The organism is Streptomyces sp. YS415 (genome assembly GCF_023544665.1).
Classification (GTDB): domain Bacteria; phylum Actinomycetota; class Actinomycetes; order Streptomycetales; family Streptomycetaceae; genus Streptomyces.
This window is the reverse complement of the sequence record NZ_JAMJFL010000016.1, coordinates 1-55,896: the sequence shown is the minus strand read 5'-3', so window position 1 is coordinate 55,896 and position 55,896 is coordinate 1. Positions and strand designations below refer to the sequence as shown.

General features: G+C 72.7%; 53 protein-coding genes and 1 pseudogene (1 of these 54 only partly in view). 28 read left to right on the top strand and 26 right to left on the bottom strand.

Annotated elements, in window-relative coordinates; genetic code table 11:
* Window positions 1-294, bottom strand: the 5' end (the start) of a protein-coding gene (locus M8H82_RS21650; RefSeq protein ID WP_250076482.1) for a cytochrome P450. Its footprint begins 1,188 nt before the window's first position; the window shows 294 of its 1,482 coding nt (coding positions 1-294); it begins with the start codon at window positions 292-294; its stop codon lies off the left edge, out of view.
* A 117-nt stretch (window positions 295-411) separates the two neighbouring features.
* Between M8H82_RS21650 and M8H82_RS21645 the strand changes: the two genes are divergently transcribed.
* Window positions 412-1,023 (top strand): TetR/AcrR family transcriptional regulator, encoded by a 612-nt coding sequence (locus M8H82_RS21645; protein WP_250076481.1) that lies wholly within the window; start codon window positions 412-414, stop codon window positions 1,021-1,023.
* 93 nt (window positions 1,024-1,116) lie between these two features.
* Window positions 1,117-1,842 (top strand): DUF2470 domain-containing protein, encoded by a 726-nt coding sequence (locus tag M8H82_RS21640; RefSeq protein WP_250076479.1) that lies wholly within the window; start codon window positions 1,117-1,119, stop codon window positions 1,840-1,842.
* On the opposite strand, the gene M8H82_RS21635 is transcribed toward M8H82_RS21640, so the two are convergent.
* The 3 genes from M8H82_RS21635 to M8H82_RS21625 form a co-directional block, all read right to left on the bottom strand.
* Window positions 1,810-2,988 carry a lactonase family protein gene (locus tag M8H82_RS21635; protein ID WP_250076478.1) on the bottom strand — a complete coding sequence of 393 codons (1,179 nt, stop codon included), beginning with the start codon at window positions 2,986-2,988 and terminating at the stop codon, window positions 1,810-1,812. The genes M8H82_RS21640 and M8H82_RS21635 overlap by 33 nt on opposite strands.
* Before the next feature lie 102 nt (window positions 2,989-3,090).
* Window positions 3,091-4,332 (bottom strand): aromatic acid exporter family protein, encoded by a 1,242-nt coding sequence (locus M8H82_RS21630; protein WP_250076476.1) that lies wholly within the window; start codon window positions 4,330-4,332, stop codon window positions 3,091-3,093.
* A 150-nt stretch (window positions 4,333-4,482) separates the two neighbouring features.
* A complete protein-coding gene (locus M8H82_RS21625; protein ID WP_250076474.1) occupies window positions 4,483-4,977 on the bottom strand; it encodes an FBP domain-containing protein in 495 nt (164 codons plus the stop codon).
* A gap of 164 nt (window positions 4,978-5,141) precedes the next feature.
* On the opposite strand from M8H82_RS21625, the gene M8H82_RS21620 reads away from it, so the two are divergent.
* The 3 genes from M8H82_RS21620 (at window position 5,142) to M8H82_RS21610 (ending at window position 7,692) form a co-directional block, all read left to right on the top strand.
* Window positions 5,142-6,107, top strand: a complete 966-nt coding sequence (locus tag M8H82_RS21620) for an aminoglycoside phosphotransferase family protein (RefSeq protein WP_250076473.1) — start codon at window positions 5,142-5,144, stop codon at window positions 6,105-6,107.
* Window positions 6,108-6,151: 44 nt separating this feature from the next.
* A complete protein-coding gene (locus M8H82_RS21615) occupies window positions 6,152-7,411 on the top strand; it encodes an ROK family protein (protein ID WP_250076472.1) in 1,260 nt (419 codons plus the stop codon).
* A 62-nt stretch (window positions 7,412-7,473) separates the two neighbouring features.
* Window positions 7,474-7,692, top strand: coding sequence for a hypothetical protein (locus M8H82_RS21610; protein WP_250076471.1), 219 nt, complete (start codon window positions 7,474-7,476; stop codon window positions 7,690-7,692).
* A 96-nt stretch (window positions 7,693-7,788) separates the two neighbouring features.
* On the opposite strand, the gene M8H82_RS21605 is transcribed toward M8H82_RS21610, so the two are convergent.
* The 3 genes from M8H82_RS21605 to M8H82_RS21595 all read right to left on the bottom strand — a co-directional run bounded on the left by M8H82_RS21605 (window position 7,789) and on the right by M8H82_RS21595 (window position 10,776).
* Window positions 7,789-8,817 (bottom strand): SDR family oxidoreductase, encoded by a 1,029-nt coding sequence (locus tag M8H82_RS21605; protein WP_250076470.1) that lies wholly within the window; start codon window positions 8,815-8,817, stop codon window positions 7,789-7,791.
* 201 nt (window positions 8,818-9,018) lie between these two features.
* Window positions 9,019-9,675 carry an HAD family hydrolase gene (locus M8H82_RS21600; RefSeq protein ID WP_250076469.1) on the bottom strand — a complete coding sequence of 219 codons (657 nt, stop codon included), beginning with the start codon at window positions 9,673-9,675 and terminating at the stop codon, window positions 9,019-9,021.
* Between the two features lie 69 nt (window positions 9,676-9,744).
* Window positions 9,745-10,776: a PHP domain-containing protein gene (locus M8H82_RS21595; protein WP_250076566.1), complete on the bottom strand. Its 1,032-nt coding sequence runs from the start codon at window positions 10,774-10,776 to the stop codon at window positions 9,745-9,747.
* Window positions 10,777-10,940: 164 nt separating this feature from the next.
* Between M8H82_RS21595 and M8H82_RS21590 the strand changes: the two genes are divergently transcribed.
* The 3 genes and pseudogenes from M8H82_RS21590 (at window position 10,941) to M8H82_RS21585 (ending at window position 12,676) form a co-directional block, all read left to right on the top strand.
* Window positions 10,941-11,750, top strand: a complete 810-nt coding sequence (locus M8H82_RS21590; RefSeq protein WP_250076468.1) for an SDR family oxidoreductase — start codon at window positions 10,941-10,943, stop codon at window positions 11,748-11,750.
* Window positions 11,751-11,760: 10 nt separating this feature from the next.
* Window positions 11,761-11,907, top strand: a pseudogene (locus M8H82_RS36820) (DNA topoisomerase IB); the annotation flags it as partial.
* A 532-nt stretch (window positions 11,908-12,439) separates the two neighbouring features.
* On the top strand, window positions 12,440-12,676 hold the full coding sequence (locus M8H82_RS21585) for a hypothetical protein (RefSeq protein WP_250076467.1): 237 nt from the start codon (window positions 12,440-12,442) through the stop codon (window positions 12,674-12,676).
* Window positions 12,677-12,680: 4 nt separating this feature from the next.
* Here the strand turns inward: M8H82_RS21585 and M8H82_RS21580 are convergent, their stop codons facing one another.
* The 3 genes from M8H82_RS21580 to M8H82_RS21570 all read right to left on the bottom strand — a co-directional run bounded on the left by M8H82_RS21580 (window position 12,681) and on the right by M8H82_RS21570 (window position 15,500).
* Window positions 12,681-13,922 carry a lectin gene (locus tag M8H82_RS21580; RefSeq protein WP_250076466.1) on the bottom strand — a complete coding sequence of 414 codons (1,242 nt, stop codon included), beginning with the start codon at window positions 13,920-13,922 and terminating at the stop codon, window positions 12,681-12,683.
* 130 nt (window positions 13,923-14,052) lie between these two features.
* Window positions 14,053-14,598 carry a VanZ family protein gene (locus tag M8H82_RS21575; protein WP_374211682.1) on the bottom strand — a complete coding sequence of 182 codons (546 nt, stop codon included), beginning with the start codon at window positions 14,596-14,598 and terminating at the stop codon, window positions 14,053-14,055.
* Window positions 14,599-14,834: 236 nt separating this feature from the next.
* On the bottom strand, window positions 14,835-15,500 hold the full coding sequence (locus M8H82_RS21570) for a DUF4230 domain-containing protein (protein ID WP_250076465.1): 666 nt from the start codon (window positions 15,498-15,500) through the stop codon (window positions 14,835-14,837).
* Window positions 15,501-15,665: 165 nt separating this feature from the next.
* On the opposite strand from M8H82_RS21570, the gene M8H82_RS21565 reads away from it, so the two are divergent.
* Both M8H82_RS21565 and tuf read left to right on the top strand, forming a co-directional pair.
* Entirely contained in the window at window positions 15,666-16,619 is a 954-nt protein-coding gene (locus M8H82_RS21565) for a ribose-phosphate pyrophosphokinase (protein WP_250076464.1), read from the top strand.
* A gap of 55 nt (window positions 16,620-16,674) precedes the next feature.
* On the top strand, window positions 16,675-17,868 hold the full coding sequence (gene tuf, locus M8H82_RS21560) for an elongation factor Tu (RefSeq protein WP_250076463.1): 1,194 nt from the start codon (window positions 16,675-16,677) through the stop codon (window positions 17,866-17,868).
* Window positions 17,869-17,881: 13 nt separating this feature from the next.
* Here tuf and M8H82_RS21555 read toward each other — a convergent pair whose 3' ends face one another.
* Window positions 17,882-18,262: an anti-sigma factor antagonist gene (locus tag M8H82_RS21555; RefSeq protein ID WP_250076462.1), complete on the bottom strand. Its 381-nt coding sequence runs from the start codon at window positions 18,260-18,262 to the stop codon at window positions 17,882-17,884.
* Between the two features lie 242 nt (window positions 18,263-18,504).
* Window positions 18,505-19,455, bottom strand: coding sequence for an NADP-dependent oxidoreductase (locus M8H82_RS21550; protein ID WP_250076461.1), 951 nt, complete (start codon window positions 19,453-19,455; stop codon window positions 18,505-18,507).
* A gap of 71 nt (window positions 19,456-19,526) precedes the next feature.
* Between M8H82_RS21550 and M8H82_RS36475 the strand changes: the two genes are divergently transcribed.
* Window positions 19,527-20,486 (top strand): GlxA family transcriptional regulator, encoded by a 960-nt coding sequence (locus tag M8H82_RS36475; RefSeq protein ID WP_284049175.1) that lies wholly within the window; start codon window positions 19,527-19,529, stop codon window positions 20,484-20,486.
* A gap of 56 nt (window positions 20,487-20,542) precedes the next feature.
* Window positions 20,543-21,397, top strand: a complete 855-nt coding sequence (locus tag M8H82_RS21530) for a hypothetical protein (RefSeq protein WP_250076563.1) — start codon at window positions 20,543-20,545, stop codon at window positions 21,395-21,397.
* 44 nt (window positions 21,398-21,441) lie between these two features.
* Here M8H82_RS21530 and M8H82_RS21525 read toward each other — a convergent pair whose 3' ends face one another.
* Window positions 21,442-23,073, bottom strand: a complete 1,632-nt coding sequence (locus M8H82_RS21525) for an amidohydrolase (RefSeq protein ID WP_250076460.1) — start codon at window positions 23,071-23,073, stop codon at window positions 21,442-21,444.
* Between the two features lie 96 nt (window positions 23,074-23,169).
* Window positions 23,170-24,669, bottom strand: coding sequence for an APC family permease (locus M8H82_RS21520; RefSeq protein WP_250076459.1), 1,500 nt, complete (start codon window positions 24,667-24,669; stop codon window positions 23,170-23,172).
* 122 nt (window positions 24,670-24,791) lie between these two features.
* Between M8H82_RS21520 and M8H82_RS21515 the strand changes: the two genes are divergently transcribed.
* The 3 genes from M8H82_RS21515 to M8H82_RS21505 all read left to right on the top strand — a co-directional run bounded on the left by M8H82_RS21515 (window position 24,792) and on the right by M8H82_RS21505 (window position 26,500).
* Window positions 24,792-25,505 (top strand): TetR/AcrR family transcriptional regulator, encoded by a 714-nt coding sequence (locus tag M8H82_RS21515; RefSeq protein ID WP_250076458.1) that lies wholly within the window; start codon window positions 24,792-24,794, stop codon window positions 25,503-25,505.
* 58 nt (window positions 25,506-25,563) lie between these two features.
* Window positions 25,564-26,028 (top strand): pyridoxamine 5'-phosphate oxidase family protein, encoded by a 465-nt coding sequence (locus tag M8H82_RS21510; RefSeq protein WP_250076457.1) that lies wholly within the window; start codon window positions 25,564-25,566, stop codon window positions 26,026-26,028.
* A gap of 79 nt (window positions 26,029-26,107) precedes the next feature.
* Entirely contained in the window at window positions 26,108-26,500 is a 393-nt protein-coding gene (locus tag M8H82_RS21505; protein WP_250076456.1) for a VOC family protein, read from the top strand.
* Here M8H82_RS21505 and M8H82_RS21500 read toward each other — a convergent pair.
* The gene (locus tag M8H82_RS21500) at window positions 26,497-26,811 is read right to left on the bottom strand and encodes a DUF4235 domain-containing protein (RefSeq protein WP_250076455.1); all 315 of its coding nucleotides are present in this window, start codon (window positions 26,809-26,811) and stop codon (window positions 26,497-26,499) included. The genes M8H82_RS21505 and M8H82_RS21500 overlap by 4 nt on opposite strands.
* 9 nt (window positions 26,812-26,820) lie before the next feature.
* Entirely contained in the window at window positions 26,821-27,831 is a 1,011-nt protein-coding gene (locus M8H82_RS21495) for a glutathione S-transferase family protein (protein WP_250076454.1), read from the bottom strand.
* A 138-nt stretch (window positions 27,832-27,969) separates the two neighbouring features.
* Between M8H82_RS21495 and M8H82_RS21490 the strand changes: the two genes are divergently transcribed.
* The gene (locus M8H82_RS21490; RefSeq protein WP_374211685.1) at window positions 27,970-28,893 is read left to right on the top strand and encodes a cation diffusion facilitator family transporter; all 924 of its coding nucleotides are present in this window, start codon (window positions 27,970-27,972) and stop codon (window positions 28,891-28,893) included.
* Between the two features lie 64 nt (window positions 28,894-28,957).
* Here M8H82_RS21490 and M8H82_RS21485 read toward each other — a convergent pair whose 3' ends face one another.
* Window positions 28,958-29,407: a nitroreductase family deazaflavin-dependent oxidoreductase gene (locus tag M8H82_RS21485; protein ID WP_250076452.1), complete on the bottom strand. Its 450-nt coding sequence runs from the start codon at window positions 29,405-29,407 to the stop codon at window positions 28,958-28,960.
* 164 nt (window positions 29,408-29,571) lie between these two features.
* On the opposite strand from M8H82_RS21485, the gene M8H82_RS21480 reads away from it, so the two are divergent.
* Window positions 29,572-29,763 (top strand): ferredoxin, encoded by a 192-nt coding sequence (locus M8H82_RS21480; protein WP_250076562.1) that lies wholly within the window; start codon window positions 29,572-29,574, stop codon window positions 29,761-29,763.
* A 187-nt stretch (window positions 29,764-29,950) separates the two neighbouring features.
* Here M8H82_RS21480 and M8H82_RS21475 read toward each other — a convergent pair whose 3' ends face one another.
* Window positions 29,951-30,502: a TetR/AcrR family transcriptional regulator gene (locus M8H82_RS21475; protein ID WP_250076451.1), complete on the bottom strand. Its 552-nt coding sequence runs from the start codon at window positions 30,500-30,502 to the stop codon at window positions 29,951-29,953.
* A gap of 105 nt (window positions 30,503-30,607) precedes the next feature.
* Between M8H82_RS21475 and M8H82_RS21470 the strand changes: the two genes are divergently transcribed.
* The 3 genes from M8H82_RS21470 (at window position 30,608) to M8H82_RS21460 (ending at window position 32,614) form a co-directional block, all read left to right on the top strand.
* On the top strand, window positions 30,608-31,054 hold the full coding sequence (locus tag M8H82_RS21470; protein WP_250076450.1) for a nuclear transport factor 2 family protein: 447 nt from the start codon (window positions 30,608-30,610) through the stop codon (window positions 31,052-31,054).
* 9 nt (window positions 31,055-31,063) lie between these two features.
* The gene (locus M8H82_RS21465; protein WP_250076449.1) at window positions 31,064-31,597 is read left to right on the top strand and encodes a flavoprotein; all 534 of its coding nucleotides are present in this window, start codon (window positions 31,064-31,066) and stop codon (window positions 31,595-31,597) included.
* 99 nt (window positions 31,598-31,696) lie between these two features.
* Window positions 31,697-32,614, top strand: coding sequence for an adenosine kinase (locus M8H82_RS21460; protein WP_250076448.1), 918 nt, complete (start codon window positions 31,697-31,699; stop codon window positions 32,612-32,614).
* 10 nt (window positions 32,615-32,624) lie between these two features.
* Here M8H82_RS21460 and M8H82_RS21455 read toward each other — a convergent pair whose 3' ends face one another.
* Entirely contained in the window at window positions 32,625-33,479 is an 855-nt protein-coding gene (locus M8H82_RS21455) for a hypothetical protein (protein WP_250076447.1), read from the bottom strand.
* A 179-nt stretch (window positions 33,480-33,658) separates the two neighbouring features.
* Between M8H82_RS21455 and M8H82_RS21450 the strand changes: the two genes are divergently transcribed.
* Both M8H82_RS21450 and M8H82_RS21445 read left to right on the top strand, forming a co-directional pair.
* Window positions 33,659-34,627 (top strand): aldo/keto reductase, encoded by a 969-nt coding sequence (locus M8H82_RS21450; protein WP_250076446.1) that lies wholly within the window; start codon window positions 33,659-33,661, stop codon window positions 34,625-34,627.
* 281 nt (window positions 34,628-34,908) lie between these two features.
* Window positions 34,909-36,711 (top strand): ricin-type beta-trefoil lectin domain protein, encoded by a 1,803-nt coding sequence (locus tag M8H82_RS21445; protein WP_250076445.1) that lies wholly within the window; start codon window positions 34,909-34,911, stop codon window positions 36,709-36,711.
* Between the two features lie 205 nt (window positions 36,712-36,916).
* Here the strand turns inward: M8H82_RS21445 and M8H82_RS21440 are convergent, their stop codons facing one another.
* Window positions 36,917-39,292 carry a SpoIIE family protein phosphatase gene (locus tag M8H82_RS21440; protein ID WP_250076444.1) on the bottom strand — a complete coding sequence of 792 codons (2,376 nt, stop codon included), beginning with the start codon at window positions 39,290-39,292 and terminating at the stop codon, window positions 36,917-36,919.
* 282 nt (window positions 39,293-39,574) lie between these two features.
* Between M8H82_RS21440 and M8H82_RS21435 the strand changes: the two genes are divergently transcribed.
* The 4 genes from M8H82_RS21435 to M8H82_RS21420 all read left to right on the top strand — a co-directional run bounded on the left by M8H82_RS21435 (window position 39,575) and on the right by M8H82_RS21420 (window position 45,186).
* Complete coding sequence (locus tag M8H82_RS21435) at window positions 39,575-41,815, top strand: glycoside hydrolase family 9 protein (protein ID WP_250076443.1); 2,241 nt, start codon at window positions 39,575-39,577, stop codon at window positions 41,813-41,815.
* A 34-nt stretch (window positions 41,816-41,849) separates the two neighbouring features.
* Window positions 41,850-42,983 carry a hypothetical protein gene (locus tag M8H82_RS21430; protein WP_250076442.1) on the top strand — a complete coding sequence of 378 codons (1,134 nt, stop codon included), beginning with the start codon at window positions 41,850-41,852 and terminating at the stop codon, window positions 42,981-42,983.
* A gap of 30 nt (window positions 42,984-43,013) precedes the next feature.
* The gene (locus M8H82_RS21425; protein WP_250076441.1) at window positions 43,014-43,196 is read left to right on the top strand and encodes a hypothetical protein; all 183 of its coding nucleotides are present in this window, start codon (window positions 43,014-43,016) and stop codon (window positions 43,194-43,196) included.
* A gap of 76 nt (window positions 43,197-43,272) precedes the next feature.
* Complete coding sequence (locus tag M8H82_RS21420) at window positions 43,273-45,186, top strand: HEXXH motif domain-containing protein (protein WP_250076440.1); 1,914 nt, start codon at window positions 43,273-43,275, stop codon at window positions 45,184-45,186.
* Here M8H82_RS21420 and fxsT read toward each other — a convergent pair.
* The 6 genes from fxsT to M8H82_RS21390 all read right to left on the bottom strand — a co-directional run bounded on the left by fxsT (window position 45,129) and on the right by M8H82_RS21390 (window position 54,706).
* The gene (gene fxsT / locus M8H82_RS21415) at window positions 45,129-48,920 is read right to left on the bottom strand and encodes an FxSxx-COOH system tetratricopeptide repeat protein (RefSeq protein WP_250076439.1); all 3,792 of its coding nucleotides are present in this window, start codon (window positions 48,918-48,920) and stop codon (window positions 45,129-45,131) included. The genes M8H82_RS21420 and fxsT overlap by 58 nt on opposite strands.
* Entirely contained in the window at window positions 48,917-49,849 is a 933-nt protein-coding gene (locus M8H82_RS21410; protein WP_250076438.1) for a MoxR family ATPase, read from the bottom strand. The genes fxsT and M8H82_RS21410 overlap by 4 nt, the downstream gene beginning before the upstream one ends.
* A gap of 26 nt (window positions 49,850-49,875) precedes the next feature.
* A complete protein-coding gene (locus M8H82_RS21405; protein ID WP_250076437.1) occupies window positions 49,876-51,342 on the bottom strand; it encodes a hypothetical protein in 1,467 nt (488 codons plus the stop codon).
* A gap of 137 nt (window positions 51,343-51,479) precedes the next feature.
* Window positions 51,480-52,949 carry a cytochrome bc complex cytochrome b subunit gene (locus tag M8H82_RS21400; RefSeq protein WP_250076436.1) on the bottom strand — a complete coding sequence of 490 codons (1,470 nt, stop codon included), beginning with the start codon at window positions 52,947-52,949 and terminating at the stop codon, window positions 51,480-51,482.
* Window positions 52,949-53,893 carry an RNA polymerase sigma factor SigJ gene (sigJ, locus tag M8H82_RS21395; protein WP_250076435.1) on the bottom strand — a complete coding sequence of 315 codons (945 nt, stop codon included), beginning with the start codon at window positions 53,891-53,893 and terminating at the stop codon, window positions 52,949-52,951. The genes M8H82_RS21400 and sigJ overlap by 1 nt, the downstream gene beginning before the upstream one ends.
* Window positions 53,894-53,983: 90 nt before the next feature.
* Window positions 53,984-54,706 carry a 2OG-Fe(II) oxygenase gene (locus tag M8H82_RS21390; RefSeq protein ID WP_250076434.1) on the bottom strand — a complete coding sequence of 241 codons (723 nt, stop codon included), beginning with the start codon at window positions 54,704-54,706 and terminating at the stop codon, window positions 53,984-53,986.
* Between the two features lie 174 nt (window positions 54,707-54,880).
* On the opposite strand from M8H82_RS21390, the gene M8H82_RS21385 reads away from it, so the two are divergent.
* Both M8H82_RS21385 and M8H82_RS21380 read left to right on the top strand, forming a co-directional pair.
* Window positions 54,881-55,126, top strand: a complete 246-nt coding sequence (locus M8H82_RS21385; RefSeq protein ID WP_250076433.1) for a hypothetical protein — start codon at window positions 54,881-54,883, stop codon at window positions 55,124-55,126.
* A gap of 3 nt (window positions 55,127-55,129) precedes the next feature.
* The gene (locus M8H82_RS21380; protein WP_250076432.1) at window positions 55,130-55,507 is read left to right on the top strand and encodes a toxin Doc; all 378 of its coding nucleotides are present in this window, start codon (window positions 55,130-55,132) and stop codon (window positions 55,505-55,507) included.
* The last annotated feature ends 389 nt before the right edge of the window (window positions 55,508-55,896 follow it).

The window sequence follows — 55,896 nt, the reverse complement described above, 5'->3', positions numbered from 1 at the left end:
GATGCCGAGGCCCACGTGCTTGGCGAACCGCGTCTCGTCCGCGAGGTCGGCGGTCAGGTCCGCGCCCCACACGAACACGAACTCCTTGCCGAACGCCTTGCGCCGGAAGATCGGCCCCAGCCTGCGGGCGAGCCGCACCGAGTCCTGCAGCGGTGTCGTCCGGCTCGCGCCCAGGAGGTCGCCGAGCAGCGGGATCCGGCGGGGCGGGTGCGGGATGCGGTGCAACTCGGGCCAGCCCTGCTCGGCGCCGCGGAACCCCTTGGGCAGCGCGGACCCGGTCGTCGTCTCCGCCATGAAGCGATCTCCCTTGATCCTGCGGCACATTGAGAAGGCAGCGCGTGTTGTACGTCGGTTCAATAACGCGCTTCAGTCTCGTCCGGTTGTTGAACCGGCGTCAAGTAAGGTGCGGGCATGAGCGCGAACCAGGGCGAGCGCACACGCCGCCGGCTCAGCACCGAGGAGCGCCGGGAGCAGCTTCTCGCCGTCGGGGCGCGACTGTTCTCGGAGAGCCCGTACGACGAGGTCCGGATCGAGCGGGTCGCCGAGATCGCCGGGGTCTCGCGCGGGCTGCTCTACCACTACTTCCCGGCCAAACGGGACTTCTTCGCCGCTGTGGTGGACCGCGAGAGCGCGCGCATGCTGCGGATGACGGCCGCGGTCCCCGGCCTCCCGGTGCGCGAGCAGCTCACCGCGAACCTCGACACGTATCTGGCGTACGTCGAGGAACACGCCCACGGCTTCCGCGCCTTCCACCGCGCCGAGGCGTCCGGTGACCGGGCCGTGCGCAAGGTGTACCGGCAGGCCCTGGCCGCCCAGGAGAGGCAGATCCTCGCGGCGATGGCGGCGGACCCCGAGTTCGGCCCCGTCGCCGAGCGGCGCCCCGACCTGCGGTACGCGGTGCGCGGCTGGCTGGCGTTCACCACCGCGGTCTGTCTGGAGTGGCTGCGGGGGGCGGAGGAGTTGACCCGGGACCAGGTGCGCGACCTGTGCGCCCGCGCCCTGTTGGGCGTCATCGCACCCTGAACGCGTCCGTGACCCCGCGCGGGTCCGCGGGGGTGGTTGGCGCGCGCCCTGATCTTCGGTAAGTTAGGCAAGGCTTACCTTAGGAGGTACGGAATGGGTGACAGCCGGAGCTGGACGGCCACGCCTGCCGCGGCGGCACGCGCCCGGTCGGTGCTCGCCACCGCGTGGTCCTGCGCGGTGACAGCGGAGGGCGGCCGGGAGGAGTTCGTCGGCGCGCACAGCGTGACCGAGGACGGCCGGGTACTCCTGCACGTGCCCGAGGACAGCGCCCTGATGACGGCCGCGATCTGCGCGCCGCGCGGAGAACCGTCCGCGGTGCTGGAGTTCGCCGACGTCGCGCCCGTCCCCCTGCGCCACCGCATCCGGGCCCGGCTGTGGATCGCCGGCTGGTTCGCCGCCGAGGAGGGCCATCTCGCCTTCCGGGCCACGCGCGTGGTGCTCCGGGAGCCGCGCGGGGCCGTCGTCGTCGACCGCGACGAGTTCACCGCCGCCGCGCCCGACCCGCTGGCCACCGCCGAGGCCCGGCTGCTGACCCACCTCGCCGACTGCCACCCCGACGCGGTCGAGCGGCTCACCCGGCTCGTCGAGCCCGAGAGCCTGCACGGCGCGGTCCGGGTCCAGCCCCTGGCCGTGGACCGGCACGGACTGACGCTGCGCATCGAGCGCACCCGCGCCCACGGCGACGTACGCCTGGCCTTCCACCGGCCCGCCGACGACGTCGCCCAGCTCACCGAGCGCATGCACGTGCTGCTCGGACAGGCGAGCGCCGCCTCCTGCCCGCGGACGCTACAGCGGCAGCGCACAGACGGCGACGGGTGACGCGAACGGCTCGCCCGCGCGCCGTAGCTCACCGCTGTCCTCGTCGACCCGGAAGACGCTGACGGTGCCCGACCGCTGGTTCGCCGTGAAGAGCAGCCCGCCGTCCGGCGAGAGGGCGAGCTGGCGCGGGAAGTCGCCGCCCACCGGCACGGTGCCGAGCAGCCGGAGCCGGGCCCCGTCCGCCTCCACCGCGTACCGGGACAGACTGTTGTCGCCCCGGTTGGCCAGCCAGGCGTACCGGCCGTTCTCGGTGACCACCAGCTGCGCCGGGTAGCTGGTGCCCTCCCCGGTGCCCGTGGCCTGCGCGTCGCCGACGGACACGCGGCCGGTTGCGGGGTCGTAGGCGCAGACGGCGACGGTGTTGTCGACCTCGTTGGCGAGATACGCGTACCGGCCGCCGGGGTGGAACGTCAGATGGCGCGGCCCGGCACCCGGCCGTGTCCGCGCCCGGGAGACCTCGGCGAGCGTGCCCTTCGTCGTGTCGAGCCGGTAGGTGTACACCGTGTCGGTGCCCAGGTCGACGGCGACGACATGGTGGCCGTCGGGCGTGGTGACGATCTGGTGGGCGTGCGGTCCGTCCTGGCCCGGACCCGGTGCCGGGCCGGTGTGCGTGACCAGGTCGGTGCGCTCCCCGAGCGCCCCCGAGGCATCCACGGGGTGCACGGCGACGCTGCCGGTGCCGTAGTTCGCGCTGAGCAGCCAGCGCCCGCTCGGATGCACCGACAGATGACAGGGCGCCTGCCCGCCGGTGCTCCGGCTGCCCAGGACCCTGCGGTCGGACAGTCGCACGGCGGTCACGGCACCGTCCGCGCGCTCGTTCACCGCGTACAGCGTGCGGCCGTTCGGATGGACCGCGAGATACGACGGGTCTGCCAGCTCCGCCAGGATGCCCGCGCCGGTGACCCGGCCGGTTCCGGGGTCGTACGACGCGACGGCGACGCCCTTTCCGCCGCCCTCCGCCGAGGTGTACGTGCCTAGGTACAGCGGGCGGGGTCCGGAAGGGCTTGCGGAACCGGGCGAGGTGCTCGGGGCTGCCACGGGGGCCGCCGGCGCCGGTGCCTCGTCGCAGGCCGGGAGCGCCACCGCGGCGGCGGTACCCGCGAGGGCGCCCATGAACCGGCGCCTGCTCACACCACCACTGCCCATGACCACACCCTCACCTCGTCCGTCGTCGCGACAGCCACCCTGACGCGGATCACCCGGCCGGTGCAACCGAGGGCGCCCGGCTCCCACCGGGCCGGGGGTTCGTCACCGGGAACGGCGGACCGAGGCAAGGCGCTTGCGGCCCACCCGCACGCGGTCCTGGACCCGGGTCAGCCGGGGCCTGCGCTCGCGCTGCTCGCTGGAGACCCGGTCCAGCTCCTCCAGCAGCCGCCGCGAGCGGTGCTCGGTGTCCATCTCGTCGAGGATGCGGTTGACCTCGGCCAGCACCGCGCCGTGCAGCTGCCACTGGCGGGCGTCGCGCTGGACCTCCTCCAGCAGCAGCTGCGCGAGCCTGTCGCGGGTGGCGGCGGCATGGCGCAGGTCGGAGGTGAGCCGCTCCTCCGCCGACTCGGCGTCATCGCTGACCTGGGAGGTGACCAGCACCGCGAAGCTCACCATCGCGTCCGCGATCTCGGACAGCAGCTGTTCCACCGCGGCGCCGATCTCCGGTGCGAACAGCGGGTCGGGCTCGCGTTCCTTGGCCAGGTCGGTGAGGGTGCGGGCGATCACCCGCAGCACCACGGTGCAGATCTCCAGAGTGTCCAGGCCGGTGCGCAGCACCACCCGGTGCAGCAGGCCCTCGCGGACCCGTGGATTGAGCCGCAGGCTGTCCTCGGCCTGCCGCAGCGCCGCGTCCACCTCGACGATGTCGTGGTCGAGCCGGCGCGCCTCGTGCAGCCGGGCCGCGGCACGCTCGAACGGCGTGCGGCCCGCGGCCTCCTCGCCCATGCGCAGCATCAACTGGCGCACCCGGCGCGCCAGGTCCTCGATGGACGCACCGGCCTCACCCACCCACACGGGCGGGGCCAGCAGCAGATTGCAGGCGAGGCCGACGACCGCGCCGATCAGGGTCTCCAGGACGCGCGCCCACGCGTAGTCGCCGACGGCCGTCACGCCGAGCACCAGCATCGCGCTGATCGCCACCTCGGGCACGTACTCGTCCACCCGGACCAGATGGCCGACAGCCAGCGAGGCCAGGATCAGCAGCCCCAGACTCCACCAGGTCAGGCCCACCAGGAGGCTGAAGGCGATGGCGACGAAAACCCCGGCCACCACGGCGTTCACCCGGCGCACGCCGTTGGTGAGTGTCGCGTAGAGGGTGACCTGGACGACCAGCAGCGCGGTCAGGGGCGCGGTCAGCGGGGCCGCCTCGGGGCTCAGGTGCAGCGCGATGACGTAGGCGACCGTCGCCGCCGCCGACGATCGCAGCGTCTGGACGATCACGGGGTCCCGGCGCAGCCTCAGCAGCCGCTCCCGCGACACCCGCCACTCACGTACGTCTTGCATCCTTGCGCTGTTCCCCTCTCACGGGGCGACGAACATGATCACCGGGGACGACTTTGCGGATCGCAACGGCTGCTGCCCCTGCTCATCATCCTCGGCACCCCGATGTCCGTCCTCCTGGCGGGCGGCCCGGTCCGCTGCCCGGGGGACGGCTCAGGCGTGGAGCTTGTCCAGGAAGGCCGTGAGGTTGGCCCGGGTGCGCGCCACCTGCTCGGCCTGCGTGAGGCTCTCCTCGATGCGCAGCCCCGAGTCCGGGACCTTCTTGCCGCGGAGGTAGAGGGAGCAGGCGAGGTCGGTGCACATGTAAAGGCCGACGGAGTTGCCCTCGCGGCCGGCCGCACCGGCTTTGCGCGCGGTCATCAGGGACACCCCGCCGCCCCGGTGGGTCGTCAGGCACAGGGAGCACATGCTGCGGTGCAGGAACCCGCGCTGCGAGGACGGGAAGCGGAGCGTGATGCCGACGAGCCGTCCGTCCCGCTCGGTGACCAGATAGCTGCGGTCGGGCGCCCCCGGATCTCGCCACCCCAGAAAGTCCAGGTCGGCCCAGGGGAGCCGGTCCAGCTCCCGGGGCACGGCGAGCCGCTTGGCCTCACCCTTGGAGCAGTTGACGAACGAGGTGCGGATCTCCGGCTCGGTGAGCGGTCGCATGGGGGCCTCCTGGCTGCTGTCTCTCCGTGAACCTAGTGTGCCTAGGTTTCTGCCTAAGGCTAAGCACTCCTGTCCGGGAGGGGCCAGTGAATTTAGGGGCCGCGTTCCGTAGGCTGTGCCGCGAGCGCACGGGGATGCGCGGGGCGGCCGACCGAGGGGGCACAGTGGCGGACTCATGGGAGCGGGCCGGGCGGATATTGAGCGAGGCGGGGCTGCCTCCCGGCGATCTCGTCCGCGTCCGGCCGCTGACCGGCGGGACCTACAACACCGTGGAAGAGCTCCTGCTCGCCGACGGCAGCCGGTACGTGCTGAAGGTGCCGCCCGCCCAGGCCGTGCCGGGGCTGCGGCACGAGCGGGACCTTCTCGTCTCCGAGGCGGAGTTCTACCGCGCGGCGGCGACGGTCGGCGTGACGGCTCCGCGGGTCGTCGCCGCCGTCCCGGGGCAGCTGCTGATGACGGCCTGCCCCGGCGACGGGTGGGACGACTCGCTCACGGCGGCCGAGGAGCGGGAGCTGCGCGCCGAGCTGGGCCGCCAGGTGGCCCTGCTGCACCGGGTGAGCGGGCCGGGCCACGGCTATCCCTCCGGCGCCCTCGGTCCGCTCGCCGCCGACTGGCGGACCGCCTTCACCGGCATGCTCGACGCCGTCCTCGACGACGCCCGGCGCTACCGCCCCTGGCTGCCCCGCCCCGTCGAGGAGACCGCCCGCACCCTCCGGACCGGCTACCGGGCGCTCGACGCGATCACCGTTCCCCGTCTCGTCCACTTCGACCTGTGGCGGGGCAACATCCTGGTCGACCGCTCGGCCGGCCCGCCCCGCATCGGCGGGCTCATCGACGGCGAGCGGATGCTCTGGGGTGACCCGGTCGCCGACTTCGTCTCCCTGGCGCTGCTCGGGGACATGGAGAAGGACGAGGCGTTCCTCGCCGGTTACCGGGAAGCCGGTGGCCGGGTCGAGTTCGACACCTCCACCCGGCTGCGGCTCGCCCTGTACCGGGCCTACCTCTACCTGATCATGCTCACTGAGACCGTGCCGCGCGCCGTCGACGCCGGGCGGCTGCGGTGGACGCGCGAGACCGTCGGGCCCGAACTGGTGGCCGCTCTGGAGGAGATCGACGAGCTGGGCCGCTGAGCCGGTATCTTCCAGGTCGGACGGCAGGGCGAAGGGGGAGCCGGATGGCGGGGCGGAACGGGCGAACGGTACGCGATCTCCGACGGGCCAACCGGGCGATCGTCCTGCAGCGCCTCTACTTCGACGGCCCCCTCAGCCGCTTCGAGCTCGGCCCGGCCACCGGGCTCAGCTCCGGCTCGGTCAGCAACGTCGTCGCCGACCTGCTCGCGGACGGCGTGCTGGAGGAGGCGGGAAGCGTCGGCTCGGACGGCGGACGGCCGCGCACCCTGCTCAGGGTGGCGCCCGCCGGCGGCCACATGATCGGCGTCGACGTAGGCGAAACCCGGGTGCGGGTCGAGCTGTTCGACATCGCGCTGACCGAACTCGCGCGTACGGAAAAGCTGTTGGGACCCGAGGGGTACGAGGTCGATGTCGTCGTCGGGCACATCCGCGACGCCGTCACCGAGGTGCTCACCGCCGCCGGCATCGCCCCGGAGCGGCTGCTCGGGGTCGGCATCGGCGTCCCCGGCATAGTGGAGCGCACCCCGGACCGCGGGGCCGTCGTGCACGGGCAGACCATCGGCTGGGACGCCGTGGCCCTGGAGTCGCTCCTCCGCGAGCGGTGCGACCTGCCCCCGACGGTCCCGTACTTCATCGACAACGGCGCCCGGACCCTGGGCCAGGCGGAGATGTGGTTCGGGGCCGGACGGGGCGCCCGCAGCGCGATCGTCGTGCTCTTCGGATCCGGCGTCGGGGCCTGTGTCGTCACCCCGGAGGCCGAGGACGGACGGGCCGTGGAAGGCGGGCACCTGACCGTACGGGTCGGGGGCCGCCGCTGCCGCTGCGGCGCGCTGGGCTGCCTGGAGGCCTACGCCGGTGCGCAGGGCCTTCTCGAGCGCTGGCGCGAGCGGGGCGGGCGTGCGCCGGACGGCTCGGGACAGGAGAGCGCCCTGACCGCACTGATCGCCGACCCCGGGGCGCGGGCCCTGCTGGACGAGACCGCCGAGTACATCGGGGCCGGGCTGGCCGACCTGATCAACCTCTTCCAGCCCGAGCGCATCCTGATCGGCGGCTGGGCCGGCCTGCGGCTCGGCCCCGCGCTGCTGCCCGGCATCCGGCGGCACGCGGCGGCGTACGCGCTGCGGTACCCCGCGGAGCGGGTCACCATCGACCTCGGCGGCCTCGGCCCGGACGCGGTCACCGTGGGCGCCGCGGTCCTGCCGCTCGCGGACTTCTTCGCCCACGGCGGCAGCCGCGCCGCCCCCGCCCCGGAGAGCCCGCGGCCCGCCTGGCAGACAGCCCTGGAGGAACGCGCGCCGCGCTGACGTTTCGCCGCACGGCCCGGAGGTACTCGCGTGACCTTGGCCATCGAGGGAAGGAGGACGCCGTGACCGACGACAACGGCGGGCCCGTCCCGCGGGACCTGCCCGATCAGCAGGCGGGCGAGGGCGAGGACCACTGGGACGTGGACCCCGCTTCCGAGGACGCGGAGCAGAACGCGCAACAGCAGGAGGACGTCCCGGACGTCGACGAGGCCGGTACCGGCCGCCGCGGCGACGCGGACCACTTGACCGACGATCCGGAGCCGGAGGAGTCGACGGCCTGAGACCTCGCAGCCCTGGGATCTCGGAGCCCTGAGACCTCGGAGCCCTTAGACCGAAGAGCGGGAGCGACCTCACGGCCGCTCCCGCTCTTCGCGCTCTCAGCTCGCCTTGCGTCCCCGCAGGGGAGCCGTGTCCGCACCCTCGCCGCGCCGGAGGCCGTCCAGGAACTCCTCCAGGACCTCGGTCGCCGTGTGTCGGGGGCTCCAGCCCAGCTCCGTGCGAGCGCGGGTGGAGTCCATCAGGGGCAGCCGCAGCACGGCGTCGAACAGATGCGGCGAGGCCGGCAGCAGATGCAGCCCCCAGGCGGCCGCGACAGCCGAGCGGGCGGCCGTGCGCGGCAGCCGTACCGGACGGGCGTGGAACATCTCGCTCAGCAGCTTCGCGTCCACCGGCGGATCGGCCGCCAGGTTGAACGCGCCGCGCACGTCCGAGCCGATCGCGAGCCGGTACGCCTCGGCCGCGTCGTCGGTGTGCAGCGCCTGCACGCGCAGGCCCGGGATGTCGGGCAGGAACGGCAGCAGCTCCGGGCGCGCCAGCGGCCCCGGCAGGAAGCGGCCGCCGAAGATCCTGCGCTGCTCGCTCGCCGACTGCCGCTTGAACAGGAAGGCCGGCCGCATCCGCACCACCCGCACCCCCGGGTGCGCCCGGTCGAAGGCGTCCAGCGTCCGCTCCAGATAGGCCTTCTCCCGGCAGTACGCGGCGTCGGGCCAGCCGTGCGTCGGCCACGACTCGTCCACGGGGTGGTCCTTCGACCCGGGGGAGTACGCGCCGACCGACGAGGCGTGCACCAGTGTGGGCACCTTCGCCTCGGCCACCGCCTCGAACACGCGGATGCTGCCCAGGACGTTCGTCCGCCAGGTCACCGCCGGATCGTGCGTGGGCTGGAACGCCCAGGCCAGATGGACAACGGCCGTGGCGCCGTCGAAGACTTTCACCAGATCGGTTTGGGCGGACGCCAGATCGACGGCCGCCCACTCGGTCTTCGGCGGCGACCACTCGGGAACCCGGCGGGCCAGCCCCAGCACGGAGCCGACCTCCGGATCCTCGGAGAGGAGTCGCACCACACTCGTACCGACGTTCCCCGTGGCGCCGGTGACGACGATCCTGCTGCCCTGTGTGCTGGTCACCTTCGGCTCCTCTCGACCGCTGCGGGGCGTACCGAGTACCCGGAAAAGCGCGAGGACACAGAAAAAGGCCCCGACCGCGACGGGGGAATCACGATCGGGGCGATCAAGGGCGGGTCCGGGGACATTTCCATCCGTACCCACGCCTGGTTCAACGGGCAACGACCCTGGGCTGTTCCACCGCCCCTGGTGATGCGTGTCACCTCACGCGAACGGGCCGTCCGCGAGGGAGGCCAGCAGGTGGGCGGGATCGTCGTAGATCTCGTCCGCGCCCGCCTCCACCAGGTCGGACCGCGGAATGCCCCCGCACAGCACGCCGACGCAGCGCACCCCGGCGCGGCTGCCCGCCTGCATGTCCCACACCGTGTCCCCGACGAACACCGCACGCTCGGGGGGTACGCCGGCCAGTTCCAGCGCGTGCTCCACCGGCTCGGGCGCGGGTTTGCCCTGGTCGACGTCGTCCGCGCTCGCCGTCGCGGTGATGGCGTCGTCCGCGTCGATCGCCCGCCGCAGTGCACCCAGTTCCGCGCCGCCGGCGGAGGTGGCCAGCACCACCGTCCAGCCGTCCTGGTGCAGCCGCCGCAGGAGTCGCCCGGCGTCCGCCAGTGCCGGCAGGCGGTCGAAGTACTGCCCGTACAGCGCCTTGTGCGCGGCGCTCAGTTCCTCGTCGGCGTCCTTGTCCCGGTCGTCACCGAGGAGGTGGGCGATCAGGTCGTCGGAGCCGAGTCCGATCGCCCGGTGGATGGCGTGCATGGGCACCGTGTGGCCCGCCTGCCGGAAGGATTCCCACCAGGTCACCGTGTGCAGGTGGTTGGTGTCGACGAGCGTGCCGTCGACGTCGAACACGGCCGCGCGTCCCATACGCCGTCCCTTTCGCCGTTCAGAAGTTTCCGAAGTTCCTGATGTCTCCGCCGGCGCACGAGTACCACGTCAGGAGCCCGCCACGCCTGCCGGCAGGCGCCCCTCCCGGGTCCAGGCCAGCAGCTCCTCCAGCGGCCAGGTGGTGACGACCCGGTCCGCGGGCACCCCGCACTCCTCGGCCCGGGCGCAGCCGAGGACCTGCCAGTCGAGCTGGCCGGGCGCGTGGGCGTCGGTGTCGATCGAGAACAGCACCCCGGCCTCCACCGCCCGCCGCAGCAGCCGCCGGGGCGGGTCGAGCCGCTCGGGCCTGCTGTTGATCTCGACGGCGGTGCCGCTCTCCGCGCAGGCGCCGAACACCTCGTCCGCGTCGAACTGGGACTCCGGCCGCCCTCGCCCGGTGACCAGCCGCCCGGTGCAGTGCCCGAGCACGTCGGCGTGCTCATTGCGGACGGCCGCCACCATGCGGCGCGTCATCGAGCGGGCGTCCATCCGCAGCTTGGAGTGGACCGAGACCACCACCACGTCCAGCCGCTCGAGCAGCTCCGGCTCCTGGTCCAGCGAGCCGTCGTCGAGGATGTCGCACTCAATGCCGGTCAGCAGCCGGAACGGCGCCCAGGTCTCGTTCAGGGCCGCCACCACGTCCAGTTGCTCGCGCAGCCGGTCCGCCGACAGGCCGCGGGCCACCGTCAGCCGCGGGGAGTGGTCGGTCAGCACCGCCCATTCGTGCCCGAGGCCGGCCGCGGTCCGGCCCATCTCCTCGATCGGGCTGCCGCCGTCCGACCAGTCGGAGTGCAGATGGCAGTCCCCGCGCAGCAGCGCCCGCAGCCCGGTGCGGTCCGCCGCGGACGGCGCCTCGGCCTCCAGCTTCTCCAGATAGCCGGGGACCTGCCCGGCCAGCGCCTCCCGCGCCACCTGCGCCGTCTTCGGGCCGACACCGCCGAGCGCCTCCAGCGTCCCGGCGGCGGCCCGCTCCCTCAGTTCCGCCTCCGGCAGCGCCGCCAGCACGCGGGCCGCGGTGCGAAAGGCCCGTACCCGGTAGGTCGGCGCCAGGGACCGCTCCAGCAGGAAGGCGATCCGCTCCAGTGCCTCGACGGGGTCCATCGCCACCTCCGCCTCCAGGGTTCCCCAGGCGGGCGCCAGTCGCACGGCGGAGCCCTCCGTTTTGCCCGCCACCTGCCCGGGTACTGCAATGCGCGTCTTTTGCCGCCGGGGGATCCGTCCGCGGATCCGCCCGGGCGTTCGTCCGTTCGAGGAAGAGGTCCCTCATGTCGCTCCCCACCGAGTCCCCCCGCAGGGTGGCCGTGATCACCGGCGCCGACTCCGGCATCGGCCGGGCCACGGCGGTCCGTCTCGCGCAGGCCGGACTGGACGTCGGCATCACCTGGCACGGCGACCGGCGGGGCGCCGAGGAGACCGCCGAGGAGGTCCGGGCGCACGGCCGGCAGGCGGCCGTGGCGCAGATGGACCTCACCCGGCTGCCCGAGGCGGCCGACACGGTCGACGAGCTGTGCGACCGGCTCGGCCGGCTCGACGTCCTGGTCAACAACGCCGGCATCGGCACCAGCACGCCCTTTCTCGACCTGAAGCTCGACGACGTCCGCGCGGTCCTCGACGTGGACCTGGTCGGGCCCTTCCTGTGCGGGCAGAAGGCGGCCCGGCACATGATCCAGCAGGGTGACGGCGGCCGGATCGTCAACGTCACCTCCGTCCACGAGCACCAGCCGCGGGTGGGCTCGGCCCCGTACTGCGCGGCCAAGGGCGGCCTCGGTCTGCTGACCCAGGTGATGGCCCTGGAGCTGGCCGAGCACGGCATCACCGTCAACGCGGTGGCGCCCGGCGAGATCGCCACGCCGATGACCGGCCAGGAGGACACCGACCCGCACACCGAGCGGCGGCCGGGCGTGCCGCTCGGGCGGCCCGGCGACGCCCGGGAGGTCGCCGCCGTGATCGCCTTCCTCGCCGGACCGGACGCCTCGTACGTCACCGGTGCCTCCTGGAGCGTCGACGGCGGCATGCTGCGCATGGGCCCGCAGGCCGGTTCGCACCTGGGCTCCGACGACTGGCGGCGGCCGTGACCGGGGCCCCATGAGGCTGCGTACGAGTTCCTGGGAGCGGCCCGGCCTGAGCCGGGTGCGCTGCGGGCGGGGCTTCCGCTACCTCGACGCCGGCGGCGATCCGGTCACCGGCCCCGAGCAGCTCGACCGGATCCGGGCGCTCGCCATTCCGCCGGCCTGGCGGGAGGTGTGGATCTGCCCCTGGGCGAACGGCCACCTCCAGGCCGTCGGCCTCGACGACGCCGGGCGGTGCCGGTCGCTGCTGATGCGGAAGAAGCCGAGGTCGAGCAGGCGGACGGCACAGGCGGTGACCCGGTGCCGGGTCAGTCCGCGGCCCGCGAGGTCGGCGGTTCACCCGGCAGAGCGGGACGTACGGCCTGACGACCATGCTGCGCGGGACCGACCTGAACGAGGCCCTGCGCCGGCCGTCCGGGACCACGAGCACCGCCAAGGACTTCCGGACCTGGCACGCCACCGTGCCGACGGCCGTCGCGCTCGCCGTCACCACCGACGACGCCCCGTTGCTCCTCCTCCATCGACCCGCGCGTGTTCGAGCTGTTCGAGCAGGGGCGGACCGTGGCCCCGGTGCTCGCCCGGCTGGGCGAGCACCGGGACTTCGGGCGGCCTGCCACCCAGGACGCGGTCCTGGACCTGCTGACCGGGTGACCTGCGAGGTTCGCAAACGGCGGATGCGATTTACGCTCTATTGCATGACCGAAATCGCGAGCCCGTACATCTCCCATCCACGGATCATGGTGCTCGGGGTCCAGCCGGGCACGCCCCCGTTCCGCATCGTGGAGATCGACGGCATTGTGGTCGGGGAGGCGAAAGCCGTCACCGACGTCCTGTCCACCGCCGCCGCGTTCGGCATCACCGTCCATGATCTGGACGACCCGGACGTGGTGCGCTGGGTGGGCGGCGACAAGTTCACCTGGACCCGGCACTAGCCGTTCAGCCGACCGTCCACTTCTGGTTGGCGGCGCCGGTGCAGGACCAGATCTGCAGCCGGGTGCCGTTGGCCGAGTTGTTGCCGGTCACGTCCAGGCACTTGTTCGCCTGCGGGTTGACGATGTCGCGTGCCGCGGTGACCGTCCACCGCTGGGCGGCGGTGCCGTTGCAGTCCCACAGCTGTACGGGGGTGCCGTCGGCGGTGTTCCCGCCGCTGACGTCCAGGCACTTGCCGAGCGCCCGGATCGTGCCGTCCGCGCCGACCGCCCACCGCTGGGCGGCGGTGCCGTTGCAGTCATAGAGCTGTACGGGGGTGCCGTTGGCGTTGTTCGCGCCGGCGACGTCGACGCACTTGCCGGCCAGGCCCCTGATCGCGCCGCCCGCGGGAGTGTCGGCCGTGGTGACGGTGACGTGGTCGACCACCATCTGCTGGGGGAAGACGGTGGAGCCGTCCGGGTCGCCGGGCCAGTAGCCGCCCACCGCGAGGTTGAGGATCAGGAAGAACGGCTTGTTGAAGACCCAGCTGCGGCCGCCCAGGTCGGCCGGGGTGCGCCGCTGGTAGACGTTGCCGTCCACGGACCAGGTGATCGAGTCGGGCGCCCAGTCGATGGCGAAGGTGTGGAAGGCGTCGGCGAAGGCCTGCCCGCCCGGGAGGGTGTAGCCCGCGCCGATGCCGCCCGCGCCGGAGTAGCCGGGGCCGTGGATCGTGCCGTGCACCGTGGAGGGCTCGAAGCCGACGTTCTCCATGATGTCGATCTCGCCCGAGTCGGGCCAGTTCACCGGGGTGCCGAGCATCCAGAACGCGGGCCACATGCCCTGCCCGCGCGGCACCTTGATGCGCGCCTCGATGTGCCCGTACTGCGCGGTGAACTTCCCGGCGGTGTTCAGCCGGGCGGAGGTGTACTGGCAGGTCCCGTACCAGCACTGATAGTTGGCGGGGTTCTCGCGCCGGGCCGTGATGACCAGATGGCCCTGGCCGTCGAGGGCGGCGTTGCGGTTGCCGGCCGTGTAGTACTGCCGCTCGTGGTTGTTGACGTTGTCGCCGGTCTCGGTCTGCCACTTCGAGGAGTCGACCGCCGATCCGGCGGGCCCGTCGAAGGTGTCGGAGAACGTCACCGCGGCGACGCCGGCGTCCGCGTCGGTGTCGGCCCGGGCGGGGCCGGCCGCGGCGGTCGCGACCAGCACGGCCGACAGCGCGGCCAGCAGCCAGGCGCGCGGGCCGCGGAATCTGCGGGAAGAGGGCACGACTCTCCCTTCTGCCGGCGCCCCGGGGGATGCGGGGGCCGGACCGAGGTGGGGGGTGAAGGTGTGCCTCTTGATTTAAGGCGTGAGGTAACGATGCGTCAATACTCTGGTACGGACCAGGACTCGGCGGCTATCGGGGGTGCACCGCCCGTCCCATCCGCCGGCCCAGCAACAGGTAGCCGATGAGCGCGCCCGTGGTGTTCAGGATGACGTCGTCGATGTCGAAGGCGCGGCCGGTGATCATGGCGCCCTGGGCGAACTCGACCAGGAGCATCACCGTCGCGGTGAGCAGCAGTACCCGGATCACACCGCGGGTCTTCGGTGCGAGAACCGGGGCGAGCACTCCGAAGGGAATGCCCAGGAGCAGGTTGCCGCCGATCTGCTTGAAGGCGTCACGCAGTTCGGGCTGGTCCAGATAGGCCCTGAGCGACCGGCCCGGACGCAGGTTGGTGTGCGTCAGGGACTCCGAGGCGGGGGACGGCTCGAGAGTCAGCTTGGCGAGCACCACCGCGAAGGCCACCATGAGGGTGAACGCGCACAGCACCGCCAGCAACCGGCCCAGGAAGCGCAGCGGATGGGTGGAGCGGGGTGCCTTCTCGGGCTCGGTCACCGGCGGGGTTTTGCGCGGGCGCGGTCGGAACACCCCCGAGCGGGAAAGAAAGGCTGCACGGGCCACGCGGTCCTCCAGTCTTCAAATTCCCTCTGACGCAAGGCGGTTACCCGCTGGATCGCCGAGGATGCCGCCGGTCTTCCGCGAACTCGCGGTCGGTGGTGGCCCGCCCGAGCCGGCTCGTGGCACCGGCCCGGGCGGGCCCGCTTGGTCGCCGTGCTCGCGGCCGCGTCCGGAGTCATCCGGCCGGTGCGTGCCGCTGTGCCCGGCGTGCTCGTTCCGTACGGGTCCTGGCCGCCCGGTCACGCGGGCCCGAAGACGACCTTCACCTCCTTGAAGCCGAGCGAGCGCAGCAGGCCCTTGAGCATGCCCGTGGTGTTGCCCTCGGCACGCCGGGTCAGCTCGCTCTCCTTCGCGGCGTCACCGATGTGCTTCGCGGCGAGCTTCTGCACCGCCTGTTCGCTGTTGGGGTTGTCCGAGAACGCGTCACCGATCCGGTCGAGCAGCCCGCGCTGCTTGGAGACGGCGTAGGAGCGGTCGGGGTCGAGGGCGGGCTCGCCGAGTTTCGCGTGCGGCAGCCGGAGCGTGGCGGACGTCCGGTCCTTGTTGACCTTGACGTCGTTGTCGCCGACCTTGCCGAGGTCGACATAGGCGTCCACGCTGCCCGCCCCGACGTACAGCGTGCGCGAGCCGCGGATCGCGTCGGGCAGGTACTTGGCGTCCTTCTCCAGGTCCACCACGACCTGGAAGTTGCCCGAGGCGGCGTCGTAACGGCTGATGTCCTGGATGGACTCCAGCAGCGCGGGACCCGATCGGTCATGGGTCTCGGTGCCGAAGAGGTCCTTCAGGCCCGGGAGCACGGTCAGCCCGATCCCGGCGAACAGCACGGCCAGCACCAGCACAACGGCGCTCACGGCCTTCGCCCAGCCGGGCATGCGCCTGGGGAGGCGTCTGATGGGAGTCGTCATGGTGACGGCCCTCCTTCCTACTGTTCGAATGCCCCCCAAAAGCCGAGCGAGACACGGGGCCTGTCCGGTCCGTGCCGCTGACCGAGGCGGGCGGGGGCGCACGGGCGTGAAGCCGCTCAGTAGCATGAGCCCCGCCAGTCGGAATGATCATGCGAGGAGCCGTTCGTGCGAGACATCGCGGTGTTCAGCGGTAGCGCCCACCCCGACCTGGCGGCGGAGGTCTGCGCGCATCTGGGCGTGCCGCTCAGCCCCACCCGGGTCAGCCGGTTCGCCAACGACTGCCTGGAGGTGCAGCTCCAGGCCAACTGCCGGGAGCGGGACGTCTTCCTCGTCCAGCCGCTGGTCGCCCCGGTGCAGGAACACCTCGTGGAGCTGCTGCTGATGTGCGACGCCGCCCGCGGGGCGTCCGCCGGCCGGATCACCGTCGTCATGCCGCACTACTCCTACGCCCGCTCCGACAAGAAGGACGCGCCCCGGATCTCGCTCGGTGGGCGTCTGGTCGCCGACCTGATGGTCGCGGCCGGGGCGGGCCGGGTGCTCGCCATGACGCTGCACTCGCCCCAGGTGCACGGCTTCTTCTCGGTGCCGGTGGACCACCTGCACGCGCTGCGTGAACTGGCCGCCCATTTCCGCCACTACGACCTGTCCCGCACGACGGTCGTCTCGCCCGACCTCGGCAACGCCAAGGAGGCCGCCGCGTTCGCCCGGATGCTCGGCGCCCAGGTCGCCGCCGGCGCCAAGCAGCGCTTCGCGGACGACCGCGTCAGCATCAACTCCGTCATCGGTGACGTCGCCGGCCGCGATGTCATCGTGCTGGACGACGAGATCGCCAAGGGCAGCACCGTCCTCGAACTCCTGGACCGGCTCCGGGAGCTGGGACCGCGGTCCATCCGGGTGGCCTGCACCCACGGCCTGTTCACGTCCGGCGCCCTCAAGCGGATCGGTGAGCAGCCCGACGTACTGGAGATCGTGTGCACCAACACCGTGCCGGTGCCGGACGAGGAGCGCACCGACAAGCTGCAGGTGCTCACCGTCGCCCCGCAACTCGCCGAGGCCGTACGGCGCATTCACAACGGTGAGTCCGTCAGCGCCCTGTTCGACGCGCCGCGCAGCGAATAGACAGGAGGCAGCCGGGTATCGCCCGGCCTCACTCACGTGACGAGGAGGCCCCGCAGTGGCCAAGTCGAAGTTCCAACGGACCAAGCCGCACGTGAACATCGGCACCATCGGCCATATCGACCACGGCAAGACCACGCTCACGGCAGCCATCACCAAGGTGCTGCACGACCGGTACCCCGACCTGAACCCGTACACGCCGTTCGACCAGATCGACAAGGCGCCCGAGGAGCGGCAGCGCGGCATCACCATCTCGATCGCCCATGTCGAGTACCAGACGGAACGTCGGCACTACGCCCACGTCGACTGTCCCGGACACGCCGACTACATCAAGAACATGATCACCGGCGCGGCTCAGATGGACGGCGCGATCCTGGTCGTCGCGGCGACCGACGGGCCGATGCCGCAGACCAAGGAGCATGTGCTGCTGGCCCGGCAGGTGGGCGTCCCCTACGTCGTCGTCGCGCTGAACAAGACGGACCTGGTGGACGACGAGGAGATCCTGGAACTCGTCGAGCTGGAGGTGCGCGAGCTGCTCACCGCCTACGACTTCCCGGGCGACGAGGTGCCGGTGGTCAAGGTCTCCGCCCTGCGGGCGCTGGAGGGCGACGAGCAGTGGGCCCAGTCGGTGCTCGACCTGCTCGACGCGGTCGACTCGGCGGTGCCGGAACCGCGGCGGGACGTGGACAAGCCGTTCCTGATGCCGGTCGAGGACGTGTTCACCATCACCGGCCGGGGCACCGTCGTCACCGGCCGCATCGAGCGCGGCACGCTGCGCGTCAACAGCGAGGTCGAGATCATCGGCATCCACGAGCAGAAGACGAGGACGACGGTCACCGGCATCGAGATGTTCCGCAAGCTCCTCGACGAGGGCCGGGCCGGGGAGAACGTCGGCCTGCTGCTGCGCGGCGTCAAACGGGAGGACGTCGAGCGCGGGCAGGTCGTCATCAGGCCCGGATCGGTCATGCCGCACACCGCGTTCGAGGCGCGGGCGTACATCCTGTCCAAGGACGAGGGCGGTCGGCACACGCCGTTCTTCGACAACTACCGCCCGCAGTTCTACTTCCGCACCACCGACGTCACGGGCGTGGTGACCCTGCCCAAGGGCACCGAGATGGTGATGCCGGGCGACAACACCACCATGTACGTGCAGTTGATCCAGCCGGTTGCGATGGAGGAGGGACTGAAGTTCGCGATCCGCGAGGGCGGGCGGACCGTCGGCGCCGGACAGGTCACCAGGATCGTGACGTAGCCGGCCGCCAGCGTCACACCGAGCCGGACGCGGCCTCGGGCCGGCCCAGGGCCGCGTCCAGCGTCGGATGCGGAGGCAGCAGCCTGGACAGCCCGGTCAGCCGCAGCATGCGCAGGGTCAGCGGATGGACGCAGACCAGGAAGAGCTGTCCGCCGTGGTCGAGGACGCGGCGACGCGCCCGGTACAGCAGCCGCAGCCCTGAACAGTCGAAGAACTCCACGGGCCGCAGGTCGATCACGATCCGCGGGTGCGGGAGGGCCGTCAACCGGTCCAGCCAAGGGAGGAGTTCGACCGCCGCGGCGATGTCGATCTCGCCGTGGAACTCCAGGACCGTGTGCCCCCGGTCCTGGCGGACGCGCAAGTGGCGGGTGAGCGGCGCAGGCTCCTGCTGCACGACGACATCGCCTCCAACTTGCGGCCAGGGCGGCGGGGTTGTGGGGGGACCGAAAACGTTCCCCGCACTGCAAGTTACCCTCGATGGCGTGCATTTGAGCATGTTCGATTGACATATGTCTTCGAATTGCGCGCCGGAGTACGCCGGGTGGCACGCACGATGGCCGAGACCGCACCGCCTGACCGAAGGCCGTTGGTTCACGGACCTCGGTCAGGCGGTGCGGGAGACATGCGCGGGCCGGGTCACTCGCCCAGCAGGACCAGCTTTCCGGTGGTCCGGCCGGTGTCACCGAGCCGGTGCGCCTCGGCGGCGTCGGCCAGCGGGAAGGTCCCGGCGATCGTGGCCCGCAAGGCGCCCTGCTCGACCAGGTCCGCGACGGCCCGCATCCCGGAGTGCGAGGCGTCCACGAGCATCCGCAGCGCGCGCACGCCCAGCCGCTCGGCCTCCTGGTACAGCTCGTCCGAGCCGACCGGCAGGATCGACACCAGCAGCCCGCCCGGGCGCAGCACCCGCAGCGAGCGCAGGCTGTAGTCGTCGCCGATGGTGTCCAGGACGACATCGACGTCCCGCACGGCCTCGGCGAAGTCCGTCGACCGGTAGTCGATCAGCTCGTCCGCGCCGAGCTCGCGCAGGAAGTCGTGCTTGCCCTCGCTCGCCGTGCCGATGACGTACGCGCCGCGCGCCTTGGCGATCTGCACGGCCACGTGACCGACCCCGCCGGCCGCCGCGTGGATCAGCACCCGCTGCCCGGCCTGGAGGTCGGCCGTCTCGGCCAGCGCCTGCCAGGCGGTCAGCGAGACCAGCGGCAGCGCGCCCGCCTGGACATGGTCGATGACGGCGGGCTTCAGGGCGAAGGCGCGGGCCGGACCGGTGACGAGCTCGGCGTGCGAGCCATGCCCGAAGGGGTAGGGCAGCATGCCGAAGACCTCGTCGCCGGGCTGGAAGCGGGCGACGCCGATGCCGACCTCCTCGACCACCCCGGAGACGTCCCAGCCGAGGACGAAGGGCGGCCGGCCCAGAAAGCCGCCGTGCTGGCGGTGCTTCCAGTCGGTGGGGTTGATCCCGGCAGCCCGCATCCGGACCAGGATCTCGTTGGGGCGCGGCGAGGGCCGCGGCAGCTCGACTTCCTTGAGGACCTCGGGACCGCCGAGGACGTCCTGGCCGATGGCGCGCATGGAGTTCACAGTGCTCATGGTCGTCCAGCCTGGCGGATGTCACCCGTCCGGAAAATGGCAAGATTGCCAATGTCCGCTACGATCGTGCCATGCAGCGAGCGCGAGTGGAACGGGTCGTCGTCCTGGCACTGGAGGGGGTCTACCCCTTCGAGCTGGGCATCCCGGCCCGGATCCTGGGCGCCGCGGACGGCCGGTACGAGGTGCTGACGTGCAGCGTCGACGGCCGGCCGGTGCGCACCAACGCCGACTTCACCATCGGCGTCGCCCACGGCCCCGAGATCCTGGCCACCGCCGACACCGTGGTGATCGCCGCGATCGAGCCGGCGCACATCCCCGGTGAGCTTCCGGACGAGATCGCCGCCGCCCTGGCGCTGATCCGCCCCGAGGCGCGCGTGGTCTCCATCTGCACCGGTGCCTTCGTGCTCGCCGAGGCCGGACTGCTCGACGGCCGCAAAGCCACCACCCACTGGCAGGTGGCCGACTACTTCAGCCGCAGGTTCCCGCAGGTCGACGTCGACCCCGATGTGCTGTTCGTCGACGACGGCCGCATGCTCACCTCCGCCGGTGCCGCCTCCGGCGTCGACGTATGTCTGCATCTGGTCCGCAAGGACCACGGCAGCGAGCTGGCCAACCGGGTCGCCCGCCGCTGCGTCGTGCCGCCCTTCCGGGACGGCGGCCAGGCCCAGTACATCGAGCAGCCGGTCCCCGACCAGGGCGCTGCCGGCACCGCGGCCACCCGCGCCTGGGCCCTGGAGCGGCTCGGCGAGCCGCTGACACTGGCCGACCTGGCCGCCCACGCCCGGATGAGCCGGCGCACCTTCGCCCGCCGCTTCAACGAGGAGGTGGGTCTGAGCCCCGGCCGCTGGCTGATCCAGCAGCGGGTCGCCCGGGCCCGGCATCTGCTGGAGGCCAGCGATCTGCCGGTGGACCACATCGCCGGCGAGGTCGGCTTCGCCACGGGTGCCTCCCTGCGCCAGCATCTGCACGCGGCGATCGGCGTCTCCCCCCAGGCCTACCGCCGGACCTTCCAGGAATCGCGCCGGGTCTGAACGTTCCCGGCCGCGGCCGCGTCGGAGGAGCGACGGACAACCTGCAGGGGGTGGATGTGCGCACACGGCTGATGGCGGTGGCGTTCGTGGTGGCCGTGACCGCGGTGGGCTGCGGCGACGACGGGGAGGGCGTGGTGGTCGAGGGTTCGGCCCCGGCCACGCCGTACGGAGGACCGCTGCACGTACCCGTACGGCAGCTCGACGAGGACAGCCCGCGGGCGACCCGGATCGGATCCGGCGCCGCGGGCCGCGCCCTGGAGTGCGACGGCGAGATCCACTCGGGCGGCGGCAGCGACCCGTGGAGCGAGGGGGACGGGGGCGCCACTCCGGAGGAGGGCCTCGAGGTCCACTTCGACATCGAGCAGCCCGACGTGCCCCGCACCGGCTACCGCGAGGAGCGCCGGGAGGACGGCCGGGTGCTGTACTCCCTCGATGTCGGGGGCCGCACCAAGGTCGCCGTGATCGTCGCCGAGGACCGGAAGAACCGGCCCGGCTGGGGCCCGGAGACCAGCGCTTCCTGCGACCCGGCCGAACTGCCGGAGAGCTTCACCACCGCGCAGGGGTACGAGATCTGGACCGACCGGCACGGGCGGCGCGTGCCGACCACCACGGCGCACAGCAATCCGGGTCCCGAGCACTGCGACTGGCAGCGGGCCCACTTCCTGTCGACGGGCCGGGGCGAGGACGCGAGGCTGTACGCCCGCGACCCCGCGAAGGTGCTGCCCCCGGGCGCCCTCACCTCCCGCTACGACGGCGATGCCCGCCTGCCCGCCGACGCCCGCGACACCGGATACCGGTACCAGGGCTGGGAGTTGTGGCTGACGGACGACGACCCGTCCGCGGCGTACGTCCGCACCCCCGACGGGGTCGAGCGGTGGCCCGGGGTGAAGGACGGCTTCGGCTGCGCCTGAGGACCGGGGCCAGGCCCGGACCCAGTCGTGATCACCGTGCCTGCCTAGGCCCCTTCGGCCGCGTACACTCGCGCGCCCCCCACATAGGTCCGTGCCACGCGGGTCTCCGCGATCTCCTCCGGTGGTCCGGCGAACGGATCGCGGTCCAGGACCACGAGATCCGCCAGCGCCCCCGCCCGCACCGCCCCGGTGTCGTCGAGATGGTTCACGTACGCCGATCCGGCCGTGTAGACGGTCAACGCCTCGGCGAGAGCGATGCGTTCGCCGGGCAGGAACACCGGCCCCGTGCCGCCGGGCACCACCCGGTTCACCGCCACATGGATGCCCTCCAGCGGGTCGGGGCTGCTGACCGGCCAGTCGCTGCCCGCCGCGAGCCGGGCTCCGGAGCGCAGCAGCGCGCCGAACGGGTACTGCCATCCGGCCCGTTCGGGCCCGAGGAAGGGAAGGGTCAGCTCGTCCATCTGCGGTTCGTGCGCCGCCCACAGCGGCTGGATGTTCGCCGTGGCCCCGAGCGCCGCGAACCGCGGCACGTCATCGGGGTGCACGACCTGGAGATGGGCCAGGTGCGGCCGGGTGTCGCTCGGCCCGTTCGCCCCGCGTGCCGCCTCGATCGCGTCCAGGGCGTCGCGTACCGCCCGGTCGCCCAGCGCGTGGAAGTGGCACTGGAAACCGAGCGCGTCCAACTCGGTCACGAACTTCGGCAGTTGTCCTGGGTCCAGGAAGCTGGTGCCCCGGTTGGCGGTGGCGCAGCCGCACCGGTCCAGGTACGGGTCGAGCAGGGCCGCGGTGCCGTTCTCGGCGACCCCGTCCAGCATCAGCTTCACGGTGCCGGCCCGGAACCGGCCGTGGCTCAACGCCTCGCGCCGCTCGACGAGTTCGGGGATCTGCTCGGCGCCGCGTCCGCGGTCCCACCACAGCGCGCCGACGACGCGCGCGGTCAGTGAGCCGTCGCGGGCGGCCGCCAGATACGCCCCGGCCGGGTCGTCCATGCCGAGGAAGTCCCCGACGAGCGCGTCCTGCCAGGCGGTGATGCCGAGGGAGTGCAGATGGCGCTGGGCGTGCAGCAGCGCGGCCAGCCGGTCCCCGGGCGTGGCGGCAGGGGTGAGCCGGCCGACCAGGTGCATCGCCCCCTCCTGGAGCGTCCCGCTGGGCGCCCCGGAGGCGTCCCGCTCGATCCGCCCGTCGGCCGGGTCGGGGGTGTCGCGGGTGACCCCGGCGAGTTCCAGGGCGCGGCTGTTGACCCACGCCCCGTGGTGGTCGCGGTTGGGCAGGTACACCGGCCGGTCGGGCACCACCGCGTCCAGCAGCTCCTTGGCCGGCGTACCGCCCTCGAACGCCTCCATGGACCAGCCGCCACCGGTGATCCACTCCCGCTCGGGGTGCGCGTCGGCGTACGCGCGGACGGCGGCGACCGACTCGGCCGCGGTCTTCGCCCCGGTCAGATCGCACTGGGTGAGTTCGAGGCCCGCCGGTACCGGATGGACGTGCGCGTCCTGGAAGCCGGGCAGCAGCAGCCGTCCGGCCAGCTCCACCACCTCGGTGCGCGGCCCGGCGAGCTCCCGGACCTCGTCCCCTCCTACGGCGGTGACGCGGTCGCCGGTGACGGCCACGGCGGTGGCGGTGCGGCCCTCGGGGGTGAGGACGGGGCCGCCGGTGAAGAGCAGGTCTGCGTGCATGTGGGGTTCCTTGCGACTAGAAGGGTGAAGGCGCCGCCTCAGAGGGCGCGGGGAACTGCGCGACCGGCCACGACGGCGCCGCGCAGGAGGGACGGCCTATCGCGGCACTTTCAGCGGTGCGCCCGGCAGGGCGTCCGCGTCGGTGCCCCGACCGGTGCGGAAGTACGGCGATCTGCGCACGAACCGGGCCCACGCGGCGGCCAGGAGGCCGGAGGCGATCATCGCCAGGGGAGTGGCCAGCAGGAACCAGCCGTTGTCCGCGCTGACTTCGAAATGGTCGGCGGAGGTGTAGAAGGACCAGCCGAGGTAGCCGCCGAGCCCGAGCAGGGTCAGGGCGCTCAGCGTGGGCAGCACCACCGCCCGCACGCCCTGCCGCCAGTCCTCGCGCAGCAGGGCACGGAACCGGACGGCGGCGGCGAGCGCGGTGAGCGCGTAGGACAGGGCGACCACGATGCCGATGGCGCTCACCGTCGCCATGATCATGTCCGCCAGGCGCGGAATGACCAGGGCCAGCGTCGCGACCGCCGCCGCGAGCGCGCCGACCAGCAGCGTCCCGGCCGCCGGAGTCCCGTACCGGGGGCTGACCTTGGACCACACCGGGCCGAGCGTACGGTCCCGGCTCATCGCGAACATCCCCCGGGCCGCCGGAATCACCCCGGCCTGCAGCGAGGCGACCGCCGAGAACATCAGCGCCACCAGGGGCAGCGCCGCCAGCGGCTGGGAGGCCAGCCGGTCACCGAAGAACGCCAGGCCCTCGGCGCCGTGACCGGCCAACTCCTCCGGGGACAGCACCCGTTGGAAGGCGACCGAGCCGAGCAGGAAGAGCGCCAGCATGGTGAACAGGGTGGTGAAGCCGGCTCTGGACGCGTCGCGGGGGTCGCGCACCTCCTCGGTGACGGTGAACGCCGCCTCGAAGCCCCAGTAGCAGAACACCGACAGCAGCAGGCCCTGGGCGAGTGCCGTGGGCGACGGGATCGCGAACGGGTCGAACCAGCTCAGGCTGAACGCGTGCGGTCCGGTGACGATGCCGTAGCCGCAGAAGCCCAGCAGGACGGCGTACTCGAAGACGAGCAGCCAGCCCTGGAGGCGGGCCGCCTTGCGGACGCCGGTCACCGCCGTCAGGGTGACCGCGACCAGCACGACGATGCCCACCGCGGTCGTCTGAGCGGTCGAGCCCGGGTCCAGGTCCAGGCCGCCCAGCCGGTGCACGCCCGCGTCCCCGGCGAGCTGGATCATCGCCGAGCCGGTGACCGCGGTGGTGTACGCGAGGAAGGCCACCGTCGCCACGATGCTCACCCAGCCGACCATGAAACCCAGCCAGGGATTGAGTGAACGGCCCACCCAGACATAGCCGTTGCCCGCGTTCGGCTCGACGCGGTTGAGCCGGGAGTAGGCCCCCGCGATGCCGAGCACCGGCAGGAACGCCAGCAGCATGATCGCCGGCAGATGCAGTCCCACCACCCCGGCCGTGACCCCGAGGCCGATGCCGATGCTGGTGGTGGCCGCCGTGCTCGACGCGGCGATGGCGACGCCGTCGAGGACGCCCAGGGACTTGCGCAGCGCGGGTGGGCCCACGGCTGGAGGAGTGACGGTCATGGTGGCTCCGCTCGCACCAGGGGGCCCGACAGGCCCCGGTGACCGCACATGAAACTGGCCGTCGGCTTCACAGGTCAACGGTGTTGTCGTAAGGTGCGCCCACCTGGACAACGGAGGCAACCATGAGCGACCGTGTCGTCCCGGCCGCCGACCGGCGGCGCCGCCGCCCCACCAAGCAGGGCGTCGTGCTGTCCGAGGAGCTGATCGTCGCCACCGCGCTGCGGCTGATCGAGGAGCACGGCGCCGAGGCGCTGTCCGTCCGCCGCCTCGGCCGCGCCCTGGGCGCCGACCCCAGCTCCCTGTACCGCTACTTCCGGCACACCGACGACCTGATGCTCGCCATCGCCGACGAGTTGATCGGCCGCACCCTGCGGACCTGGCGGCCGACCGGCGACTGGCGGGCCGACCTGCGTGACCTGGGCCTGCGCATGCACGCGGGGGCGCTCGCCCACCCCCGGGCCGCGGTGCTCAGCGCCTACCGGGTGACCGGGCGGGTGCACGAGATCCAGGCCGTGGAGACCATCCTCGGCCTGGTGCGCGACGCCGGGTTCCCCGACTCCGAGGCGGTGCGCGTCTACCACGCCTTCGTCGACCAGGCCCTCGCCTTCGGCGCCCTGGACTCGGCGAGCACAGCCTTGCCGAAGGCCGCCCGGGACGCCGAGAGCGCCGTGTGGGAAGCCACGTACGCCCGGCTGCCCGCGGGCACCCATCCACACATCGCCGCGACCGCCCGCCATCTCGTCGCCGACATGCGGCGCAGCTCCTATCCGGCCGCCCTGGATCTGCTGCTCGACGCGGCGGCGGCCCGGCTCGCGGAAATCCAGGGACGTACGTGATCACCCGCTGCCACACTTGCTCCCCACCGACCGACGTCCCGCCAGGAGGCTGTTCCCGATGACCCCGCCGCCCGCACGGCCCGCGAAGCAGCGCAAGCTCGACACCCTGCACCGCCTGGAGCACGACGAGGACCTGTGGGTCGCCACCGCCGGCACCGACGGGGGAGCGCCCTACCTCGTGCCGCTGTCCTTCCTCTGGGACGGTGAGACGTTGCTCCTCGCGACGCCCGCCGCCAGTCCCACCGGCCGGAACCTCCGAGCCACCGGCACCGTGCGGATCGGCCTCGGGCCCACCCGGGACGTGGTGATGGTCGACGGCACCGTCGAGGCGCTCACGCCGGACGGACTCAGGGCGGGGGAGGGGGACCGGTTCGCTGCCAGGACCGGCTTCGATCCGCGCGAACTCACCACCGAGTACCTGTACTTCCGGGTGCGGCCGCGGCGTGTGCAGGCCTGGCGCGAGGCGAACGAGCTCGCCGGACGGGAGTTGATGCGCGACGGGGAGTGGCTGATCGCGGACTGATTTGCGCGGGCGGGGATATCCGAACGGGTAAGGGCGGCGGGGCAGTTCGGCTCCGCTCCCGCAACCGTACGGAGGAGACATGGCACTGGTGAAAGCGGGGGTCTTGGTGCTCGACTGCGCCGAGCCCGAGAAACTCGCGGTGTTCTACAAGGAGTTCCTGGAGGCCGAGCAGACCGAGGCGAACGCCAACCGGGTGGAGATCAAGGGCGCGGACGGCACCCGGCTCGCCTTCCGCCGCGACGTGAACGCGACCCCGCCGAGCTGGCCCCGCCCGGAGAACTCCCTCCAGACGCATCTGGACTTCGTGGTGGAGGACCTGGACGAGGCCGAGCGCAGGGTGATCGGCCTGGGCGGGCGCCCGCTGGAGACCAAGGACGCCTCGGGCCCCTTCGAGGAACGCGGATACGCCGACCCGGCCGGTCACTCCTTCACCCTGCGCCTTGTGACACCGACGGCGCCGAAACAGGGTTAGGGGTTGTTGCCGTCCTTGTTGACCTCGGACGGCCACACTCCGGTGGTCCGTTCGACGGCCTTCGCCCCGGTGCGGTTCAGGGCGCTGCGGACCACCGCGAAGATGGCGCCCTGGAGGGCGGAGGCGAGCAGGATCTCGCCCCAGCCGCGCTCCCGGTCCAGGGCGTCGGGGGCGTCGTCCTCGTTCCGGATCGCCTTCCACGTCTTCTGGAAGGCGATGCCCGCCAGCGCGCCGCCCGCCCAGCCGATCGCGAAGCCGAGGGGTTTGTAGGCGAGGGGAAGCTTCAGCTTCTGTTCCTTCTTCTTGGCCACGTCTGTCTCCTAAGGGGTCGGGTCCGACACCTGCTCGGCCGCGGGCACCGGCCCGGGCGGGGCGCCGGTGCCGAAGGGCCGGCCGCCCAGCCTCTCCCGGTCGTGCGGGGCGCGCCAGCCGGACAGGTCCGGGCCGAGCGGCACGATGCCGGTCGGATTGATGCCGGTGTGCACCTGGTGGTAGTGCCGTTTGATGTGGTCGAAGTCGACGGTGTCACCGAACCCGGGCGTCTGGTAGAGATCGCGGGCGTACGCCCACAGCACCGGGTTCTCCGCCAGCTTCCACAGGTTGCACTTGAAGTGACCGTGATAGACGGCGTCGAAACGCACCAGTGTGGTGAACAGCCTGATGTCCGCCTCGGTGATCGTGTCGCCGACCAGGTACCGCTGCCCCTCCAGCCGCCGGGACAGCAGCTCCAGCCGCCGGAACACTCCCGCGCAGGCCGCCTCGTACTCCTTCTGGTCCGTGGCGAACCCGGCCGCGTACACGCCGTTGTTGACGTCCCTGTAGACCTCCGCCATGACCGTGTCGATCTCGTCCCGCGACTCCCGCGGGTACAGGTCCGGCGCCCCGTCCCGGTGCAGGGCCGTCCACTCGGTGGCGAAGTCCAGGGTGATGCGCTGGTAGTCGTTGGTGACCAGCTGCCCGCTCGGCACGTCCACGAGCGCGGGCACGCTCACCCCGCCGGGGGCGTCCTTCTCGCGTGCGTCGTAGGCCTCGGCGAGGAAGCGGATGCCGAGCACCGGATCCCGGTCGTCCGGGTCGAGGGTGAAGCGCCAGCTGCGGTCGTCCTGGATGGGGTCGGTGACGGCCATCGACAGGGCGTCCTCCAGGCCCAGCAGGCGCCGGGAGATCACCGCCCGGCTCGCCCACGGGCAGGCCCGGCTGACGACCAGCCGGTAGCGGCCCGCCTCCACCGGCCAGCCGTCCCGGCCGTCGGCGGTGATCCGGTCGGTGAAGTGGCCCGCGGACCGTTTGAACGACTTGTGGCCGTAGGCGGCGTTGCCGTCGTGGGGCATCAGCCCCTCCTCTCCTGTCGGACCTCCACCGGGTCCCCCGATTTCGCCCGACGGCACCGTGTGATCAGCCCTGCGCCGGGCATTCGCCGAAAAATGAGTAGCACGACGACACAAGCGGACAGCAGGACGCGGATCACCGTGCTGGTGGCGCTCGCGGCCAATCTCGTCATCGCCGTGGCCAAGGCGGTGGGCGGGCTGGCCGCGCACTCACCGGCCCTGCTGTCGGAAGCGGCGCACTCGGTCGCCGACAGCGTGAACGAGGTCTTCCTCCTCGCCGCGCTGCGCCGCAGCCGCCGTCCCGCGGACCGCCGGCACCCGTTCGGCTACGGCAAGGAACGCTTCTTCTGGTCGCTGCTCGCCGCCGTCGGGATCTTCGTCATGGGCGGCTGCTTCTCCTTCTACCAGGGCGTGGAGGCCCTCAGGAACGGCGCCGAGGAGGAGCTGGAGGGCTATGTGGCCGGTCTGGTCGTGCTCGCCTTCGCCCTGCTGGCCGAGGGCACCTCGCTGGCCCGGGCCCTGTACCAGGTGCACCGGCAGGGCGGTCTCGGCGACGGCGGGCTGCGCGACCCGGCGCTGCGTACGGTCGTCGCGGAGGACGGCACCGCGGTGCTCGGCGTGACCCTCGCCCTGGTGGGCATGGCCCTGCACATGGTCACCGGCCAGGTGGTCTACGAGGCGGCCGCCTCCCTCGCCATCGGCGCCCTGCTGGTCTACGTCGCCTACCGGCTGGGCCGCGAGGCGCGTGACCAGCTGATCGGTGAGGCGGCCGATCCCGCTGCGGCGGACCGGATCCGGGAGCTGCTCTGCGCGCAGCCCGAGATCGACAGTGTGGAGGCGCTGTTCACCATGAAGACGGGCCTGGAGAGCGCGTTGGTGGCCGCGCGGGTCGACCTGGTGCCGGGCCTGGACAGCGAAGAGGTCGAGGAGGTCGCCGTACGGATCAAGCGGGCCGTCGGCGAGGCCGTGCCCGAGGCGGAGCAGATCTTCCTGGACATCACCGACCGGGCCGCCCAGGAGGGACGACAAAGCCCCGCCGCGACGGGGGAACGCGGCGGGGCCTGACGATCGGGTGCCCGGGGGGCGGGGGTTCATGCGTGCTGAGAAAAAAGTTTTCGTGCGAGGCCCGTCAGTCGCCCTCGACCGGCTCCAGGACGAACACCGGGATCTCCCGCTCGGTCTTCCGCTGGTAGTCGGCGTACGGCGGATACGCCGCCACGGCCCGCTCCCACCAAGCGGCCTTCTCGGCTCCGGTGACCTCACGCGCCCTCATGTCCCGCTTGTGGGGGCCGTCCTGGAGTTCCACCAGCGGTTCGGCCCGGACGTTGTGGTACCAGACGGGGTGCTGGGGCGCCCCGCCCAGGGAGGCGACCGCGGCGTACCGGCCCTCGTGCTCGACGCGCATGAGCGGGGTCTTGCGGAGCTTGCCGCTGCGGGCGCCCCGGGTGGTCAGCAGGATGACCGGCAGGCCGGTGTCCCGCAGGGTCGTGCCGCGGGTGCCGCCGGAACTCTCGTACAGCTCCACCTGCTCGCGCACCCACTGCGTCGGGCTGGGTTCGTACTCGCCGTCAAGAGGCATGGCATCGGTCCCATCGTCGTGTTCCGCGGCTGACGCTCTACCTACCCCAACACAGATGCGTGCACGTTTCATCCGTTCGCAGGGAGGCGATCCGGCCGACCTGCCCCTCGGCGCACCCGAATCTGCGGATGCCGGAACCCGTGACCTGTAAGAGGCTGACGGTCATGCACATCGACATCGACAAGGACGTCTGCATCGGCGCGGGCCAGTGCGCCCTGGCCGCGCCCGGCGTCTTCACCCAGGACGACGACGGCTACGGCATCCTGCTCCCCGGCCACGAGGCCTACTCGGACGACCCGTCGCTCGACGAGGCGGCCCGCGCCTGCCCGGTCGGCGCGATCACCGTGTCCGGCTGAGCCACGGCGGACCGAGGACACCCACCTCCACCCGGCTGAGCCGGTCCGGGTCGGCGATCACGGCGTGCCCGCCGAGGAGGTCCACCACGGCATTTTGGGAGCGCTCCCGAAAGCACTGCCGTCCCCTTCACCACGACCCGGGCGGCGGCGCCCGCGCGGCGGTGACGGCGCTTGCCGCGTCCTGACCTCAGCGGCACTCCAGCAGCCGCCGCGCCGCCTCGCGGGCCTCGGCCGCCGGCTGTGCGCTGCGCGTGATGCCCGCCGTCACCATGGCGCCCTCGGCCAGCAGGAACAGCGGCCCCGTCAGGTCACCGGGCAGGCCCGCGCCGGCCACGAGGGCGCCGAGGTAGTCGCGGAACGCACGCTTGTGCCTCCTGACCTGTTCGGCCACCCGGTCGGAGGTGGCGCCGAGTTCGCCGTAGGAGTTGATCCAGGCGCAGCCGCGGAAGCCGTCCTCGGCGAACCACCCCTCCAGCCAGTCGAAGACGGCGAGGACCCGCGCGGCGGGGTCCGGCTCGCGTTCCACATGGGCGGCGAGGCGACCGCGCCAGCGTCCGTCGCGGCGCTCCAGGTAGGCCTCGACCAGCTGTTCCTTCGCGGGGAAGAGCTGGTAGAGCCGCTTGAGGGAGACGCCCGAGGCGCCGCGCAGCTCGTCCATGCCCACGGACTGGATGCCCCGGCCGTAGAACAGCTCCTCCGCGGCGTCGAGGGCCCGCTCCCGGGCGGTTGCGCTGTCCATGTCCGGCCACTCCCCGTCCGACGGCTCCTTGACGCGAGAACGTGCGTTCTCCTACCGTGCCGAGCGTAGCGGAGAACGCCCGTTCTCCCGTAGTCAGGAGGCCCCGTGTCCGACCGCCCGCCCCTGCCCCCGTTCACCCGCGAGAGCGCCGCCCGCAAGGTGCGCGCCGCCGAGGACGCCTGGAACACCCGCGACCCGCACAAGGTGGCGCTCGCCTACTCCGAGGACTCCGTCTGGCGCAACCGCGACACCTTCCTCACCGGCCGCGCCCGGATCGTGGAGTTCCTCACCGCCAAGTGGGCCCGGGAACGCGCGTACGCGCTGCGCAAGGACCTGTGGGCCTTCGACGGCAACCGCATCGCGGTCCGCTTCCAGTACGAGTGCCAGGACGCCGACGGCCAGTGGTGGCGGTCCTACGGCAACGAACTCTGGGAGTTCGACGCGCACGGCCTGATGACCCGGCGCGAGGCCAGCATCAACGACCTGCGCATCGAGGAGCACGAACGCCGCATCCTCGGCCCGCGCCGCGAGGAGCCGCTGCCCGTTCAGTAGGGTTCCCGGATGACCGAACAGGCCGGCAAACCCTTCCTCTACGTCGTCGTCTGCGCCGCCGGAATCGCCGCCGGCGTCGGCGAACTCGTCCGCGCCGCGCGGCAGCGGGACTGGGAGGTCGGGGTCATCGCGACACCCGTGGCGATGAACGGCTTCTTCGACACGGCCGCCGTGGAGGCGCTCACCGGCCGCCCGATCCGCTCCGCCTGGCGCACCCCCGGCGATCCGCGCCCCTTCCCGCCGCCGGACGCGGTCGTGGTCGCGCCCGCCACCTTCAACACCGTCAACAAGTGGGCGCGGGGCCTAGCCGACACCCTCGCCGTGGCCACCCTGTGCGAGGCCCCCGGCCTGGGCGTCCCGGTCGCCGCCCTGCCCTGCGTGGCCGACGCGCTCGCCGCCCATCCCGCGTACCAGGAGAGCCTGACGCGGCTGCGCGGGATGGGCGTCCGCTTCGGGGAGCCCTACACCGGCGACCCCCGACCGGACGGCGGACGGCCGGAGTTCGGATGGGAGCGCGCCCTGGACCTCCTGGACCTGCCGTAGCCGGAGAGGCAACTTTCCGCAATTTGCAGCAAGTTGTTGCAGTCACCGTGCCGGGCTGTTTGACTCGCCTCTCCGAGCCGAGAGGAACGACGCGACCCCATGAGCACCGAGACCGACGTCCTGGTCCTGGGCGGCGCGGGCGTGGACACGATCGTCCATGTCCCCGAACTGCCCCTGCCCTACGCCGACAGCTACATGATCCGCCCCGGCATCAACAGCCGCGCGGGACAGAGCGGGGACTTCGTCGCGCTCGGCCTGTCCGCCCTGGGCCTGCGCACCCACCACCTCGACATGCTCGGCGACGACCCGGAGGGCGACCTGGTCCGCGCCCTCCACCGCGACCACGGCATCCCGCTGACCGCCGTACCGGGGCCCGCGGGCACCAAGCGCGCGGTCAACCTGGTCGGCCCCGACGGCCGACGGCTGTCCCTGTACGACGACACCCGCTCCCAGGAGGCCGACCGCTTCCCCGAGGAGACCGTGCGCGCCCTGGCCGCCGCCGCCCGGCACGCCCACGTCGTCATCACCCACCCCTGCGCCCACGCCCTGCCCCTGCTGCGGGAGTCGGGCCTGACCGTCTCCACCGACCTGCACAACTGGGACGGCGCCAACCCCTATCACGAGCCCTTCGCCCTCGCCGCCGACGTCGTCTTCCTGTCCACCACCGCCCTCGTGGACCATGAGCGCACCATGCGGGACATCGCCGCCCGCGGCCGGGCCCGGGTCGTCGTCGCCACCGCCGGAGCCGACGGCGCCCACCTGCTGACCGCCGGCAAACTCACCCACATCCCCGCTGTCCCCCCGCCGGCCCCGGTCGTCGACTCCAACGGCGCGGGCGACGCCTTCGCCTCCGGCTTCCTGCTCGGCTGGCTGAACGGCGAGGACCCCGTCCGGTGCGCCCGGTACGGAGCCGTCGCCGGGGCGTACGCCTGCACCGTGCCCGCCACCCGCGCCGACGCCATCGGCCGCACCGAACTCCTGGCCCGCGCGGCCGAGTTGGCCGGAGGCCTCGTGTGAGGCGCGAAGGTCAGACGCAGTCGACCGTCGGCCCCGCCAGCATGCCGCCGGTGTACAGCGCCTGCCCCTGCGGCATCCAGTAGCCGAGCTTGGAGACGACCGTGGAACAGGTGTCCCGCAGCGCGACCCGGACGACCACGGTGGCCGGGCGGCCCGGCTGCAGGTCGGTCAGCGCGCAGTCGAGGGCGTACCGGTTGCGGCTCGTCGAGGGGTGCCGGCCGACCAGCGGATTGACGCAGCGGGCGTCCTCCGTCGCGAGCTCCACCCCCGAGGTCTCCTCACCGATCAGCCCGAACCGCGCGCTGCCGTCCCCCCGTTCGCTGTCCCGGTGCACGGTGTACGTCAGCGTCGTCGCCGCACCGCGCCGCAGCGTCGACCGGTCCACCTCGACGCGGTGCGTCGGGGCCGCCTTGGGAGCGTCGAGCGTCAGGGTGGCCCGGACGGTGCCGGTCAGGTCCACCCCCGCGGGATCGGAACGGACCCGGACCTCGGCCTCCATGTCGTAGGTGCCGGGGCCGGGGTACTCCCGCGACCCGGGCAGCGTCCCGGAGGCGACGGTCACCCCGTTGCGCCGGGCGGTCCAGGAACCCGAGGTCAGACAGGCCGTCCGCACGGACAAACCGGCCCGCCGGCAGGTCGCGGGCGCCGAGACCGCCATCATCGCTGTCCCACTGCCCAGGCACAGGGACACCGAGGCCCGCTGCCCCTCCGGGCCGTGCAGGGACCCGGCAGGCGCGCACAGCGTGGCCGGTGCCGCCACGGGCGGTGCCGGGGGCGGGTTCGGCAGGCCCCACGCGGGTGCCACGAGGCCCAGCGGCAGCACCAGGGCCGCCCCGAGCAGAGTCCTCAGCCTGTCTAGACGCACCGCGTTCCTCCCGTACCGCCGGGACCGGCCGGCCGCCGGTCCTCTGCGCCCGAGGATGCGGGAGCGATCCGGCCCGCGAGCAGCTCCCACGCCGCACGGTCACCTGCGGGCAGCAATGCGCGGCTCGTCCGCGTCGTACGCTCCCCCTGGTACCGACCCCGAAGGCAGGAGCAGCAACGATGCAGTACGTGAAGCTCGGTTCGACGGGCCTGGACGTGTCGCGGATCTGTCTGGGCTGCATGACCTACGGGCTGCCCGACCGAGGTGTGCACGAGTGGACCCTCGACGAGAAGGCGTCCCGCCCGCTGATCCGGCAGGCGCTCGAGGCAGGCATCAACTTCTTCGACACCGCGAACGTCTACTCCGACGGCACCAGCGAGGAGATCGTCGGCCGGGCGCTCGCCGACTTCGCCCGGCGCGACGAGTACGTGCTGGCCACCAAGGTGAACGGCCGGATGCGGCCCGGCGCCAACGGCGCGGGCCTGTCCCGCAAGGTGATCATGACGGAGATCGACCACAGCCTCAGCCGCCTGGGCACCGACTACGTCGACCTGTACCAGATCCACCGCTTCGACCCGCACACCCCGGTCGAGGAGACCATGGAGGCGCTGCACGACCTGGTGAAGGCCGGCAAGGTGCGGTACATCGGGGCGAGTTCGATGTACGCCTGGCAGTTCTCCAAGATGCAGTACACGGCGCAACTGCACGGCTGGACCCGGTTCGTCTCCATGCAGAACCACTACAACCTCCTCTACCGCGAGGAGGAGCGCGAGATGCTGCCGCTCTGCGCGGACCAGGGCGTGGGTGTGCTGCCGTGGAGCCCGCTGGCCCGCGGCCGCCTCACCCGCGACTGGGGCACCGTCACCGACCGCAGCGCGGCCGACAACTTCGGTGGCCGCCTGTACCGGGAGAGCGATCGCACGATCGTCGAGGCGGTCACCCGGGTGGCGAACGACCAGGGTGTCCCCCGCGCCCAGGTGGCCCTGGCCTGGCTCCTGCACCGGGAGACGGTGGCGGCCCCGATCATCGGCGCCGCCCGGCCCGGGCACATCGAGGACGCGGTCGCCGCGGTCGAACTCACCCTGAGCCAGAAGGAGATCGAGGAACTGGAACAGCCGTACACGGCCCGCGACATCGTCGGCCACTGACGCCGTGCGGTCCATGCGGTCCGTGCGGGACGCCGGTCCCGGTTCCGCGCGGACCGTTTCCATTTCACTTCAACAGAGTGTTCAACGCCTTTATTGACGCGTATTCAATTGCTTTGCCGCGCACGCAATGCACAAAACCGCAGGAACTCTTGTTCCCTCTCGCTGACCTGTGCAAAGGTGAACCCCGCTCCCTCACCTCGCACGCTTCGAAAGAGCCGCGCCCGGAGCATACCCCTTGGTATGGACCATCTGATGCCGCATGCCCTCCGGAGGAATGCCGCGTGCACGACGCAGGCTTGCCGAATTCCCCAGGAAACGCCCGCCCTCTCGAATTGACCGACGCCCAACTGAGCGCCGAACTCAAGAAGTGGACGGGCGCGTCACCCGCGCTCCAGCCCGTGGGTGAACTCCTCGACCGGCACTGGCCGGCGGGCTTCGCCTACGCGCGGCTGTGCACCAGTACCGCGCGCGCCGCCGGCATGCTCACCACCGCGGCGTTCACGAGGCTCTTCGGGCAGACCCTGCGGCAGACCGGTCCGACCTCCGCCTGGCGCCCCCACCTCCTGGTCACCGTGCGGCGGGTCGCGGGGGAGTGGGACACCGACCAGCGGCGGGAACTGCTCCACCCCGAACTCCGCTCGGATGCGGCCGACGGCGAGCGCGTCGCGGCCCGGCTGCTGCCGCCGGCCCACCGCCGTCTGCTGTCCGGCGCCTTCCAGCGGCTGCCCCAGTCGGCCCGCTGCCTGCTGTGGCACACCGAGGTCGAGGCCGAACCCCTGGAGACACCCGCGGGGCTGCTGGGCCTGGACGCGGACGGCGCCCGCGTCGAACTCGCCCGCGCCCGCGACCGGTTGCGCGAGGAGTGCCTCCAGCTCCACCGCGAACTCGCCCCCGACCAGGAGTGCCGCCGCTACCTCCGGCTGCTCGACGTCACCTGCCGGCGGGGCGCGTTCGACGTGGACCCCGATCTCCGGGCCCATCTGGAGGGGTGCAAGCACTGCCGGGACACCGCCGACCAGCTGGCGTGCTTCCACCACGGACTCGGCCCGGCGCTGGCGGAGGCCGTGCTCGGGTGGGCAGCGCGGGAGTACGTGGAGTCCCGGGCGCGCAGCGCGGACGACGAGAGCGCGCCGGTGGCTCAGGCGGCGACCGTCATGGGCGAGGACTTCGGCACCGGGCCGGTGCCCGGGGAGCCTGCCGGGCCCGCACCCGAGGCGCCCCCGGCGGGCTCGCGGCCCGGCTGCAGCCGTCGGGCCCGCAAGGCCGCCCGCCGCGCCGTGCGCCGCCGTCATCTCACCGTGGCCGGGGCCGCCGCCGGCGCCTTGGTCGTACTCCCCTTGGTGCTCTGGTCCGCCCTGGGCCCGAAGGACGCCCCCGCCCCCACCGGCCGCGGCACCGGGCCCGCCGGCTCCGAGGGCCCCACGCCGACGACCGGGCCCTCCTGGGCCGGGGCCGACGAGGCGGCGAAGGGCCCGCTGACCGGCCGGCTGCACAACCTCGCCTCCGGGCTCTGCGTCGGCATTGTCGGCGGCACGGTGGTCAAGGGCGCCGAGACCGAACTCGCCGAGTGCTCCGCCCAGGCCGGCCAGCAGTGGGTCTACGAGACCGACGCCCGCCTGCGCAGCGCCGCCGAGCCCGATCTGTGCCTGGACTCCCGCCTCGGCTACTCGGTGCGGCTCGCGCCCTGCACGGACACCGCGGAGCTCCGCCACGACTTCACCCGCCAGGGCACCCTGGTCCCGCGCCGGAACCAGGAGCTGGCGCTCACGCCCGCCGCCACCGACGGCTCCGGCGCCCTGGTCCTCAAGACCCGCACGGACGACCCGGCCCAGCGCTGGGTGATCGACACCGCCAAGCCCGAACTGCAGCTGAAGGCCGTCAACTGGGCCGAACCCACGACCCCGGCGGCACCCACCCCGAAGCCGGCCCCCACACCCTCGAACCCCCCTAAGACGACCACCGCCCCGGCTCTGTCACCCACGCCGACGCCCACCGGCGCCTGCGCCCCGGACGCGTACCCCTGCCCGGGCGACGACGACCACAACGGCTGGGGCGGCCACGGCCACGGCGGCGGACGCCACTGAGCCTCGGGACGGCCGGACATGAGAATCCAGTTACCGGCGGTCTTCATGACCAGCCGGCCGGTCTGGTGCTGCCCGGAGTACCCGCAGAAGTAGGTGTTGGCCGTGCGCCGAGCGACACGACCGCGCCGGCGAGCGGGGCGGCCCGGCGCCCGCAGGAGGAGCTGTTCGCCATGGGCCGGGCAGACGCGGGACGCGATACGCCCGCTCAGGCCTCGTCGAGGAGGGTGATGTCCGCCCAGATCGTCTTGCCCTGCGCGGTGTGCCGGCTGCCCCAGCGCTGGGTGAGCTGGGCGACCAGCAGCAGCCCCCGGCCGCCCTCGTCCCAGGTCTTGGCCCGGCGCAGATGCGGGGCCGTGTGGCTGGAGTCGGACACCTCGCAGATCAGCGTGGCCGCGTCATGGATCAGCCGCAGCCGGATCGGCTGGGAGCCGTACCGGATGGCGTTGGTGACCAGTTCGCTCACCACCAGTTCGGCCGTGAACGACGCCTCGCTCAGCTGCCAGGAGCCGAGCTGGTCGACGACCTGCTTGCGGATCGGCGCGACCAGCGCCGGATCGGCCGGGATGTCCCAGGTGGCGACCTGGGAGGCGGGCAGGCCCCGGGTACGGGCCAGCAGCAGGGCCACGTCGTCGGCGACCCCGCCGGGCGGGAGCAGCGTGCGCAGGACCCGGTCGCAGATGTCGTCCAGCGAGTCGTCGGCGCCCGTGAACGCGTCGAGCAGGAGGGCATGACCGGCGTCGACGTCGCGTTCGGGGCTCTCCAGCAGACCGTCGGTGAAGAACCCCAGCACCGTGCCCTCGGGCAGATCCAGCTCGGCCGGCTCGAAGGGCAGCCCGCCGAGCCCCAGCGGCGGCCCCGCGGGCAGGTCGACCGCCCGGGGCGCACCGCTCGGCGGGACCAGCACCGGCGCGGGATGGCCCGCCCGGGCCAGCGTGCAGCGCCGGGACACCGGGTCGTAGACGGCGTACAGGCAGGTGGCGCCGACCTCACCGGGGCTGCCCTCGCCGCCGGCCTCCTCGGAGAGCCGTACGACCAGGTCGTCGAGGTGGGTGAGCAGTTCGTCCGGGGCCAGGTCGATGTCGGCGAGGGTGCGGACGGCGGTGCGCAGCCGGCCCATGGTGGCCGACGCCTGCACGCCCTGGCCGACGACGTCCCCGACGCACAGCGCGACCCGCATCCCGGACAGCGGGATCACGTCGAACCAGTCGCCGCCCACACCGGAGCGGGCGGCCGGGAGGTAGCGGGAGGCCGCGTCCACGGCGGGGGTGCGCGGGAGCTCCCGGGGGAGCAGGCTGCGCTGGAGGGCGAGGGCGGTCTCCCGTTCCCGGGAGTAGCGCCGGGCGTTGTCCACGCACAGGGCCGCTCGGGCCGTGATCTCCTCGGCCAGCAGCACATCGTCGGCGGTGAAGGGGTCGGGGCGCCGGAACCGGGTGAGCACCGCCACGCCGAGGGTCACCCCGCGGGCCCGGATCGGCACGGACATCATGGAGTGGATGCCGTGCTCCCTGACCCGGGCGCTGCGCTTGCGGTCCCAGGCCAGCCACGCGTCGAGATCGCCGGAGGGCACCGAGGCGACGACGGTGCGGCCCGCCTCCAGCGAGGCGGCCTGCGGGGACTCGGCCGGGTACAGCTCCAGGCGGCCCGGCTCGACCACGGCCTCCGGGCTGCCCGGGCTGATCGACCGGTGCGCGGCGCGGCGCAGTCCGACCGGCGCGGTGATCGGGGCGGGCGGGGCGGTGCCCTCCTCCTCGGGGTCGAGCAGGTCGACGCTGACGAAGTCGCCGAGCGCGGGCACGCACACATCGGCCAGTTCCTGTGCCGTCCGGGTGACGTCGAGGGTGGTGCCGATGCGCATGCCGGCCTCGTTGACCAGCTGGAGCCGCTCCCGGGAGAGGTGGTTCTCGGTGAAGTCATGGGCGGCCAGGCATACGCCCCGCACCCGGCCCCCGGCATCGGTGACGGGCGCCATCCGGACCAGCCAGGCGTGCGCGCGGCTCTCACCGCCGGTACGCATGTACGTCTCGACGTCCCGCGCCCGGCCGGTGGCCAGCACGCCGGCCATCTGCTCCTCCAGCTCCTCGCTCTGCGGCTTGCCGCCGATCTCGGAGATCCTGAGTCCCTGGATGCGCTCCTCGGGCAGACCGAGTACGTCCGCCATGGCGTCGTTGATCCGGCTCAGCCGCAGCCGCTCGTCGTAGACCGCGACGGCGCACGGCGACTGGGTGAGCGCGGCCGTGGCCAGCGGGTCGCCGGGGGAGCGGGAGCCGTCCGCCTCCAGCGGGGTGACCACGAGCCAGTGGGCCGGGCGGTCCTCGCCCGGCGACCGGTGGTGGGCCAGCAGCCACACCCGGACCCGGTGCCCGTCCTGGTGACGCAAGGGGAGCGTGCCGTCCCAGCGGGGGCCCGCCGGGACCGGCACCGAGCCGTCGGCCAGCAGCTCGGCGGCGGGGCGGCCCACGACGTCGGCCGCGGACCAGCCCAGCAGTCGCCGGGCACCGGCGTTCCACTCCACCAGGGTGCCGTGCTCGTCGATGACGGCCCGAGCCGTCGCGCCGTCGTCGATCGGGTCGTGCGGGGTCATCGTCGCCACTCCAACGCGGACACTCACAGTGACCGGTGGTCACATGCGTTCCAGCGTAGTGCGTCCGGGCCCGGGACGGACCAGGAACCCCGGTGCGGACGGCCGGAACCGTCAAGGCCGCATTCCGGCCGTTGTGCGGAAGAACCCGGAGTTGCGCGGCAGTTGCACAAGGTCTGTCCGGACCGTTGACGGGATGTCACAGCTGCCACAAGCATGTCCCCGACCGCTTTTGGGAGCGCTCCCACGCGAGCGTCGCCCGCACCTCCGCCGAGGAGCCCAGACGTGAAACGACGCAGAACCGCCGTGCTGTCCCTGACGACCCTGCTCGGAGCGGCCCTGGTCGCGCTGCCCGCCCCCGTGGCCGGCGCCGAGGAGATCGAGCAGGTCAAGAACGGCACCTTCGACACCACCGCGGACCCGTGGTGGACGAGCAATGTCACCGCGGGCCTGTCCGACGGACAGCTCTGCGCGGACGTGCCCGGCGGCACCACCAACCGCTGGGACGCGGCCATCGGCCAGAACGACATCACCCTGGTCAAGGGGGAGTCGTACCGCTTCTCCTTCACCGCCTCCGCGGCGCCCGAGGCGCACGTCGTGCGCGCCATCGTCGGCCTGCAAGCGGCGCCGTACGACACCTGGTTCGAGGTGTCGCCGCAGCTCAGCGTCTCCGGCAACCGCTACTCGTACACCTTCACCGCACCCGTCGACACCGCTCAGGGCCAGGTCGGCCTCCAGGTCGGCGGCAGCGCGGACCCCTGGCGGTTCTGCCTGGACGACGTCTCGCTGCTGGGCGGTGTGCAGCCGGAGCCGTACGAGCCCGACACCGGGCCCCGGATGCGCGTGAACCAGGTCGCCTATCTGCCCGCCGGGCCCAAGAACGCCACCCTCGTCACCGAGGCGACCCAGCGGCTGCCGTGGCAGCTGCGCCGGGCCGACGGCACCGTGGCCGCCCGCGGCTGGACCGTGCCGCGCGGCACCGACGCCTCCTCCGGGCAGAACGTCCACTCCATCGACTTCGGCGCCTACCGCACCCGCGGCACCGGGCTCACCCTGGTCGCCGACGGCGAGACCAGCCGCCCCTTCGACATCGACGCGAGCGTCTGGGAGCGGCTGCGCCTGGACGCGGCGAAGTACTACTACACCCAGCGCAGCGGCATCGCCATACGCGACGACCTGCGGCCCGGTTACGCCCGCCCCGCGGGCCATGTCGACGTCGCGCCGAACCAGGGCGACGGAGCCGTGCCCTGCCAGCCCGGCGTGTGCGACTACACCCTCGATGTCACCGGCGGCTGGTACGACGCCGGCGACCACGGCAAGTACGTGGTCAACGGCGGCATCTCGGTCTGGGAGCTGCTCAGCACCTACGAGCGCGCGCTGCACGCCCGCACCGGGGACCCGGCGAAGCTGGGCGACCGCACCCTCGCCATTCCCGAGAGCGGCAACAAGGTGCCCGACCTCCTCGACGAGGTCCGCTGGGAGCTGGACTTCCTGCTGAAGATGCAGGTGCCCGAGGGGCAGCCGCTGGCGGGCATGGCCCACCACAAGATCCATGACGAGCAGTGGACGGGCCTGCCGCTGCTGCCGAGCGACGACCCGCAGAAGCGCGAACTGCACCCGCCGTCGACCGCGGCGACCCTGAACCTGGCGGCGACGGCCGCCCAGGCCGCCCGCCTGTACAAGCCGTACGACCGGGAGTTCGCCGCCGAGGCGCTGGCCGCCGCGCGCAAGGCTTGGTCGGCCGCGCTCGCGCATCCCGACCGGTACGCCTCCGAGAGCGACGGCATCGGCGGCGGCGCCTACGCCGACAACAACGTCACCGACGAGTTCTACTGGGCGGCCGCCGAGCTGTATCTCAGCACCGGAGAGAAGCAGTTCCGGGACCGCGTCCTCAACTCCCCGGTCCACACCGCCGACATCTTCGCGCCGCTCGGCTACGACTGGGCCAGGACGGCGGCAGCGGCCCGGCTCGACCTGGCGACCGTGCCGAGCGCACTGCCCGGCCGGGACAAGGTGCGCCAGTCCGTCCTCAAGGGCGCGGACGCCTACCTGGCCACGCTGAGGTCCCACCCCTACGGCATGCCGTACGCCCCCGAGGACAACCGCTACGACTGGGGCTCCAACCACCAGATCCTGCACAACGCGGTGGTCATCGCGACCGCGTACGACATCTCGGGCGCCTCGAAGTACCGGGACGGCGCGCTCCAGAGCATGGACTACCTGTTCGGCCGCAACGCGCTGAACATCTCGTACGTGACCGGCTACGGCGAGGTCAACGCCAAGAACCAGCACGCCCGTTGGTACGCCAACCAGCTCGACCCCAGCCAGCCGAACCCGCCGGCCGGCACGCTCGCCGGAGGCCCGAACTCGAGCATCCAGGACCCCTTCGCGCAGAGCAAACTCCAGGGCTGCGTCGGTCAGTTCTGCTACATCGACGACATCCAGTCCTGGTCGACCAACGAGCACACCATCAACTGGAACTCGGCGCTGACCCGGATGGCCTCCTTCGTGGCTGACCAAGGGTGACCCGCTGAGCCCGCTCGGGCGGCACACTGGGCGCATGAACCCGCCCGCACCGCAAGCCGATCCCCGTCGCACGACCGTCGTCGTGGTGGGCGTCGACGCCTATCAGGCGGGGGCGCGCTGGGCACTCGACGGACCCGTGTCCGACGCGCTGCGGTTCGCGGACTGGTTCCTCGCCCGGGGTGTGCCCCCCGAGCGGATCACCGCACTGCTGTCGGCGCCGCCCGAGCGGACCGGCGCCGCGCGCGAGGCGCCGTACACCGTCCTCGACGCGGACCGGGAAACCGTGCACCGCGTCCTCCTGCGGACCGTCGCCGCCGAGCGGAGCGAGCTGCTGTGGGTGGTGTGGGGCGGGCACGGCGTGGTGGACGCGGAGGGCAGACGGCGCCTCTTCTACGCGGACGCCACCGCGGAGGACCCGCTCAACCTGGACTTCGACACGCTCCTGACGTACTACCGCGCCGTGCCCCGCCACCCCCGCCAGATCTGGCTGGTCGACTCCTGCCAGCTGCTGCACAACCCCTGGCGCGGGCGGCGCCATCTGCCCCGCGAGGACTACGGCACGCCGATGCCGCGCACCGCCCGCGACCAGGCGGTGCTCTTCGCGGCCCGCCCGGGGGAGGCCGCGACCAACCTGAACGGCACCGGAACCGGCCTGTTCAGCCGGGAGGCGCTGGCCGTCCTCACCGGCGACGACTCGATCGGCACGGGCTGGCCACCGGACCCCGGCGCGCTGATGGACCGCCTGCGGGAGAGATTCACCCGGCTGCGCGCCGAAGGCCGCGCCTCCCAGACCCCCACCTACCTGTGGTCCCGCACCTGGGACGGTGACGAGGGCCAGCTGCTGTCCCGCGGCGGTCCCGACCCCACGAGCTCGCTCCACCCCGCGCTGCCCCCCGAACGGCTCAGCGCCCTGACCGACGCTCTCCTGGCGGTGCCGGAATTCGTGGAGCCGCAGGGCCGCGAGGAGATCCTGGGCCTGCTCAGAATCGGCGTCCGCGCCGCGATCCCCCGGCACAGCCGCCCCCGCATGGACACCATCAGCATCCTGCGCACCTGCGCCCACCGCCCCGGCGCGCTGCAGGAGTTGGCCGAGGCGGTGCTGCTGTGCGCGGGGGGCAGTCCGGAGGCGGAGACGGCACACCGGCTGATCGTCCAGGCGTCTGCGTGAGACGCCCGCTTTACCTTACGATCGGGCCTCATGTACGAGTCCTGTGGTGCGGCGGAGTCCGCGAGCGTCGAGTCCTGGCTGCCCCGCCTGTCCCACCTGCCGCTGGACGAGCTCCCCGGCGTCGGCCATGCCGCGCTGCGGCCCGCGGTGGACATGCTGCTGGCCGGCGTCGACCGGCCGTTCAGCACCAGGGGCGGCAGCGAGCCCAGTTGACCGAGATCCGACTCGCCGTCCGCCCCGGCGGGTAGGGTGCCGCTGCAACCGTGGGCACCGGGGTGAGGAAGCGTTCGTGGGCACGTCATGTGAAGCCGCCGAGGAATCCGAGAGCTCCGCGCACCCCCTGCGGCCTCACCGTCTCGACGACGTCTCGTTCGGGATGCTCTGCTCGGCCGGCGAAGCGCGCCGGGCCACCCGGACCCTGCTGGACGCCGAGTACAGCCGGCGCCTTCTGCTGCTGCGTGTCCTGGTGGACGAGGTCTGCGCGCACCCGGAGTCCGTCGGCGGCATCGCTCCGGCGCGCGAGGCGTGGGACCTGCTGGCACGGGCCCAGCGGCAGCGCCCGGAGGCGGTGCACCGGCTGCTGATGGACCCGCAGACCGGGCTGTGGGCGGCCCATGCGCTGCGCCGGCTGCGCGGCGCGCAGGATGCGGAGACCCCGCTCTGGTCGGACGTGGGCCAGCTGCACGCTCTCGCGGCTGCCGGTGCCGTCCTCGCCGGCCTGGACTTCCGCATCCTGGTCCCGGCCCGTGAGGGCGCCGTACTCCTGCCGTGCCTGGGCCGGGCGCAGTTGGACGCCCGCGAGCCGTGGGGCGTGGCCGAGGTAGAGGTGAACGGCGGTACGGCTCGCGTGCGCACGCACGGCGGGGGACCCGACATCCAGGTGCCGACGGACGCCACCCAGGACGGGCCCGGCTGGACCGGCATGCGCCGGCTGTCCCTCAGCCACCGGGGACTGACGCTGACGCTCACCGTCGACGACCTGGCCCGCTACCCCGTCATCGCCGGGACCGCCGGCCCCGACCGGCTGGACGAGACGGCCCTACGGCACTGGCGGCGCAGCCTCGACGGGGCGTGGAGGCTGCTGGTCGAGGAGCACCGGGACAGCGCCGAGGCCCTCGCCGCGGGACTCTTCTCGCTCGTCCCGCTGCCGCCCGCTGAGCGCTTCCGGCCGCGCAGCGCCTCCGCATCCGAGGCGTTCGGCTGCGTGATGATCTCCGCGCCCGACGCCCAAGTGCCGGACCGTGAGGCGGCGGTGGAGCTCGCGGTCACCCTCGTTCACGAGTTCCGCCACACCCTGCTCAACGGCCTCATGCACCTCGTCCCGCTGGCCGAGGACTGCCCCGACCTCTTCCATGCCCCCTGGCGGGACGACCCCAGACCGCTCAGTGGGGTACTGCACGGGGCCTTCGCGTTCTCCGGCGTCGCCCGCTTCTGGCGGGAGCGCTGCGCCCACGAAAACGGCAGCGCCCGCGAACGTGCCCGCTTCGAGTTCGCCCTGTGGCGCCGAGAGGCACGCGCCACCCTGGAGATCTTGCACACCCATCCCGCCCTGACCGCGACCGGCAGCCGCCTGGTCCGCGCCCTCCTCGCGGACATCCGGTCCTGGGACGCCGAGCCGGTGCCCGAGACGACGCTGCGGCTCGCCGAGCGTGCCGCCGCCCACCAGCGCGCCGCCTGGCGCGCCCACCATGTCGTGCCCGCGGAGCCGACCGTGCGGGCCGCGGCGGACTCGTGGCTGCGCGGCACGCTACCGCCGGTCGCGGTGTCCGAGGAGACCGGCGGGAACGTCGTCACCGATCCCGCGGGCTGTCGTCTGGACGCGTTCGCGCACCTGGTCCGCCTCAGGATCACCGACCCGCAGGCCTTCGCGGGGGCACGGAACGGCGGTCCCCGGCCGAAGGACGTCACCCAGGCGGACCTGGCGTATGTGGCGGGCGAGCAGGCCGAGGCCGCCGCGCTGTACGCCGAGGAGACCGCACGGCCCGCCGCATGGGGCGCACTCGGGCTGCTCCTCGGCCGGCGAGGAGTGGCCGAGCGGCCCGAACTGCTGCGTGCCGTCTCCGCGGAGATCGCCCGCGGTGGCGGACGGACCCCGCCACCGGCCGAGCTGGCCGACTGGCTGGCCCGCGCCTGGGACGACGACGCTCACAGCGGGAGCGGGTCGATGTCACAGTCCGCGCGATGCTCCCAGTCCACGGCCTGACGCACGGCGGGATGGTCCGCCCCGAGCGCGCGGTTGAGCCGCTCGGCAGTGGCGCTGTGCAGACGCTCGGCCTCCTCGCGCTCGCCCAGAGCCCGTAGGTCCAGCGGCAGATTGGCGGCACAGGCCAGGGTGGAGGGGTGGTCCGCGCCGAGCACCTCGGTGGAGAGCGCCAGGGTCTGCTCGTCGAGCTCGCGGGCAGCCTCGAACTCGCCGAGCGCGTAGAGGTCGCTGGCCAGGTTCGTCGCACAGACCAGGGTTGAGGGGTGGCGCTCGCCGAGGTCGCGGCGCAGAACCGCGAGCACCCGCTCATCGATGACGCGGGAGGCCTCCTCGTCACCGAGCAGCCGGTGAGTGACGGCGAGAGCGATCTCGGCCGACAGCGTGTGCGGATGCGCGGGCCCGTACAGATCGGCGTACTGCCGGTGGATGCGTAGGCCGAGGTTGCGGGCGGTGATGAGCTCGCCCGCGTGCCGCAGGTCGATCGTCAACTCCAGCGTCGCCGCCATGGTCTCCGGGTTGTTCTCTCCGTACCGGTTGGCCAGATCGGCCTGGGCTCGCTCGGCTGTGGCACGCGCTTCCGCGTGGTGGCCCGCCTTGCGCAGTGCCACCGCCAGGTGACGGTGGTTGACCAGGGTGAACGGCTTGTCCGGGCCCAGCAGGCGCAGGACTCGTTCGGTCACTTCGCGCTGGTAGGACAGGGCGGTCTGGTAGTCGCCCAGCTCGCGCATGTCGAGGATGACGCTGACCCACGTCACCAAGGACACCACGTGGTCCTGGCCGTACTGCTGCTGCTTGGAGTGCAAGGTGCGCTCGTCCAGCTCCCGGGCACGGGCGAAGTCCCCCACGAGCCTGAGACTGACGCCCAGGTTGTGGGCCGCCCGCAGGGTCTCGGGGTCCTCGGCGCCGAGCAGCCGCACATAGCGCTCATGTACCGACTCGGACAGCTCCAGGGCAGCCGCGAAGTCACCCTTGATCCGCCGGTCCACGGCCACGTTGCCGAGCGCGTCCAGCGTGTCCTCGTGGTCCTCGCCGACCGCGCTCCGGCAGGCGTTCAGCACCTGGTCGTTGACTGCTGACGCCTGCCTGTACCGGCCCATTCTGAACAGCACCACCCCGAGCCAGCGGCCCGCCGCCAGGGTCTGGGGGTTGCCTTCCCCGGCGTCCCGTGCCCATGTGGCGTAGGCGGACTCGGCCAATTGCAGGGCCGCCTCGAAGTTCCCCCAACGCGTCAGATAGCGGACCTCGTTGACGATCAGGTCGCGCACCCATGAGTCGGTGGAGCTGACCGCGTCGGAGACGATCAAGTGCGGATAAAGCTCTCCGTAGCGCGGCCAATGACTCGTGTTGTGCGGGTCTACGGGATCGTTGGCCGCCAGCAGCAAATGCGTGCCGTGCCGCATGCGCTGCTTTTCGGCCTCCGTCATCCGGGAGATCAGCGCCGCCTGGACGAGCCTGTGCATCTGGAGGCAGTTGGTGCGCAGGTCGAACCGGGCCAGCGAGTACCGCCCGATCTCCCGAATGGCCTGCCCGAGACGGATGGGGTCGCGCAGCACGGAGTCGAGTTCCGGGGTGATGGCGGCGCCCCGGCGTCCGGCGAACAAATTGCGGGGGATCGCCTCGGGCGCGCAGAAAGCGCACAGCTGCAACAGCTGCATGGCCGCCGGGTTCTTCGTCTCCAGCTGGTCCAGCGAGACGTTCCACGCCGCGATGACGGGCAGCTGGTAGTCGACGGGTGCCGCGAGGCTCAGCAGATCCACCTGCTTCTCGTCCAGCAGCCGCAGGTACTCGTCCGTGGGCATGCCGGTCTCGGCCCGCCAGGCGGCGGCCTGTTCGACGGCCAATGGCAGGTCGCCGAGGGCCTCGGCGAGCCGGTCGGCCTCGTCGTCGGTGATCACCGGACCGCGCCGGCGCAGCAGTTCCATGCTCTCCTCGCGCCGGAAGACGTCCACCTCGAGCGGCTTGGCCACGCTCGCCCACTGCGGATTGCGTGAGGTGACGAGGATGTTGCCCGGCCCGCCGGACGGGAAGTAAGGGCGCACCGCCTCAGGGCTGTCGGCGTTGTCGAAGACCAGCAGCCAGTTGTCGTACGGCTCACCGCGGCGCAGCGCCTCCAGGACCGCCGTCACCGACCAGGTGGCGTCGCTGCCCGCCTCCAGGCCGAGCCGTGGGGCCAGCTCGACCAGGGACAGCGCGATCTGGGCGGTGCGTTCGGCGGAGATCCACCACACGAGGTCGTAGTCCCCGAGGTGCCGGTAGAGGTACTCCACGGCGAGCAGGGTCTTGCCGACTCCGCCCATGCCGTGCAGCGCGTTGGGCAGCACGGCGGTCGCCTGTTCCTTGCGGAGCCTGCGGTGCAGGGCGTCCAGCAGCTCCGCGCGGCCGGTGAAGTTGGGATTGCGCGGCGGCACATTGCCCCACACGGCCGGGGTGCCGCGGCCGGTGCGGCGGTCGGCCGGATCCGGGGGTGTGCCCGGCGGGACGTCGGTGCGCGGCTGCGGCGGGTTGCTCGGCTGGTTCACCAGGTCCTCCTGCTTCCGCAGGTGTGAAGGGGGTCGGACGGGGTCCTGCCGGACGGCGTCATGGGTGCAGGATGTGGCGGTCATGCGCTCCAGGGCCCGTGCCTGGGCGGCGTGCGGGCCCGACAGGGCGTCCAGCACGGCGATCTGCGGCGCGGCCCATGCGCGGGTCTCGGGGCCGGTGCCGAGCGGGCGGGGCAGCTTCCGCCCGGCCAGGAGTTCGGGGACCTGCCAGAGCCGGTGGGCGGACGGGCCGAGCGCCTCGCCGACCAGGTCGACGACCAGCCGCAGTTCCTGCGTCCGGCCGGCGGCCAGGAGTTCGCCGCGGACGCCGGGAGCGAAGTCGTAGGCGATGCGGGGTCCGGTGACCGGGTGCACGAGCCCGTGGGTGAGCAGGTGAGTGAAGTCGGAGATCCGGGCCTCCGGGCACAGCCGGGTGAGGACCCGCTGGATCATGGGAACCGTCAGCGGGGCGGCGGCGAGCAGGGTGGCGAGGCCCGACACCCGGGGCGACACCGAGCGGCGGAAGGACGCGACGCGCTCGGCGGGCCCGGGGTCGGTGGGCGCGGGACGGGTGCCCTCCGGGCGCGGGGCGGCGAAGGTGAGCGGGAGCCGGGTCCAGGTGCCGCGGGCGGCGGTGACCAGCCGGACCCATGACTCCAGGCCGCGTGGCGTCAGCTCCAGCACCGGAATGGGCAGATGGGGGGCGCTCTCCTCGGGCGCGCCGAGGCCGAGCTGCCGTGGCCGGGTGCCGTGATGGCGGTTCGGCGCGCCGGGTCCCGCCGAGCGCAGCGACAGCGGCCAGGTCGGGACACCGGACTCCGGCCAGGCAGGGTGGGGCAGCAGATGGACGACGGCCAGCGTGCCGGCGGTCGCCCAGCGGTGCAGGGTCCCGCCGAGGGAGCCGGTGCGCCAGCCGGGCGCGTTGCCGTCGGTGACCGCCAGCGTCAGGCGCGCAGGGGAGGGGCGCCCGGGTGGCAGGGTGCGCAGGGCGCACCGGTCCACCCGGCCGAAGGCCCGCGAGCGGCGCAGCAGTTCGGTCAACTCACGGACGGTGTCCTCCCAGACCGCCATGCCGGGGTCGGGGTCGACTGCCACGACCACGTCCCAGGACCGGTGTCCGCGCAGTCCGCGCAGCGCGCGCAGGACACCCTGCGGGTCGGTGATGTCCGTCCAGCGCGCGGACGGGGCGTCCCGGCGGTCGGCGGACGTCGTCATGGCCCCTCCATGGCGGCCCGACGCCACAAGGCGTCGAGGGCCGCGCTCCCTTCCCCGTCACTTTCCCGGCTCGTGCGGAGGGCACCCTCCTGCACGAGGTGCAGGACGTCGAGGAACCGGTCGGCCCCGGCGGGTTCCCGGTCGGCGTGGTCGAGGAGGGCGTCGAGCAGCTTGGCCGGCACGTCCGGGAATCGGGTGCGGGCCAGTTCGGCCAGCCCCTGCCGCGTTGTCGGGGGCAGCTCGAGCCGGACGCAGTGGCGCACGAAGGAGGGTGACAGGTCCCGCTCGCCGCCGGTAGTGACGACGACCAGGGGCAGCTCGTGGCATCGGACGAGTGCGTCGCGGACCGTTGCGGTACCGCCCGGCTCACAGGTGTGCACCAGGGCGCTGTCGTGGCCGGCGAGCCCCGGGATCGTGAACTCCCCTTCGTGCAGGACCGCCAGCAGCTCGTCGGGGAGGTCGAAGCCGCCCCGGTCCAGGTCGTCGACCAGGACGACGCGCGGTAATCGGCGCGGGAGCAGAGCAGTACCCAGCGGCCCCAGGCGTACCGGGCCGGGCCCGGCCGGACCGTACAGTGCCTCGGCGAGGGACGTGCCACCGGTGATGCGCCAGCGCAGTACCGCGCCCAGGCCGAGTTCCCGGGCGATCCGGTGGGCGAGCGCCGACTTGCCGGTGCCCGGTTCGCCGCTGACCAGCAGCGGGCGGCGCAGATGCAGCGCGGTGTTGACCGCCGCCACCTCGTCGGGGTTCGGCGTCCGGGCGGTGACGGTGGCTCCGAGTACCCGGGCGGCCGCCTCGTCCGGCGGCGCCGGTGGCTCGTCGGGGCCGCCGGTGTACGTGCGCCAGGGCGGCGGGTCGGGCCATCGGCGGTCCCGGTCGGCCGGATCGAGCGGGATGCCGGTGCCTCGGTACAGCGACCAGGAGTCCATGGGCGTTTCCTCTCTGCGCAGCGCGGTCACAGCGGTTTGCGGTCGGGGTCGTCCCACAGCACCGCGAGATGCCGGCCGATGTGGTGCTCCGGGGCGCCGGAGCCGAGTGCGGCGGCCTGCCGGCGGAAACGGGTGATGCGGGGGAGCAGATCGGCGAAGCCACCGGCGAACAGTTCGCTGAGCACCTGGCGGAACTCCGTCGTCGACTCGCTGGTGCGGTGCCACACCACCACCGGATAGCCCGTGCGCAGTGCCGTCCTGAACTCCAGGCAGCCGTGCGGGCGGCCCTCCTCGGGCGGTTCGCTCAGGACGGCCGCGACATGCTCCTCGTCCAGCAGGCCGGCCACCACCCGGGGCGGATCCTGGGGGTCGGTGTTCGGGATGCTCATGTAGACGGAACCGGTCTGCGGTTCCTGCCGCAGCTTCTGCCAGCGCAACCGCCACCAGCCGTGCCAGCGCTGGTCCAGCAGCCGGTCCAGACTGCGGATCACCACCGCCGGATAGGTCATGCCGAGCGGCAGATGCGGATCCTCGGCGGCGTCCAGGGGCCAGGACTCGACGGGCAGGTTGATCAGCTCCAGCGGCAGCACGAACTCCAGACGCAGCTGCCCCGGACGGTCCCCCTCGGCCCGCTCCACCTCGGAGATCACCTCGCTGACCGTGCGCTGGAGCTCGGCGAAGGGGATCACCGCGCCGTCCCGCCGCCCCTCGAAGTCCGGCCCCCGGGCGTCGGAGTGGAACCAGTACGACACCGTGTAGTGGCCCTCGTCGAGGGGCGCCGGCATGATCCGGATGGCCAGGTGCTCGTCGTGGACGAGCGGCTGTCGCTCCGTCTGCCGTCCGTAGCGTCTGCGGTCGAGGGTCTCCGCCAGCTCCCAGTGCACGGCCCGATGCCGGTTGATCGCCCGGATCTCCTGGCGGTGCGGGGTGTCCATCCAGGCCGAGACCTCGTCCAGGTACGCCATCCAGGGCGGCACCTGACCCGGTGCCGTGTTCTGGCCCACCAGGTAGAGGAAGTCCGACCAGGGGGTGGTGCAGTGCTCGGGAGGGATGCGTAATCGGGACAGCGTCGCCTGAGCCAGCAGGCGGCGGCGCTCGTCGTCGGTCAGCCGGAGCGCCTCCAGGCAGTCCCCCAACAAGGCCCAGGAGCTGGTGTATTCGGTCGGCAGCGTGCGCGCGGCCCGCCACTCGTCGCAGAGCCGGGACATCAGCAGGGCCTCCGCGGAGCCGGGGTCCAGCAGGTCCAGGGTGGCGGCGAGACAGGCCAGGCCGTCGGGGACGGGGCTGCCCGGTGAGTCCTTCATGCAGAACAGCAGCAGGGCGACGTACTGCTTGCGCGGGATGGAGTGGCGGGGGAGCCGGCCGTTGCCGCCGAGCCGGTCGAGGACCAGGTCGAGGAACTGGTCCCGGTCCTCGGTCGAACGCAGACCGTCACAGCCCACCAGGACGTCCACGGCGGCGCGCCGGATCCGGTCCTCGATCTCCTCGCGCAAAGGAGGCCCCCCTCCGACGCCCCGCCCGGGGGCGCGCTTCCTCGCCCTGTGCGACGACTCGCTCGTACCGCCAGTGACACAAGATTAGGGGTCACCGTCGCTGACGGAAGGGGATCGGCGAACAGGGCGCGGGAGTGCTAGGGCAGCTCCGCCCGGGACTCGTGCTCGACGAATTCCCGGGGCCGTTCATGAGCCGTCAGGGTGTGCAGGCGGGCCTGGTCCAGGGGTGCGTGGAGTTCGACGTACTCGCCGTGCGGGAGGCGTGTGACGATGCCTGTCTCGCGGCCGTGTGCGATCAGGTCCCGGTCCCGCTGCTGCAGGCCCAGGCAGATGCGGCGGGTGAGGACGAAGACCGTCACCGGGAGGACGAGGACCCCGATCCGGATCACCCAGGTCACCGTGTTGATGGACAGGTGGAGCTGGGTCGCCACGATGTCGTTGCCGCCGCCGGCCAGGAGGATCAGGTAGACGCTGATCCAGGCCGCGCCGAGGCCGGTGCGCACCGGGTGGTTGCGGGGGCGGTCGAGCAGGTGGTGTTCGTGCTTGTCGCCCGTGATCCAGGACTCCAGGAACGGATAGATCCCGATCAGGACCATCAGCAGCGGGAAGACGAGGATCGGGATCAGGACGCCGAGGACCAGGGTGTGTCCCCACAGGTTGATCTCCCAGCCCGGCATCACGCGCACCAGGCCCTCCGCGAAGCCCAGGTACCAGTCGGGCTGGGCGCCGGTGGAGACCTGGTCGGCGCGGAACGGGCCGTACGCCCACACCGGGTTGACCGTGGCGATCGCGGCGAGGAGGGTGAGGGCGCCGAAGACCAGGAAGAAGAAGCCGCCCGCCTTCGCCAGGTAGACCGGCATGAACGGGGTGCCGACGACGTTGCGTTCGGTGCGGCCGGGGCCCGCGAACTGGGTGTGCTTGTGGTAGACGACCAGCACGAGGTGCGCGACGACGAGGGCCGCCATGATGCCGGGGATCACCAGGATGTGCAGCGCGTAGAAGCGGGCCACGATGTCGTCACCGGGGAACTCCCCGCCGAACAGGAACATCGACAGGTACGTGCCCACGATCGGCACCGCCAGCAGGGCGCCGTTGACGAACCGGAGCCCGGTGCCGGAGAGCAGGTCGTCGGGGAGCGAGTAGCCGAACAGGCCCTCGAACATGCCCAGGAAGAGCAGCAGCCAGCCGAACAGCCAGTTGACCTCGCGGGGTTTGCGGTACGAGCCGGTGAAGAAGTGCCGCATCATGTGCGTGAGCATCCCGGCCACGAAGACCAGCGCCGCCCAGTGGTGCAGCTGCCGGATGAGGAGTCCGCCGCGCACCTCGAAGCTGATGTCGAGCGTGGAGGCGTACGCCTCGGACATGCGCACACCGTTGAGCGGGACGTAACTGCCCTGGTAGACCACCTCGTTCATGGACGGGTGGAAGAAGAAGGTGAGCCAGACGCCGGTCAGGATCAGCACCGCGAAGCTGTACAGGCAGATCTCCCCGAGCAGGAACGACCAGTGGTCGGGGAAGACCTTGCGCAGGTCCTTGCGGCCGAGCGCGTGGACGCCGAGGCGCCCGTCGAACCAGTCGGCGACGCGTTCGCCGCGGGACGCCCGCATCACGCCTCCTCCTCGGCTGCGCCCCGCTCGACGTGCGTGAGCTTGTCGGGGTTGCTGACGATGTAGACGCCCGAGATCCGGTCGCCCTCGGGGGTGAGGTCCATGACCATCACGGCGAACGGCGAGTCGCCCTCGAACAGCACCGCCGCGTCGTCGCCGTTGACGCGCCGGTAGCGCACGTGCAGCGCGCTCACGTCCGGCCGTGCCCCGTGACCGGTGAGCAGCCGGACCACCTTGTCCCGGCCGTGCACCGGGCGCAGTCCCGACGGTTTACGGTTGCCGCCGCCGTCCGACCACACCGTGACGTCCGGCGCGAGGATCTCCATCAGGGCGGCGATGTCCCCGCCGAGCGCGGCCCGGACGAACCGTTCCGTCGCCTCCCTGCGCACTCGCGGATGCGCCTGGTACAGCGGCCGCCGCGCGTGCACATGGGCGCGGGCGCGCCGGGCCAGCTGCCGTACCGCCGCCGGTGTGCGGTCGAGGATGGCCGCGATCTCGGTGTGCGGGTAGCCGAACACCTCGTTCAGGACGAACACCGCTCGCTCCAGCGGGGACAGCGACTCCAGCACCACCAGCAGCGCCAGGGACACGGACTCGGTCCGCAGCGCCGGGTCGTCCGCGCCGTCGTCGGAGGCGACCAGCGGCTCGGGCAGCCACGGGCCGACGTAGGTCTCCTGGCGCCGGCTGATCGCGGCGCGTCGGCGCAGGGCGTGGTTGACGGCGACGCGGACGAGGTAGGCCCGCGGATTGTCGATGCCGGCCAACGGGTCGCCGCCGCCCCGGGCGGTCCAGGACAGCCAGGTCTCCTGGAGGACGTCCTCGGTGTCGGCGACGCTGCCCAGGACGTTGTAGACGACGCCGAACAGCAGCTCGCGATGGTCGACGAAGACGCCGGTCGCCTGCTCCAACCGGTCGTCGGTCTCGGGAAGGGGTGTCTCGGACATAACGGTGGCCTCCGCAGCGGTGCGCTCACCCCTGGGAGGCCATGAGGGGGTCCGTTTGTGACACCTGGGCCGGGTAATGTGACCCAGCTCTCATGCCGCGTCGTGGAAGACGACCCCGAGCGCGTGCCGGCGACCCGAGCGGACGGTGCTCACCCCGTGCCGCATCACCCCCGCCGACCAGCCGCGCCGGGTGCGCACCGGGCGCTCACGGGTCGTGAAGACCAGGCCGTGGCCCTGCCGCAGCGCGGTCGAGGTGCCCCGGGACTGGGCGCGCGGCCGCTGCTCCACCATCAGGAACTCCCCGCCCGTGTAGTCGGTCCCGTACGCGTCGAGGCCCACGACGACCTGCAGCGGGAAGACCAGCTCGCCGAAGACGTCCCGGTGCAGGGCGTTCCAGTCGCCCGGCGTGTAGCGCAGCAGGATCTGCGCCGAGCGGTCCTGGCCCGCCCGGTGGCAGCGTTCCAGCCACTCGGACAGGGAGTCCGGCCAGGGCGCCGGACGGCCAAGGCGGGCGGCCCAGTCGCGGGCGACCGGCAGCACGCGCGGGTAGAGGGCGGCGCGCAGGGCGGCGACGAGGGCGGGCGGCTCGTGGGTGAAGTAGCGGTACTCGCCCGAGCCGAAGCGGTGGCGTGCCATGTCGACGGTGGTCCGGAACAGCTCCGGCTTCTCGTAGAGCGCGGCCAGGTCCCGGCACTCGTCGGGCGTCAGCAGCGGTCCCGTCGGCGCGCTGCCGTGCACGTCCAGCTCGGCGGTGACCGCGTCCCAGTCGGTGGCGGCGACCCGGCGTCGGACGGTGTCGGCGGTGCGGGTCATGGGTGCCTCCTCGCTCGGTGCCGTACGGTGCCGTGGCCCTGTCGAGTCTGCCGCCGGGGCCGCCCGCGGACCGGCGGAATCCGGACGGCGTCCTGCGCCCTGCCCGGTACCGTTGCACACCACATCTGACCTGGGTGTATTTACGGGTAAGTACCCGCGCGGTACCGTGGGGTCATGCCAGCTCTCAACGTGGAGTTCAGCGACCGCGAACTTGAGGATCTGCGGCAGATCGCCAAGGAGCGGGGTACGTCGATGAAGGCGCTCGTACGGGAGGCCGCGGCGGCCGACATCGCCCGGCACCGGGCGCTCCAGGAGGGCGCGGAGGCCTTCCGCCGGTTCTTCTCCTCGCACGCCGACGAGTTCGCGGCGGCCTTCCCGGAGGACGAACCGCCCGCCAAGGGCGAGGGGCGGGCCGCCTGAGCGATGGCATCCGTCATCCACATCGACGTGCCCTGGCTGCTCCAGCGGCACGAGGAGGTCCTGCCGGACCAGCCCGTCATCAACGACTTCTCGGCACTCGTCGCGGCCGTGGCACGGCACCGGGTCGACCCGCCGAAGCTCGGCGTGAACTCCGACCCGGCCTGGCGGGCGGCCGCGCTGCTGCACACCCTCGCCCTGCTCAGGCCGCTGCCCTCGGCCAACGCCCGCTTCGCCTGCGCCACGGCCGTGGCGTACATGTTCGTCAGCGGCGTCGGCATCGATCCGCCGTACGGCGCGCTGGTCGACCTCGCCCGGGATCTGATCGACGGCCGGACCGATGTGTTCGGCGCCGCGGACCGGCTGCGGTCCTGGCAGATCTGAGGGCCAGGGGCCGCCGGCCGGGCCCGCCTCCCTCGGGGCCGCCGACCGAGGGCGGGAGGAACGGGGTCGGCGGCCCGTTCGCCCGGGAGCCGCGGTCCTGGGCGGGGCCTTCCGAGGGGCCGCTCACAGTGCACCGCGCGGTGCGGCGCGCCGGGAGCGTGCGTGGCGCTCCGGCGCGGGTGCGTGAATCACACGGGGTGCGGGGCAAAGCCGAAAGCCGGTGCGGGTGAGGGGAGTTGCCGCCGTTTCTGACTTTCTTTCAACGGTGCGGATGTTGCCCGAGTGCCTTGTTGGGCGTGAGTGTTTTGTGCGAGGGTTAAGTGCCCGTGCGGGGGGTTAAAAGCCGGGTCGCATTCGGACCGATGGGGGATCGGGGCCGGATGGGAAGT

Coding starts and splice junctions, on each gene's coding strand:
- M8H82_RS21615 (WP_250076472.1), top strand. CDS start 6,152: ATGGCGGGGCGGAACGGGCGAACGGTACGCGATCTCCGACGGGCCAAC.
- M8H82_RS21550 (WP_250076461.1), bottom strand. CDS start 19,455: ATGAGCACTGTGAACTCCATGCGCGCCATCGGCCAGGACGTCCTCGGC.
- M8H82_RS21645 (WP_250076481.1), top strand. CDS start 412: ATGAGCGCGAACCAGGGCGAGCGCACACGCCGCCGGCTCAGCACCGAG.
- M8H82_RS21495 (WP_250076454.1), bottom strand. CDS start 27,831: ATGCCCCACGACGGCAACGCCGCCTACGGCCACAAGTCGTTCAAACGG.
- M8H82_RS21590 (WP_250076468.1), top strand. CDS start 10,941: ATGTCGCTCCCCACCGAGTCCCCCCGCAGGGTGGCCGTGATCACCGGC.
- M8H82_RS21510 (WP_250076457.1), top strand. CDS start 25,564: ATGACCCCGCCGCCCGCACGGCCCGCGAAGCAGCGCAAGCTCGACACC.
- M8H82_RS21595 (WP_250076566.1), bottom strand. CDS start 10,776: ATGGACCCCGTCGAGGCACTGGAGCGGATCGCCTTCCTGCTGGAGCGG.
- M8H82_RS21390 (WP_250076434.1), bottom strand. CDS start 54,706: ATGACCCGCACCGCCGACACCGTCCGACGCCGGGTCGCCGCCACCGAC.
- M8H82_RS21625 (WP_250076474.1), bottom strand. CDS start 4,977: ATGCGACCGCTCACCGAGCCGGAGATCCGCACCTCGTTCGTCAACTGC.
- M8H82_RS36475 (WP_284049175.1), top strand. CDS start 19,527: ATGCAGCGAGCGCGAGTGGAACGGGTCGTCGTCCTGGCACTGGAGGGG.
- M8H82_RS21450 (WP_250076446.1), top strand. CDS start 33,659: ATGCAGTACGTGAAGCTCGGTTCGACGGGCCTGGACGTGTCGCGGATC.
- M8H82_RS21465 (WP_250076449.1), top strand. CDS start 31,064: ATGACCGAACAGGCCGGCAAACCCTTCCTCTACGTCGTCGTCTGCGCC.
- M8H82_RS21640 (WP_250076479.1), top strand. CDS start 1,117: ATGGGTGACAGCCGGAGCTGGACGGCCACGCCTGCCGCGGCGGCACGC.
- M8H82_RS21630 (WP_250076476.1), bottom strand. CDS start 4,332: ATGCAAGACGTACGTGAGTGGCGGGTGTCGCGGGAGCGGCTGCTGAGG.
- fxsT (WP_250076439.1), bottom strand. CDS start 48,920: ATGACGACGTCCGCCGACCGCCGGGACGCCCCGTCCGCGCGCTGGACG.
- M8H82_RS21425 (WP_250076441.1), top strand. CDS start 43,014: ATGTACGAGTCCTGTGGTGCGGCGGAGTCCGCGAGCGTCGAGTCCTGG.
- M8H82_RS21520 (WP_250076459.1), bottom strand. CDS start 24,669: ATGACCGTCACTCCTCCAGCCGTGGGCCCACCCGCGCTGCGCAAGTCC.
- M8H82_RS21585 (WP_250076467.1), top strand. CDS start 12,440: ATGACCGAAATCGCGAGCCCGTACATCTCCCATCCACGGATCATGGTG.
- M8H82_RS21525 (WP_250076460.1), bottom strand. CDS start 23,073: ATGCACGCAGACCTGCTCTTCACCGGCGGCCCCGTCCTCACCCCCGAG.
- M8H82_RS21400 (WP_250076436.1), bottom strand. CDS start 52,949: ATGCGGGCGTCCCGCGGCGAACGCGTCGCCGACTGGTTCGACGGGCGC.
- M8H82_RS21600 (WP_250076469.1), bottom strand. CDS start 9,675: ATGGGACGCGCGGCCGTGTTCGACGTCGACGGCACGCTCGTCGACACC.
- M8H82_RS21440 (WP_250076444.1), bottom strand. CDS start 39,292: ATGACCCCGCACGACCCGATCGACGACGGCGCGACGGCTCGGGCCGTC.
- M8H82_RS21475 (WP_250076451.1), bottom strand. CDS start 30,502: ATGGACAGCGCAACCGCCCGGGAGCGGGCCCTCGACGCCGCGGAGGAG.
- M8H82_RS21480 (WP_250076562.1), top strand. CDS start 29,572: ATGCACATCGACATCGACAAGGACGTCTGCATCGGCGCGGGCCAGTGC.
- sigJ (WP_250076435.1), bottom strand. CDS start 53,893: ATGTCCGAGACACCCCTTCCCGAGACCGACGACCGGTTGGAGCAGGCG.
- M8H82_RS21380 (WP_250076432.1), top strand. CDS start 55,130: ATGGCATCCGTCATCCACATCGACGTGCCCTGGCTGCTCCAGCGGCAC.
- M8H82_RS21515 (WP_250076458.1), top strand. CDS start 24,792: ATGAGCGACCGTGTCGTCCCGGCCGCCGACCGGCGGCGCCGCCGCCCC.
- M8H82_RS21430 (WP_250076442.1), top strand. CDS start 41,850: ATGAACCCGCCCGCACCGCAAGCCGATCCCCGTCGCACGACCGTCGTC.
- M8H82_RS21485 (WP_250076452.1), bottom strand. CDS start 29,407: ATGCCTCTTGACGGCGAGTACGAACCCAGCCCGACGCAGTGGGTGCGC.
- M8H82_RS21505 (WP_250076456.1), top strand. CDS start 26,108: ATGGCACTGGTGAAAGCGGGGGTCTTGGTGCTCGACTGCGCCGAGCCC.
- M8H82_RS21570 (WP_250076465.1), bottom strand. CDS start 15,500: ATGACGACTCCCATCAGACGCCTCCCCAGGCGCATGCCCGGCTGGGCG.
- M8H82_RS21410 (WP_250076438.1), bottom strand. CDS start 49,849: ATGGACTCCTGGTCGCTGTACCGAGGCACCGGCATCCCGCTCGATCCG.
- M8H82_RS21385 (WP_250076433.1), top strand. CDS start 54,881: ATGCCAGCTCTCAACGTGGAGTTCAGCGACCGCGAACTTGAGGATCTG.
- M8H82_RS21635 (WP_250076478.1), bottom strand. CDS start 2,988: ATGGGCAGTGGTGGTGTGAGCAGGCGCCGGTTCATGGGCGCCCTCGCG.
- M8H82_RS21460 (WP_250076448.1), top strand. CDS start 31,697: ATGAGCACCGAGACCGACGTCCTGGTCCTGGGCGGCGCGGGCGTGGAC.